The sequence below is a fragment of the Thalassolituus pacificus genome (genome assembly GCF_025318105.1).
Lineage (GTDB): Bacteria > Pseudomonadota > Gammaproteobacteria > Pseudomonadales > Oceanobacteraceae > Venatoribacter > Venatoribacter pacificus.
Genome location: NZ_JAOANI010000009.1, coordinates 1 through 57,483, shown reverse-complemented (window position 1 = coordinate 57,483; position 57,483 = coordinate 1). Strand labels below are relative to the sequence as shown.

At 52.8% G+C, this 57,483-nt stretch carries 55 protein-coding genes and 1 pseudogene (1 of these 56 only partly in view); 37 read left to right on the top strand and 19 right to left on the bottom strand.

The window, feature by feature from the left end; all coding sequences use genetic code 11:
- The 8 genes and pseudogenes from ureC to NYR02_RS02270 all read left to right on the top strand — a co-directional run.
- On the top strand, positions 1-527 hold the final stretch of the coding sequence (gene ureC / locus NYR02_RS02305; protein ID WP_260974782.1) for an urease subunit alpha. 1,186 nt of this gene lie to the left of the window's left edge; 527 of the gene's 1,713 nt are visible here — the last part of the coding sequence; its start codon lies off the left edge, out of view; the stop codon is at positions 525-527.
- Between the two features lie 36 nt (positions 528-563).
- Positions 564-1,055, top strand: a pseudogene (gene ureE, locus NYR02_RS02300) (urease accessory protein UreE); the annotation flags it as partial.
- 58 nt (positions 1,056-1,113) lie between these two features.
- Complete coding sequence (locus NYR02_RS02295) at positions 1,114-1,812, top strand: urease accessory protein UreF (protein WP_260974781.1); 699 nt, start codon at positions 1,114-1,116, stop codon at positions 1,810-1,812.
- A gap of 179 nt (positions 1,813-1,991) precedes the next feature.
- Positions 1,992-2,633 carry an urease accessory protein UreG gene (gene ureG, locus NYR02_RS02290; RefSeq protein WP_260974780.1) on the top strand — a complete coding sequence of 214 codons (642 nt, stop codon included), beginning with the start codon at positions 1,992-1,994 and terminating at the stop codon, positions 2,631-2,633.
- Positions 2,634-2,829: 196 nt separating this feature from the next.
- On the top strand, positions 2,830-3,399 hold the full coding sequence (locus NYR02_RS02285; RefSeq protein WP_260974779.1) for a HupE/UreJ family protein: 570 nt from the start codon (positions 2,830-2,832) through the stop codon (positions 3,397-3,399).
- A 221-nt stretch (positions 3,400-3,620) separates the two neighbouring features.
- Positions 3,621-4,025 carry an EF-hand domain-containing protein gene (locus NYR02_RS02280; protein ID WP_260974778.1) on the top strand — a complete coding sequence of 135 codons (405 nt, stop codon included), beginning with the start codon at positions 3,621-3,623 and terminating at the stop codon, positions 4,023-4,025.
- 212 nt (positions 4,026-4,237) lie between these two features.
- Positions 4,238-4,888, top strand: a complete 651-nt coding sequence (locus tag NYR02_RS02275; RefSeq protein WP_260974777.1) for a M15 family metallopeptidase — start codon at positions 4,238-4,240, stop codon at positions 4,886-4,888.
- A 173-nt stretch (positions 4,889-5,061) separates the two neighbouring features.
- Positions 5,062-6,420, top strand: a complete 1,359-nt coding sequence (locus NYR02_RS02270) for an SLC13 family permease (RefSeq protein ID WP_260974776.1) — start codon at positions 5,062-5,064, stop codon at positions 6,418-6,420.
- Positions 6,421-6,497: 77 nt separating this feature from the next.
- On the opposite strand, the gene NYR02_RS02265 is transcribed toward NYR02_RS02270, so the two are convergent.
- Positions 6,498-6,968 (bottom strand): bacteriohemerythrin, encoded by a 471-nt coding sequence (locus NYR02_RS02265; RefSeq protein ID WP_260974775.1) that lies wholly within the window; start codon positions 6,966-6,968, stop codon positions 6,498-6,500.
- A gap of 312 nt (positions 6,969-7,280) precedes the next feature.
- On the opposite strand from NYR02_RS02265, the gene NYR02_RS02260 reads away from it, so the two are divergent.
- Together NYR02_RS02260 and NYR02_RS02250 are read left to right on the top strand one after the other, a co-directional pair.
- Positions 7,281-8,141 (top strand): Tim44 domain-containing protein, encoded by an 861-nt coding sequence (locus tag NYR02_RS02260; RefSeq protein ID WP_260974774.1) that lies wholly within the window; start codon positions 7,281-7,283, stop codon positions 8,139-8,141.
- 552 nt (positions 8,142-8,693) lie between these two features.
- On the top strand, positions 8,694-9,419 hold the full coding sequence (locus NYR02_RS02250) for a GNAT family N-acetyltransferase (RefSeq protein ID WP_260974773.1): 726 nt from the start codon (positions 8,694-8,696) through the stop codon (positions 9,417-9,419).
- A gap of 113 nt (positions 9,420-9,532) precedes the next feature.
- Here NYR02_RS02250 and NYR02_RS02245 read toward each other — a convergent pair whose 3' ends face one another.
- From NYR02_RS02245 to NYR02_RS02235, 3 genes are all read right to left on the bottom strand, one after another.
- A complete protein-coding gene (locus NYR02_RS02245) occupies positions 9,533-9,898 on the bottom strand; it encodes a zinc-binding dehydrogenase (protein WP_260974772.1) in 366 nt (121 codons plus the stop codon).
- Positions 9,783-10,214: an alcohol dehydrogenase catalytic domain-containing protein gene (locus NYR02_RS02240; protein WP_260974771.1), complete on the bottom strand. Its 432-nt coding sequence runs from the start codon at positions 10,212-10,214 to the stop codon at positions 9,783-9,785. The genes NYR02_RS02245 and NYR02_RS02240 overlap by 116 nt, the downstream gene beginning before the upstream one ends.
- 357 nt (positions 10,215-10,571) lie before the next feature.
- Positions 10,572-11,453 (bottom strand): SDR family oxidoreductase, encoded by an 882-nt coding sequence (locus NYR02_RS02235; protein ID WP_260974770.1) that lies wholly within the window; start codon positions 11,451-11,453, stop codon positions 10,572-10,574.
- Positions 11,454-11,546: 93 nt separating this feature from the next.
- Between NYR02_RS02235 and NYR02_RS02230 the strand changes: the two genes are divergently transcribed.
- The 6 genes from NYR02_RS02230 (at position 11,547) to NYR02_RS02205 (ending at position 14,664) form a co-directional block, all read left to right on the top strand.
- A complete protein-coding gene (locus NYR02_RS02230) occupies positions 11,547-12,155 on the top strand; it encodes a TetR/AcrR family transcriptional regulator (RefSeq protein WP_260974769.1) in 609 nt (202 codons plus the stop codon).
- A gap of 154 nt (positions 12,156-12,309) precedes the next feature.
- Positions 12,310-12,546: a helix-hairpin-helix domain-containing protein gene (locus NYR02_RS02225; protein ID WP_260974768.1), complete on the top strand. Its 237-nt coding sequence runs from the start codon at positions 12,310-12,312 to the stop codon at positions 12,544-12,546.
- Positions 12,547-12,561: 15 nt separating this feature from the next.
- Complete coding sequence (locus tag NYR02_RS02220) at positions 12,562-12,969, top strand: hypothetical protein (protein ID WP_260974767.1); 408 nt, start codon at positions 12,562-12,564, stop codon at positions 12,967-12,969.
- 54 nt (positions 12,970-13,023) lie between these two features.
- Positions 13,024-13,518, top strand: a complete 495-nt coding sequence (locus NYR02_RS02215; RefSeq protein WP_260974766.1) for an N-acetyltransferase — start codon at positions 13,024-13,026, stop codon at positions 13,516-13,518.
- Between the two features lie 28 nt (positions 13,519-13,546).
- A complete protein-coding gene (locus NYR02_RS02210) occupies positions 13,547-14,161 on the top strand; it encodes a class I SAM-dependent methyltransferase (protein WP_260974765.1) in 615 nt (204 codons plus the stop codon).
- A gap of 125 nt (positions 14,162-14,286) precedes the next feature.
- Complete coding sequence (locus NYR02_RS02205; protein ID WP_260974764.1) at positions 14,287-14,664, top strand: hypothetical protein; 378 nt, start codon at positions 14,287-14,289, stop codon at positions 14,662-14,664.
- Between the two features lie 235 nt (positions 14,665-14,899).
- Here the strand turns inward: NYR02_RS02205 and NYR02_RS02200 are convergent.
- A protein-coding gene (locus NYR02_RS02200; RefSeq protein ID WP_420864290.1) for an IS1182 family transposase occupies positions 14,900-16,244 on the bottom strand; the annotation gives its coding sequence in 2 pieces (ribosomal slippage) (positions 14,900-15,682 and positions 15,684-16,244; 1,344 coding nt in all).
- A 75-nt stretch (positions 16,245-16,319) separates the two neighbouring features.
- Positions 16,320-16,997 (bottom strand): phosphatase PAP2 family protein, encoded by a 678-nt coding sequence (locus tag NYR02_RS02195; protein ID WP_260974762.1) that lies wholly within the window; start codon positions 16,995-16,997, stop codon positions 16,320-16,322.
- A 285-nt stretch (positions 16,998-17,282) separates the two neighbouring features.
- Here NYR02_RS02195 and zigA point away from each other — a divergent pair, with 285 nt between their 5' ends.
- Positions 17,283-18,521, top strand: a complete 1,239-nt coding sequence (zigA, locus tag NYR02_RS02190; protein WP_270049473.1) for a zinc metallochaperone GTPase ZigA — start codon at positions 17,283-17,285, stop codon at positions 18,519-18,521.
- Between the two features lie 22 nt (positions 18,522-18,543).
- On the opposite strand, the gene NYR02_RS02185 is transcribed toward zigA, so the two are convergent.
- A complete protein-coding gene (locus tag NYR02_RS02185; protein WP_260974761.1) occupies positions 18,544-19,155 on the bottom strand; it encodes a DUF3299 domain-containing protein in 612 nt (203 codons plus the stop codon).
- Positions 19,156-19,276: 121 nt separating this feature from the next.
- Between NYR02_RS02185 and NYR02_RS02180 the strand changes: the two genes are divergently transcribed.
- From NYR02_RS02180 to NYR02_RS02160, 5 genes are all read left to right on the top strand, one after another.
- The gene (locus NYR02_RS02180) at positions 19,277-20,740 is read left to right on the top strand and encodes a hypothetical protein (RefSeq protein WP_260974760.1); all 1,464 of its coding nucleotides are present in this window, start codon (positions 19,277-19,279) and stop codon (positions 20,738-20,740) included.
- A 73-nt stretch (positions 20,741-20,813) separates the two neighbouring features.
- Positions 20,814-22,940 (top strand): TonB-dependent receptor, encoded by a 2,127-nt coding sequence (locus tag NYR02_RS02175; RefSeq protein ID WP_260974759.1) that lies wholly within the window; start codon positions 20,814-20,816, stop codon positions 22,938-22,940.
- A 5-nt stretch (positions 22,941-22,945) separates the two neighbouring features.
- Complete coding sequence (locus NYR02_RS02170) at positions 22,946-23,698, top strand: ABC transporter ATP-binding protein (RefSeq protein WP_260974758.1); 753 nt, start codon at positions 22,946-22,948, stop codon at positions 23,696-23,698.
- Entirely contained in the window at positions 23,692-24,939 is a 1,248-nt protein-coding gene (locus NYR02_RS02165; protein ID WP_260974757.1) for an ABC transporter permease, read from the top strand. Before NYR02_RS02170 ends, NYR02_RS02165 begins: the two co-directional genes overlap by 7 nt.
- A 154-nt stretch (positions 24,940-25,093) precedes the next feature.
- Complete coding sequence (locus NYR02_RS02160) at positions 25,094-27,157, top strand: alkyl/aryl-sulfatase (protein ID WP_260974756.1); 2,064 nt, start codon at positions 25,094-25,096, stop codon at positions 27,155-27,157.
- 246 nt (positions 27,158-27,403) lie between these two features.
- On the opposite strand, the gene NYR02_RS02155 is transcribed toward NYR02_RS02160, so the two are convergent.
- The 3 genes from NYR02_RS02155 to NYR02_RS02145 all read right to left on the bottom strand — a co-directional run bounded on the left by NYR02_RS02155 (position 27,404) and on the right by NYR02_RS02145 (position 30,279).
- On the bottom strand, positions 27,404-28,429 hold the full coding sequence (locus NYR02_RS02155) for an AraC family transcriptional regulator (RefSeq protein WP_260974755.1): 1,026 nt from the start codon (positions 28,427-28,429) through the stop codon (positions 27,404-27,406).
- Between the two features lie 21 nt (positions 28,430-28,450).
- Positions 28,451-29,374, bottom strand: coding sequence for an alpha/beta fold hydrolase (locus NYR02_RS02150; RefSeq protein WP_260974754.1), 924 nt, complete (start codon positions 29,372-29,374; stop codon positions 28,451-28,453).
- A gap of 137 nt (positions 29,375-29,511) precedes the next feature.
- Positions 29,512-30,279: a class II aldolase/adducin family protein gene (locus NYR02_RS02145; RefSeq protein WP_260974753.1), complete on the bottom strand. Its 768-nt coding sequence runs from the start codon at positions 30,277-30,279 to the stop codon at positions 29,512-29,514.
- An 80-nt stretch (positions 30,280-30,359) separates the two neighbouring features.
- Here NYR02_RS02145 and NYR02_RS02140 point away from each other — a divergent pair, with 80 nt between their 5' ends.
- Positions 30,360-31,073, top strand: a complete 714-nt coding sequence (locus NYR02_RS02140; RefSeq protein WP_260974752.1) for a Crp/Fnr family transcriptional regulator — start codon at positions 30,360-30,362, stop codon at positions 31,071-31,073.
- Between the two features lie 38 nt (positions 31,074-31,111).
- Here NYR02_RS02140 and NYR02_RS02135 read toward each other — a convergent pair whose 3' ends face one another.
- The 3 genes from NYR02_RS02135 to NYR02_RS02125 form a co-directional block, all read right to left on the bottom strand.
- Positions 31,112-31,615, bottom strand: a complete 504-nt coding sequence (locus tag NYR02_RS02135) for a YbaN family protein (protein WP_260974751.1) — start codon at positions 31,613-31,615, stop codon at positions 31,112-31,114.
- Positions 31,616-31,641: 26 nt separating this feature from the next.
- On the bottom strand, positions 31,642-34,017 hold the full coding sequence (locus NYR02_RS02130; protein WP_260974750.1) for a DUF2341 domain-containing protein: 2,376 nt from the start codon (positions 34,015-34,017) through the stop codon (positions 31,642-31,644).
- 150 nt (positions 34,018-34,167) lie between these two features.
- A complete protein-coding gene (locus tag NYR02_RS02125; protein WP_260974749.1) occupies positions 34,168-35,148 on the bottom strand; it encodes a GlxA family transcriptional regulator in 981 nt (326 codons plus the stop codon).
- A 218-nt stretch (positions 35,149-35,366) separates the two neighbouring features.
- Here NYR02_RS02125 and NYR02_RS02120 point away from each other — a divergent pair, with 218 nt between their 5' ends.
- The 7 genes from NYR02_RS02120 to NYR02_RS02090 all read left to right on the top strand — a co-directional run bounded on the left by NYR02_RS02120 (position 35,367) and on the right by NYR02_RS02090 (position 45,685).
- On the top strand, positions 35,367-37,157 hold the full coding sequence (locus tag NYR02_RS02120; RefSeq protein WP_260974748.1) for an acyl-CoA dehydrogenase: 1,791 nt from the start codon (positions 35,367-35,369) through the stop codon (positions 37,155-37,157).
- Between the two features lie 26 nt (positions 37,158-37,183).
- Positions 37,184-37,966, top strand: coding sequence for a crotonase/enoyl-CoA hydratase family protein (locus NYR02_RS02115; RefSeq protein ID WP_260974747.1), 783 nt, complete (start codon positions 37,184-37,186; stop codon positions 37,964-37,966).
- A 516-nt stretch (positions 37,967-38,482) separates the two neighbouring features.
- Positions 38,483-40,603 carry a methyl-accepting chemotaxis protein gene (locus NYR02_RS02110; protein WP_260974746.1) on the top strand — a complete coding sequence of 707 codons (2,121 nt, stop codon included), beginning with the start codon at positions 38,483-38,485 and terminating at the stop codon, positions 40,601-40,603.
- A gap of 253 nt (positions 40,604-40,856) precedes the next feature.
- Positions 40,857-41,714, top strand: coding sequence for an MbnP family copper-binding protein (locus NYR02_RS02105; RefSeq protein ID WP_260974745.1), 858 nt, complete (start codon positions 40,857-40,859; stop codon positions 41,712-41,714).
- A 321-nt stretch (positions 41,715-42,035) separates the two neighbouring features.
- Positions 42,036-43,193, top strand: a complete 1,158-nt coding sequence (locus NYR02_RS02100) for a methanobactin export MATE transporter MbnM (protein ID WP_260974744.1) — start codon at positions 42,036-42,038, stop codon at positions 43,191-43,193.
- A gap of 2 nt (positions 43,194-43,195) precedes the next feature.
- Positions 43,196-44,380 (top strand): hypothetical protein, encoded by a 1,185-nt coding sequence (locus NYR02_RS02095; RefSeq protein ID WP_260974743.1) that lies wholly within the window; start codon positions 43,196-43,198, stop codon positions 44,378-44,380.
- Positions 44,381-44,578: 198 nt separating this feature from the next.
- On the top strand, positions 44,579-45,685 hold the full coding sequence (locus tag NYR02_RS02090; protein WP_260974742.1) for a CvfB family protein: 1,107 nt from the start codon (positions 44,579-44,581) through the stop codon (positions 45,683-45,685).
- An 84-nt stretch (positions 45,686-45,769) separates the two neighbouring features.
- Here the strand turns inward: NYR02_RS02090 and NYR02_RS02085 are convergent, their stop codons facing one another.
- The 3 genes from NYR02_RS02085 to NYR02_RS02075 form a co-directional block, all read right to left on the bottom strand.
- Positions 45,770-46,201: a type III secretion system chaperone family protein gene (locus tag NYR02_RS02085; RefSeq protein ID WP_260974741.1), complete on the bottom strand. Its 432-nt coding sequence runs from the start codon at positions 46,199-46,201 to the stop codon at positions 45,770-45,772.
- A gap of 11 nt (positions 46,202-46,212) precedes the next feature.
- Entirely contained in the window at positions 46,213-46,692 is a 480-nt protein-coding gene (locus NYR02_RS02080; protein WP_260974740.1) for a YbjN domain-containing protein, read from the bottom strand.
- Between the two features lie 331 nt (positions 46,693-47,023).
- Complete coding sequence (locus tag NYR02_RS02075) at positions 47,024-48,232, bottom strand: M48 family metalloprotease (protein WP_260974739.1); 1,209 nt, start codon at positions 48,230-48,232, stop codon at positions 47,024-47,026.
- Between the two features lie 784 nt (positions 48,233-49,016).
- Here NYR02_RS02075 and NYR02_RS02070 point away from each other — a divergent pair.
- The 6 genes from NYR02_RS02070 to NYR02_RS02045 all read left to right on the top strand — a co-directional run bounded on the left by NYR02_RS02070 (position 49,017) and on the right by NYR02_RS02045 (position 53,209).
- On the top strand, positions 49,017-49,307 hold the full coding sequence (locus tag NYR02_RS02070; protein ID WP_260974738.1) for a hypothetical protein: 291 nt from the start codon (positions 49,017-49,019) through the stop codon (positions 49,305-49,307).
- Positions 49,308-49,381: 74 nt separating this feature from the next.
- Positions 49,382-50,554: a hypothetical protein gene (locus tag NYR02_RS02065; RefSeq protein ID WP_260974737.1), complete on the top strand. Its 1,173-nt coding sequence runs from the start codon at positions 49,382-49,384 to the stop codon at positions 50,552-50,554.
- Between the two features lie 10 nt (positions 50,555-50,564).
- A complete protein-coding gene (locus tag NYR02_RS02060; RefSeq protein WP_260974736.1) occupies positions 50,565-51,488 on the top strand; it encodes a metal ABC transporter substrate-binding protein in 924 nt (307 codons plus the stop codon).
- Complete coding sequence (locus NYR02_RS02055; RefSeq protein WP_260974735.1) at positions 51,485-52,303, top strand: metal ABC transporter permease; 819 nt, start codon at positions 51,485-51,487, stop codon at positions 52,301-52,303. Before NYR02_RS02060 ends, NYR02_RS02055 begins: the two co-directional genes overlap by 4 nt.
- A gap of 96 nt (positions 52,304-52,399) precedes the next feature.
- On the top strand, positions 52,400-52,756 hold the full coding sequence (locus NYR02_RS02050) for a MerR family transcriptional regulator (protein WP_260974734.1): 357 nt from the start codon (positions 52,400-52,402) through the stop codon (positions 52,754-52,756).
- A 72-nt stretch (positions 52,757-52,828) separates the two neighbouring features.
- Positions 52,829-53,209: a carboxymuconolactone decarboxylase family protein gene (locus tag NYR02_RS02045; protein ID WP_260974733.1), complete on the top strand. Its 381-nt coding sequence runs from the start codon at positions 52,829-52,831 to the stop codon at positions 53,207-53,209.
- A 94-nt stretch (positions 53,210-53,303) separates the two neighbouring features.
- Here NYR02_RS02045 and def read toward each other — a convergent pair whose 3' ends face one another.
- The 3 genes from def to NYR02_RS02030 all read right to left on the bottom strand — a co-directional run bounded on the left by def (position 53,304) and on the right by NYR02_RS02030 (position 54,996).
- A complete protein-coding gene (def, locus tag NYR02_RS02040; protein ID WP_260974732.1) occupies positions 53,304-53,813 on the bottom strand; it encodes a peptide deformylase in 510 nt (169 codons plus the stop codon).
- Between the two features lie 18 nt (positions 53,814-53,831).
- Positions 53,832-54,296, bottom strand: coding sequence for a GNAT family N-acetyltransferase (locus tag NYR02_RS02035; RefSeq protein ID WP_476756254.1), 465 nt, complete (start codon positions 54,294-54,296; stop codon positions 53,832-53,834).
- 145 nt (positions 54,297-54,441) lie between these two features.
- Complete coding sequence (locus NYR02_RS02030) at positions 54,442-54,996, bottom strand: DUF924 family protein (RefSeq protein ID WP_260974730.1); 555 nt, start codon at positions 54,994-54,996, stop codon at positions 54,442-54,444.
- A 180-nt stretch (positions 54,997-55,176) separates the two neighbouring features.
- On the opposite strand from NYR02_RS02030, the gene NYR02_RS02025 reads away from it, so the two are divergent.
- On the top strand, positions 55,177-56,772 hold the full coding sequence (locus NYR02_RS02025) for an ABC-F family ATPase (protein WP_260974729.1): 1,596 nt from the start codon (positions 55,177-55,179) through the stop codon (positions 56,770-56,772).
- Positions 56,773-57,483 lie beyond the last annotated feature (711 nt).

Sequence of the window (57,483 nt, the reverse complement as noted above, 5' to 3'; positions counted from 1 at the left end):
TCGGCGCCGATAATTTCCGTGCACGCCGCTACATCGCCAAGTACACCATTAACCCGGCCATTGCTCATGGTATTTCCCACGAAGTGGGTTCCATCGAAAAAGGTAAGCTGGCTGATCTGGTGTTGTGGAAACCGGCCTTTTTTGCCACCAAGCCGAGCATGATTATTAAAGGCGGCATGATTGCCGCAGCACCGATGGGCGATCCGAATGCGTCGATTCCGACACCACAGCCGGTGCATTACCGCATGATGTTCGGTGCCTTTGGTAAAGCCGCCGCCGCCACCAGCCTGACCTTTGTATCGGCAGCGGCGTTAAATAATAACGTCGGTGAAAAACTGGGAGTTAAACGCACCTTAGCGGCCTGTAAAAATACCCGCAATATCCGTAAATCAGACATGATTCTGAACGACTGGATGCCGGACGTTAGCGTTGATCCGCAAACCTATGAAGTGCGTGCTGACGGCGAATTACTGACCTGCGAACCGGCCAGCGAACTGCCACTGGCACAACTGTATAACTTATTTTAACCGTGCAATATAAAAGCACTGTTTTAAGGACTGTTTATGTTGGAAGTTTACGAACGCCTTGGCACCCATTGCCATGATCCTGTCAGTGCTACGGTCGTGCTGAACTACGAACAGCGCGACCGTGGTCGTCTGCGTCTGACCAGTACCGACGGCGAAGAAGTGCGCCTGTTTCTGGAACGTGGCAAACCCTTACTGGTTGGTGAATTTTTACGCGCCACCGATGGCAAAATCGTAAAAATTGAAGGCGCTGAAGAAGACGTCGCCCACGCCAGCTGTGACGACTGGCAAACCTTTGCCAAAGCCTGTTATCACCTCGGCAACCGCCATGTAAAAGTGGAAGTGGGTGAACGCTGGTTACGGATAAAACCGGATCATGTGCTGGAAGATATGCTGCATCTGCTTGGCCTGATGGTCAGCCATGAACACGCCGTCTTTGTGCCGGAGTCCGGCGCTTATGCACCCGGTTATGGCCATTCACATGGCCATTCACATGGCCATTCACATGGTCATTCCCACGATCATGATCATCACCACGGCCACAGCCATGATGACGGACATGATAAAGGGCACGGGCACGGTGACGGACATGACCACTGATCACCACGCGGCGCTGACAACACCGGGGCTGCTGCGTTTATTGCAGCTGTCCAGTGTCAGCCTGCCGGTGGGTGGTTACGCCTTTTCCCAGGGGCTGGAATACGCCGTGGAAAAAGGCTGGGTCAGCAATATGGTAAAAACCCGTGACTGGATTGCGCTGCAATTGCACGAAACCCAGGCGCTGATTGATTTACCGGTATTAAAAGGTGCGATGCAGGCGGTGACCGCTGCCGATGAAAAAAGCTGGCAAGGCTGGAACGATTTAATTCTGGCCAGTCGCGAAACCCGCGAATTACGCCTAACCGATACCGCCATGGGCGAAGCGCTGGTGCGCTTATTAAAGCAATTGGACGTTACCCTGCCGCGCTATGCCAGCGAGGCCGAAGGCGATATCAGCTTTGTTGCGTTGTATGCGTATCCGGCGGTGCAGTGGCAGATTCCGTTTACTGCCGCCGCCACCGGTCTGACCTTTGCCTGGCTGGAAAATCAGATTGCCGCCGCCACCAAGCTGGTACCGCTGGGTCAGACCCAGGCGCAGCAATTATTAAGTGATTTACAGACGCTGATTCCGGCCACTATCCGCACTGCAGAAGACGTGGATGAAGCTGAAATCGGCGGCTCGTTACCGGCATTAGCCATTGCCAGTGCGCAGCATGAGACGCAATACACGCGCCTGTTCCGATCATGAGGGCTAGCTGCATTGTCAGGACTTTGTTAAAAATTTTCTCAGGATGCTCATGTAGGCTAACTACACTGCGCTCCTTCGATAATTTTTGCCGCGCCCTGACTGCTTCACTAACGCCCTCATCGCTGGTTGCATTACATGATTAAAAATTTAAGCAAGACTCAGAATTACTGGAGAAGAAAATGAAAAAACAAACCTTACGCGTTGGTGTCGGTGGCCCGGTTGGCTCCGGTAAAACAGCATTATTACGCTCGCTCTGTTCTGCCCTGCGTGATCACTACAATATTGCGGTGGTAACCAACGATATTTACACCAAAGAAGATGCCGAATTCTTAACCCGTAACGAAGCGCTGTCAGCTGACCGCATCATGGGCGTGGAAACCGGTGGTTGTCCGCATACCGCCATCCGCGAAGATGCCTCGATGAATCTGGCCGCTATCGACGTATTAATGAAACGCCATGGTGATCTGGACGTGGTCTTTGTCGAAAGCGGCGGCGATAACCTGAGTGCAACCTTCAGCCCGGAATTATCCGACCTGACCATTTATGTGATCGACGTATCCGCCGGTGACAAAATTCCGCGTAAGGGTGGCCCGGGTATTACCCGCTCCGATTTACTGGTCATTAATAAAACCGATCTGGCGCCACTGGTGGGGGCCGATCTGGATGTGATGGACCGCGATGCGAAAAAAATGCGCGGCGAGCGTCCGTTTGTATTTTCTAACCTGAAAAAAGCGCAGGGGCTGGATGATATTATTCAGTTTATTGTGACCGAGGGGATGCTGGAGCAAAAAATTATCCCCCCCGCTAAAGCGGTCGTCTGAGTGGAGCTTATCTCAGCGGCGCATTGCTGTGTTGTGTCCTCATTCGGCCCGTCGCCTACCAGTCGGTATGTCTCGGGTCCTCATTGCGGGACGCCTTGCACTGCATCCACTGAGAGTAACCGCCACCCTAACTGCCACCCTGTTGGTAAGTGATAAATTCGAATTAATTTGCAAGAAAACTCCTAAGGAGAATCCTATGAAAAAAGTTCTGATCTCTGCCGCCGCCCTGCTGATGCCAGCCGCAGCCTTTGCTCATACCGGCCATGAAGTGTCTGGTTTTTCTGCCGGTGTTGCACATCCTTTTACCGGGCTTGATCATCTGCTGGCGATGCTGGCGGTGGGTCTGTGGGCCGCACGCCAGAGTGGTGCTGCCCGCTGGGCGACACCACTGGCCTTTGTTGCCATGATGGCGGTGGGTGCTCTGGCCGGCGCCAGCAGTCTGCAATTGCCGTTTACCGAGCTGATGATTGCCGCTTCTGTGGTGGTGTTCGGTGGTCTGATTGCTTTTAACCTGAAAAAAGGCGCGCTTGCGGGCGTTCTGCTGGCCGGTGGCTTTGCCTTTTTCCACGGTTTTGCCCACGGTGCGGAAATGCCGGCGATGAGCACTCTGGCAACCTATGGTGCGGGCTTCCTGCTGGCGACCGCGGTTCTGCACGCTGCTGGTTATGCACTGGCGGCCTTTGGTCACAGCAAAGCGGCAGACATCAGCCGTCGTGTCGCCGGTGCGGCCATTGCTCTGACCGGGGTTGTCTTAGGCTTAGCTTAAGGTCTGACTTAGGGCATAGCCTGAGCAGTATTCTGAGTTGGTCCGGACGTGAAAACATCACCAGCGTGATGTTTTCACGCCAGTACGCACCGCTTATCGGTTATTACCCGGCGATTGCGCGTTGATCGGCCATTGCTTGATCTGTGTCTTCTTTATGCTGCTACAGGCGCTGTACATTCAAGTGCACATTCTGTGTTTGCAGCCCTTAAAGGAGGCTCCGCATGAAAACACGTCGCTTTGCCCTACCCATCCTGTCTGTCTTATTTTCCGTATCTTGTTTGCTGATCGCTGGCGTTCACGCTGCCGATGTTCCTGCGCGCGGGCCAATGGCGCTTTCTGATTACGATACCGACAAAAATGGGGTTGTTTCTGAAGCAGAGTTCAACGCCGCTCACGCCAGCCGCATGCAAGAAAAGGCCAACACTGGCATGCCGATGAAAGGCGCTGCCAACCGACCGATGTTCAGCCAGTTTGATAGCAATAACGATGGCCAGCTGAGCGCCGACGAACTGAAAAATGGCCAGATGAAGCACCAGCAGGAAATGATGGATATGCGTAAACAGCAAATGCCAGGCATGCATCAGCAGAACATGCCCAAAATGAATCAGAAGAATATGAATCAGTAATTCTGCGCTACGGGTCGTTTTAGCGTATTGGTCATTCTGCAATAGCCGGGCAGCGCTAATAAGGCTGCCTGCATAACACCTTGTAGCAAAAAAGTGCGGCCGGTAAACGGCAGTACTGTCTTGCGGTGAGTCTTGCCGTGTATCAGGCGGCGACGCAAAAAAAGCGTTACACTGCAGGCAATACATCCACAGCCGCCGCGCGACTATCCGCAATGACCCTGAATTTTACTGCCAGCCCATCAGCCGCTGAACCGGCTCAGCCATCCCTTGTCCGCCTCGAGCACTTTATTCCTGACATTATCATCGAGCTGAAATACGCCAGCCGCGATAATTTTATTGGTGCCGTGGTGGATGGTTACCAGCAGGCCTGTGCATTGCTCAGCCGTCCGGCGGCAGAAGCTCTGGCCAATGTGGCAGCCGAATTACGTCAGCAAAACCTGCGCTTAAAAATCTTTGATGCTTATCGCCCGCAACGCGCGGTCGACCATTTTTTACGCTGGGCCAGCAGTGCCGAAGACTTGCGCACCAAAGACCGCTTTTATCCGGCGCTGAAAAAGCCGCAACTGTTTGAGCAGGGTTACTTATTCAGCCACTCCTCACACTCACGCGGCAGCACCGCCGACCTGACCCTGGTTGATCACAGCGGGCAGGAACTGGATATGGGCACCATTTTTGATTTCTTTGGCCCGCAATCCTGGCCCGAGTCGGCGGATGTCAGCCCCCATCAGCGCGCCAACCGCGATTTATTGCAGAGTGTTATGCGTCGCCACGGTTTTATAGGGGTACGGGAAGAGTGGTGGCACTTTACCCTCGCCGATGAACCCTACCCCGATCAGTATTTTGATTTTTTGCCTTGGGAATAAAACTCCGCCCGTACCTCATTCGGCCATAAAAAGCAGCTGAATGACAAAACAATACTGCCTTTTACCTGCGGTTATTACCGTAGTTATACCTAGGGCTAAGTATTACAAACCCGACTGGCGGCAGTCGGCGCAGCGCAGTATGCTGACTTATTACCATTATTAAAGATAAGGTTATGGTCTCCTCTGAATTTTTCAGCCGCTGGCGCGGGCTGTTGATTTTAAGCGCCGATATTCTGCTGTTTGTCGTGCTGCTCAAAACCCTGCCCTTTGCTCCGGCGGTGGTTACCGGTCTGAGTATTCTGGTGTTTATTGCCATTCTCTGGCTGACCGAAGCCGTTCATGTGTCCATCACCGCACTGCTGGTGCCAGTACTGGCGGTTAGTTTTGGTATTTTTAAAACGCCGCAGACGCTGAGTAACTTTGCCGATCCGATTATCTTTTTGTTTCTCGGTGGCTTTGCCCTGGCGTCTGCATTGCACGCCCAGGAGCTTGATCGCGCCATTGCCAATAAAGTACTGAATATAGCCCGTGGCCGTCTGGCGGTTGCGGTGCTGATGATGTTTGCCGTATCCGCCGGACTGTCGATGTGGGTCAGTAATACTGCGACCGCTGCCATGATGCTGCCTTTGGTACTGGGTATGCTCAGCCAGCTGGACCGGGAAAAGCATCACCGCACTTATATATTTACCCTGCTCGGCGTTGCTTACTGCGCCAGTATTGGCGGTATTGCCACGTTGGTTGGCAGCCCGCCGAATGCCATTGCCGCCGCACAAACCGGTCTGAGTTTTATTGCCTGGATGGAGCTGGCGCTACCGGTGACGCTGGTTTTACTGCCGGTAGCTGTTGGCGTGCTCTATTGGGTATTAAAGCCCGATCTGAACCAGCGCTTCATTGTGCAGAAAAGCACCATGATCTGGGATAACAATAAGCGCATCACGCTGGCTATTTTTGCCATCACTGTATTGTGCTGGATTTTCAGTGCCCCGCTGAATAACTGGCTCGGCAAATTTGCATCCTTTGACAGTATTATTGGTATCAGCGCAATTATTGCACTGGCCACCAGTGGCGTGGTGAGCTGGAAAGATATTGAAAAAACCACCGACTGGAGTGTGCTGTTATTATTCGGCGGTGGCCTGTGTCTGAGCGCGGTATTAAAAGCCACCGGCACCAGTGAATTTCTCGCACACAGCATCGGTGATTTTCTTCACTCCGGCGGCACTCTTATTGCCTTGCTGAGCATCGTTACCTTTGTGGTTTTTCTGACCGAGTTTGCCAGCAACACCGCCAGCGCGGCCTTGCTGGTACCGGTGTTTGCGGCCATTGCCGACAGCCTGGGGGTATCACCGGTTATCCTGTCGGCACTGATTGCCATTGCCGCCTCCTGCGCCTTTATGTTGCCGGTCGCCACGCCGCCCAATGCCATCGTATTTGGCAGCGGTTATGTGCAGCAAAGTGAAATGATGCGTGCAGGCATCTGGCTGAATATGGCCTGCATTATTGTGCTGACTCTGTTTGCCTGGCTGTTCTGGTAAACGTTATCCCGGTAACAGCGCATAAAAAACGGCTGTACGCGCACGCGTCAGCCGTTTTTTTATGCCTGCAAAAATCTTCAGGCGTTGGAGGTGCTGTTACCGAAAATCCGTTTCAGCGAGGAATTAATCCAGCTCTCCTCCCGCTTTAATACCTTTTTAACCACCGGCACATAATCGACATCCTCATGACGGATATGCTGAATCAGCCACGCCATTAATGACGTACGCACCCGGCGGGCGATACCAAAAGGGTCGCGACCACTGGTCAGCTCTTCCTGCATGCGGGCGATTTTATCTTCAAAGCGGCGATGCACCATTTGGTGCGCACTCAACAACACATAACCGGCCTGATTCATCAATTGCTCTTCGAAGGCAAAGTGATCAAGGGTGTAATCACGCAGGCGCTCCATGACATCGAATACATCATCGACGTCTTCAGAGCTGATCGCACGGGTAAGATCATTAATGTATTGCACTATTTGCCGATGCTGGGCATCTATCACTTCGATTCCCAGATTCAGGTCAGCGGTCCACTCATACATTTCCATAGCCAGAACATCCTGTGCTGTTTTTTTTATTAGTAACCTCCGGCGAGTTTAGAGAAATGGCCTGATCACAAATTGACCTGAATCAATTGACTTACATTTTGCAAGGTTAAATCTGTGTAAAATGAAACCTTCGTCACATTTACGATTCCTGCCAATTCCCTGCATGACGCCCCCTTCCCGCTACCCTATGATGCACGCCTGAAAATGGTTTTTTGCGCAAAGATCCAGTTAAAGAAAGACCCAGTTAAAGAAAGACCCATACAAAAAAGATCCGCACAAAAAAGACCAGTATAAAAAGACAACGAGGATACTATGAAAGCCTTCTGGACCCTGTTCACCGCCCTGATGCTTACCTTCGGACTCGCCAGCACCGCCGATGCGGCACGCTTTGGCTCCGGTGGTTTTGGCAAATCCAAACCCGTGCCTTTCCAGCAGAAAAAAGCCACCCCGGACCAAACCCAGAAACAGCAGCCCACTAACAATGCCCGCCCTGGCGGCGGCCTGGGTAAAGGCCTGCTCGGCGGCCTTCTGGCCGGTGGCCTGTTCGCCTACCTGCTGGGCAGTGGTGCATTTGAAGGTATTCAGATAATGGATATTCTGCTGCTGGCGCTGGTTGGCTTTGTTCTGTTTAAGCTGTTGCGTGGCCGCGCCGCTCAGCACAATGCGCCACAGAGTGCTTACTCGGCAGCAGGCAATGCTACGCAACAACGTCAGAGCTTCGATATGGGTAACCTGGCCGACAGCAGTGCTGCCCCGGCCTCTGACAACAGCGCCGCTTTTGCTGCCGAAACCAGCATTGATCTGCCAGCCGGTTTTGATCAGCAAGCCTTTATCGACGGCGCCTTACAGCACTACCGTGAAGTGCAGGAAGCCTGGAATCAGGGCAACCTCGACACCATCACTGAATACGTCAGCCACGATCTGTACGCCGCGCTGGCCACCCAACGCAGCCGTATGATGGTGCCACCACAAACCGAAGTGCTGGATTTAAGCGCCGAAATCGTTGCCGCCGGCCAGGCCGGAGACAACGCCGAAATCAGCCTGCTGTTTAAAGGCCGCGTACGCGATCTGCTGGAAAAATCCGAAGACGGTATTTTTGATATCTGGCATCTGGAGCGCGATCTGAGCATAGACAACGCACCATGGTTAATTGTGGGCATTCAAGCTGAATAACAACCTCGATAATCAATTGAATACGTTCTTCGTTTTCAGAATTTGGCGTTGTGATACCCGCTAAAACTAAAACAGTGGTTGTCAAATTCTTACGGCGATGTAGAGCATGGGCTACCGGCGACGTTCAATCGTTTGGTGTTTAGAATGGTAGATTGGTTGGCTTACATTGAGACTGAAATATGCTCCGGTAGGCTGGCTTGAAGAACTGATGAAACGACGCCACCACAACGTAGTCATCGTCGCAATGGCAAATAAGTTGGTGAGAACAAGCTGGGCTTTGCTAAGTAAAGAACAGAGTTACAAGGGATATGAAGACACTTTAGTTGAGTAAGCAAGAGTTGATGTCTGATAGGTAGAACCGCAATCCTAGTATTCTGTACCTAACTGCGTTCTTCGAGAACGATAAGCTGAGAAGAACCGCGTTGGCGAAGTTCATCAAGGATGTTTCCTAGAGGCCAGATAGAATCCGAATAGATGGCTGCACTATACCAAAGACAGATTTTTGCTTGCACAATGAGGGTGTCCATAGGTGTTAGATGTAAAAGGGATAACATGTCTCAATTTGTGAATGATCTCGGCCAGCCTGTCGGGGAGCCGCTTACTGACTGGGTAGAGCCCGCACACCCATCGCCAGGCCCAATGGATGGCCGCTTCTGCCGCCTTGAGCCGCTTGCTCCAGAGCGCCATGCCGAAGAGCTCTATGCTGCGAACGCAATGGACAAAGATGGGAGGAACTGGACCTATCTACCCTATGGCCCCTTTGGTTCCTTTGAGCGCTATTATGAGTGGCTCCAGGCAATGAGCCGGAACGATGATCCATTGTTTTTCACGATCATTCAAAAGTCGGACGGGCGAGCCGTTGGCATTGCGAGCTATCTCCGGATTATGCCGGCGAGTGGCTCTATCGAAGTTGGTCATATCCATTTCTCCGAGCACCTCAAGAGAAGTCCGGTCGCCACGGAGGCCATGTTCTTAATGATGAAAAGAGCTTTCGAACTCGGCTATCGGCGCTATGAGTGGAAGTGCGACGCTTTGAATGCGCCCTCGTGTGCCGCCGCTCAGCGCCTCGGGTTCAGTCATGAAGGTACTTTTCGTCAAGCTACAGTGTACAAGAGACGTAGCAGGGATACTGCCTGGTTTTCCGTTATTGATATCGAATGGCCGGCACTATCAAAGGCGTTCTCACAATGGCTGGGGCCAGATAACTTTGATGAGTTGGGGGAGCAGCGCGCCCGACTGAGCGAATTAACTCAAGCAGCCCGCCATCACCGGTCGTGAGGGACGGATCACGCCATCGTCGATAAGTTTGGTAATCTCGGCCAATTTCTCGCCAGCTCCGTCGGCCTTCATGTACATGAAGGCATAGTTTACTCCCAGGCGCCTCGCCTTCTTCAGCCCCCCCTGCTCATGAACCAAAGCACCAGCCGCAAGAACATGTTCATCTGCAGCGATTTTCCAAACGGAACATCCGCCGGACCGGTGAGCGAGATCAGCTTGCCACCCCGCTTCAGCACGTTCAGCGATTTTTGCCGCGTTTTGGCACCCTGGCTGTTTATCATCTGATCATAGCCGAACAGGATCGTTTCGAAATCTTGGGTCTTGTAATCGATCACCACATCCGCGCCGAGGCTTTTGACGAGATCAAAATTCTTTGCACTGGTGGTCGTAGCGACCGTAGCCCCCAGATGCTTGGATGATGCCGACCCCGCCAGAGCCAGCCGGAATGAGCACTTTCTGCCCCGGCTTGACCTTGCCAACGTCGACCAGCGCCTGCCTGGCGGTTAGCGCGATCAAGGCGGCCTGCTCCATGTCCAGGCCAGCGGGTTTTAGCGCCAGATCATCCTGATCCACAGCGATGAATTCTGCGAAAGTGCCAATCCGGTAATCGCGCGGGCGTCCAAAGACTTCATCCCCTGCTTTGAACTTGTGTACATCGGCGCCGATGCGGAGCACTGTCCCTGACAGATCGTGCCCCAGAATGAAAGGCGTACGATAGGGTAACAACAGTTTGAAATCGCCATCACGGATGTTTGTATCCACGGGGTTGATCGCAGCCGCGTTAATGCGTAACAAAACGTCATGCGCATCGATCTTAGGTTGGGCATATCGGCCAGGCTGCGCCCTTCTTTTTGTATTTGTCGACGACGAAGGCTTTCATAGGAGGTCTCCTTGTGAAATAGATACAAGGTTAAGTGCTAGGGAAAGCGAAGGCCTTTGAAGCAAATTCGGGGGAAGTATTGAAAGATCCAGCTGCGACAGTCGAGTCGCGCAAGGTCTGATGACATCCAATGATCTGCAACTGGGACACTGCACCAAGCATTGCAGTACTCGCATCACCCAAAGATCCTGTACTTGTCAGGATCAGCATCCGCACTGGGCCAGAGCCACAGTGCGTCGCTGTTAACGAAGCAAGAGACCGCACTTCATACGTTACGCGTCAGCGCCGCCTAGAACCTTGTCCAATTGCATTTCTGTCAAAACACGGTCTTGAATAGGCTGTTTGGCAGCGTTAATTTCATCCACCCCCCAAACCAAGCCAACAGGTGTGCGTGTTGGGCGTTTACCAGCAGGCATGTCTGCTAGGTCTAAATAAGCATCTACGACCATTTGTGGGTTAGGTGCTTGATCACTCTGCATAAATTTACCGAATTCTTCGAACATGGCTGCAGGAATGTTTGCCCATTCACCGTAGCTGTCCAGTATGTCTGTACGTGACGGTTGTTGTCCTGATGCGCTTAAACCTGTTGGGAATGGGCCAGGTTGCACGATGGCGACATCGATACCGAATGGCGCAACTTCGTAGCGTAAACCTTGAAGGTAGCCTTCTAAAGCATGCTTGGTTGCAGCGTAAGTAGAGAAATACGGAGCAGAAATTTGGCCAACCATGGATGAGGTGTTGATGATAAGACCAGACTTAGCATCACGCATCACAGGCAAAACAGCCTGTATAGTACGCATAGCCCCATAGTAGTTGGTTTCCATCTGTTCACGAGCTTGGGCAATGCTAAACGCTTCGGTAATGCCAAGGTACATTACGCCCGCATTGTTAAGCAAAACATCAATTTTGCCCGCTTTAGCCAGCACACTTGCAATGGCGTTTTTGACAGATTCGTCATTGGTAACATCCATATCGACAACATGAATGGAATCACTATACGCTTCCAGCTCGGCCTTAACAGCGGAGTTCTTGCCTTCTGGGCCGCGCATGGTGGCAAACACTTGGTAGCCTCTATCAGCAAAATCTTTTACTGATTTTTGACCAAATCCACTGCTGCTGCCGGTGATCACTATGTTTCTCTTTGCTTCACTCATTTTTCGTTCCTGCTAGGTTGTTAATTAAATACCGGCTGGTACAATAAGCATCGAAACATCGTTTGTCAAATTAAAATACCGGGCGGTATAAAAATGAAGTCAAATCCAATCAAACCTGCAAGGGGGCGACCCAAGACCCTGGATCGTGACCACGTTTTGGACGTTGCAATGGATTCCTATTGGAAAGAGGACATCGGCAGCTTGTCCCTTAATGAAATTTGCAGGAGATCGGGTGTATCAAAACCTGGGCTTTATCGGGAGTTTTCGAATGAAGATGGCTTGATGAAAGCCGTAATTCTGAGGTATCAAGAACAAGTATTAAATCCTGTACAGCAGATGTTGAACAGCGAAATGCCGTTTCGAGAAGCGCTTGATAACCTTGTGTCATTTGCCACCTCAGCCAATTGTCATCATGAGTCCCCAATGGGATGTCTTTTTATAAAAATGCGTGAATCACGAATGCACTTAGGTGAAGCAACACGCGCACAAGTTGATTTCCTTGAGGAGCAAGCATTAGCGGCTTTCAGAAAGTGGGTGGAGCGGTCAAAGATCAAAGGTGAGTTTTCTGCAGACATGTCACCAGAATTTGCAGCCACCTACATCGATGCACAGCTGAGTAATGCATCATCACTGATCTCTCGTGGTGAGAATCCGAAAATTGTGAAGATGATGCTATTAGTCGCTTTTTCTATGTTGGGATGAGTATTTCTGCAAGAAGCAGGCATTTGCTTATTTGGGCTGAAAGAAAGCTTATTTAAATTCTGTTTGGTGGGTACAGAGCAAGCATAACAATCCACCGCACATGGAACCCGAATACATACATCCCGCTCCGTTACCCCTTAAAATAAAGCAATCTATGAAATTTTCTGAACCTGAAAAAGAAGCCCTGCTGGCAGTAAAAGGCGTTGGCCCGACCGTGGTCAAACGCTTTGAGGAAATTGGTATCAGTTCGCTGGCGGAGCTGGCCGCTTACAACGCAGAAGATATCGCCGAGAGAGTGGCTCAGATGCTGAGAACCACCTGCTGGAAAAACAGCCCACAAGCGAAAGCGGCAATTAATGCCGCGATTGAACGGGCCAAAGCCGGTTTATAAGCGGAAAGTGATGCGATGAAACGTACAGCACTGGTTATTACTGTTTTCCTGCTGGGAACAGCCACTGGCTTATTCAGCGCCTGGGTCTGTTCCTATCACCAAAGTCCGGTGGCGGCAGACCAACAGCCATTGCTGGAAAGTTTGATGCACTACGCCAGCATGGAAATTGCCGCTGAGCATTACGCCTGTGAAGGCAGCCCGGTTACCACAGTGGGCGCTGTTATTGCCTCACTGCTGGAAATGAATAATACAACCAGCAGAAACCGTCTGAGTTACGGTTGTTATAACGGAGTCTGTACGCTGTCGGTTTCCGATTGCAAACCCTGGCAGGATCAGGAATGCTCCACCCGATTTTTAAAATTTGAGCGGGATAATCAGCAGCAGATTCTGCCAGACAGTTTCAGTTGCCTTGATATGCCCTGAACTTTCTTTGTTGTTAAAACTCTCTTTGTTGTTAAAACTTAGCCCCGGATAATTATGATCAGACCCGCTGCCGGTATCCGTCTGGATACCACAACCTCCCCCGCTACGCTGACCCCTCCCGGCGCAGGCACACAGACTGCCCGCAGTGATATCGACGCAATACTGACAGTCTGGCTGGATGCGTCCGTTAAAGCCCATGATTTTATTGAGCCATCATTCTGGCAGTCTCAGCTGGATAATATGCGCGATGTGTATTTACCCAACTCCGATGTCTGGGTATTTGAGCTGAATGCACAGGTTGTCGGTTTTTATGCTCTGCATAACAACACGCTGGCCGCCATCTTTGTTGCTCCGCAGCATCAGGGGCGGGGCATTGGTAAACAATTATTAAATCACGCCAAACAGCAGCGCAATGAGCTGCATCTTACGGTATATAAAGCCAACGAACCCAGCTGTCGTTTTTACCGGAATCAGGGCTTTACACTGGTACGGGAACAAACCGACAGTCATACCGGACACACTGAATTACTGCTGCACTTTACGGCGTAGTCCGCACAGGTAAGCAAAGGAGATGGCGATGAAGGATGCAAAGACATTCTGGGAGAACAGTGCACAGCGCTATGCCAAAAGCCAGATTCAGGATGAAGCGGCCTACCGTAAGAAGCTGGAAATAACCCAGCAGTATCTGCAACCCGATTGGTCAGTGCTGGAATTTGGCTGTGGCACCGGCAGCACCGCAATGGTTCATGCGCCGTATGTTAAAGAGGTTCTGGCAACGGATATTTCTGACAATATGCTGGCCATTGCCGCACAGAAAGCCAAAGACGCGGAGATCAATAATATCCGTTTTCAGCAGGGAACGCTGGAAAGTATTAATCCACCCGTCGCTAGCTTTGACGCCGTGCTGGGGCTGAATATCCTGCATCTGCTTGAAGATCTAGATTCAGCCATTGCCATCAGCTACGAATCACTGAAACCCGGCGGGGTCTTTATTTCCAGCACCACTCTGGTCAAAGAGCTGAATCCACTCTGGCGTATGCTGATTCCGGTTATGCAGGTGCTGAATCTGGCGCCCTTTGTGAAGCGCTTAAGCAAAGAAGACTTATTGGCCAGACTGAGCAATACCGGTTTCAGCATCGACTATATCTGGCAGCCTGCCACAGAATCTGTTTTTATTGTCGCCAGAAAATAGCCAGACGGCTGCAGCTTACACTCAGGAGAATCATCATCGCTCTTTTCCGACGGGTTATAAATAATCCAAAACACTTTCTGCTCATTACCATCACGGCACCGGCGATATACGGATTAATTATACCGGTGGTGATTGTCGATCTGTTTGTATCGCTGTATCAGGCCATTTGCTTTCCGGTGTATGAAATACCGAAGGTGAAACGCAGAGACTATCTGGCACTGGACCGGAAAAAGCTTTCTTATCTTACCTTCACACAAAAGCTGAACTGCCTCTACTGTGACTACGCTAATGGCGTATTTGCCTATGCCAGTGAAATTGCCGGGCGTACCGAATGGTACTGGTGCCCGATCAAACACCCGGATAATGCCCAGCGTGCCCACAGGCATTATGACAAGTTTATTGCTTACGGTGACGGTGAGCACTTCGCGAAGAAACATAAAGAAAAACGCTTAGCCTGCCGCGCCTGCGAAAGCTCTTGTGAATCCGGGACTAATAACCAATAAACATCGCACGCAGAACAACACCATAAAAGAAAAAAACAGGCGCCGTAGCGCCTCAGACTACTGACAAACCCCAGCTTTTCAGCTGGGGTTTGTTGTTTTTATGGTTCTGTAAACCCGAAACCGCCCGTTTTAACGATTTCTCATCGAGGCACGAGTAATTTTGAATCGACCTCTATTAGGGTTTATGGAGGGGCTGGATGGGCGTTTTCGTCTTAAAAACAGCGTCAATGTCGGCTTAAGCCGCCATCAGCGCGATCTTTTTCATGTTTTGCGCTGCTGCCGTCAGCAATGCCTGAGCTTGCACTTTATTGCGGCCACGGAAGCGGGCATATCGATAGCCATTCAACTCTTTGGCATCGGCAAAGCTGCGTTCTACGGTTTCTTTTCTTCGTTTATAAATCGCCTGGCCATAGACGCTTAAACGTTTCTCGGTGGTGCGCTCTTTGCTGTCTTGCCACACATGGCGGGTGATGGTTTTAACGTGCTCCGCATTGTTATTGCAGCGCTTCAGGGATGGGCAGCCTTGGCAATGGGAACCGTCTGACTGGTAGTGGTGGTAGCCTTCACGGCTGGTTGTTTTATAAATTAAGGTCTGGCCTTCCGGGCAGGTGTAGTGATTGTTTTCGGCATCGTACTCAAATTCCCTTTTATAAAACATGCCCGCTTTATGATTTAAGCGACGATACGCAATCGCTGCAAAAATCTGCTTATCTTCCAGCTGCTTACAGATCGCGGCGGAGTTGTAGCCCGCGTCCAGACCCACCGCTTTTATGTTGAAGCCAAAGCGTTTTTGCTGGCGTTCCAGCCTCCCGATATACGGCACGCTGTCGTGTACGTTGCCTGCGGTAATGTGGACATCGGTGATGATGTTGGCTTTGCCATCCACGGTTCGGTGATCAAGATAGAAGAAGCCTTTAGGCTTTTGGTCACGCACCATATAACCGCTGTCTGGGTCGGTGGTGCTTTGCTTAATCGTCTTCTCGGAGGGCGCCTTCGATGGCGGCGCTAAGGGCTTTTTTTCCGTGGCTGATCCGTTCTTCCTCCACGGCGCAATCCAGTTGATCCATATAAGCCTGGCGTTCTTGTTTGACGATCACTTGCAGGTGTTTGTTTTTATTCGCACTGGCTTTGATGTGCGTAGAGTCGGTGTACAGCACGTGGCCTGACACCAGTTTTTTGCGCATGGCTTGCAGCACAATCTGGTCGAAGATTTGCTGATAGACATCAGAATCGTTAAAGCGGCGTCGACGGTTCTGGCTAAGAGTGGATGCGTCTGGGATTTTATCGGTCAGTCCCAATCCTAAGAACCAGCGATAAGCGACATTGACTTCCACCTCGCGAATCAATTGACGTTCACTGCGAACGCCAAATAAATACCCAAGCAGCAACAGCTTGAACATCAAGGTGGGATCAAGCGCAGGACGGCCATTGTTCTGACAGTAGAGATCTTTAACGAGCTCGTGAATAAACGAGAAGTCGATGTGTTTATCGACCTTGCGCAGCAGGTGGTCTTTGGGAACGAGTTCATCAATGCAGACGAATTCGAGTGATGACTGGGTTTGGGGGCGATGTTTAAGCATGGCCCATTATAAAAAATCCCCGCCGGTTAGGGCGAGGACTTTGTCAGCAGTCTGAGGCGCCGTAGCGCCTGTTTTTTATGCTTGCTTATTGTCCTGAATCTGGCTGTAACCCAGAATCCAGTAGCTCATCAGCCGGTAGGTAAAATAGCAGACAAAACCGGCAAAAATCGTATCACTTAAAAAGTGTCCGCCCTGTACAATACGCCCGGCGCTGACCACAATTCCCACGGCCATACCAGCCCAGAACCAGCGGCGGCGGCGGAAAACCCAGGCAAAAGCCATCAGCCAGAATCCCATCGCCGCATGTCCGCTAACGAAAGATTTACATTTTTTTGCACACTGGTCTGAAATCACAAAGGCCGGAGTAAAACCACTGTGGCCGCCAAATTCCTGCACCTGCTTTGGCCGCGCGCGGTCAAAACCTTCTTTAAATACGGTATGCACCAGAATGCCGGGGCCCGCCAGCAACGACACCAGAATAAATACCCAGGCTTTACGCTGCGCCTGCGCAATGCCGCCTTTAACAAAGGTCAGTGCCACGGCAATCAGTAAAACCGGCACCAGCACATAGGGGACATAACGGAATAACGCATACACCGACTCGCTGATCGGGTGGTTGGCCAGCGGCCAGTTACCCTGTTCTGCATCGTAAAACCAGCGGCTGACGCTCAGATCAATCTGTGGAAACGCGATAAAAACTGCGGCCAGAAGAATAAATAAAATCCAATCGATGTGCTGTTTTACAAAAGCCATGTGGGTTAAATCCGCGTTAAACATAAAGAGCGCAAGGATAACGGTTTTAATGCCAACAGCCCAGTGACCAGCTCCTGTCAGGCTTTCATCTGTCAGGCTTTCTTTCGTGGCTTAAAAGCACGGTTTTCTTACGCGTTCTTCCGGCGCCCTTCTGTTACTTGCGACTCACCCTTCTCTCTTCTCTCTTCTCTCTTTCTCTTCTTATCTTGCTTTCTCAAATCCACAAATGTTACGTTATAACATATACTAATTATGGTAAATCAAGCAACCAGGTACGAGGATTCTATGAACGCCCCTGCGACTTCCCCCACCCATTCAACTCCGGCGATGGCCGATACCCGCCTGCCGGTTACCGTGCTGTCTGGCTTTCTGGGAGCCGGTAAAACCACCCTGCTCAATCATATTCTGCATAACCGCGATAACCGTCGGGTGGCGGTAATTGTGAATGATATGAGCGAGGTGAATATCGATGCTGCCTTCGTAAAAGACGAAGTTGAGCTGAAGCGCGGTGAAGAAAAACTGGTGGAAATGAGCAACGGCTGCATTTGCTGCACCCTGCGCGAAGACCTGTTAATTGAGGTACGCCAACTGGCGGAAGCCGGGCGTTTTGATTATCTGGTGATTGAATCCACCGGCATCGCCGAGCCGCTGCCGGTGGCTGAAACCTTTACCTTCGCCGATGAAGATGGCGTCAGCCTGTCGGATATTGCCCGTCTGGATACGATGGTCACGGTGGTGGATGCGGTGAATTTTCTGCAGGATTTTGACGCTGCCCGTTCATTGCAGGAAAGCGGTGAATCCTTGGGTGAAGACGACCAGCGCAGTGTCAGCGACCTGCTGATTGATCAGATTGAATTCTGCGACAAGCTGTTGATCAGCAAAACCGATCTGGTCAGCGCGGAGCAACTGCAGCGCCTGCAGGCCATTCTGCACAGCCTGAATCCACGCGCGGAACAGATCCCGATGGTTAAAGGCAATGCGCCGCTGGATAAAGTACTGGGCACCGGCAGTTTTGATTTTGATCAGGCCGCTCAGGCACCGGGCTGGCTGCAGGAATTACGCGGCGAGCATCATCCGGAAACCGAGGAATACGGTATCGGCAGTTTTGTGTACCGTGCGCGCAAACCGTTTCATCCGCAAAAATTCTGGGATTTTCTGCATCAGGACTGGCCAGACGGCAAACTGCTGCGCTCCAAAGGCTATTTCTGGCTGGCCAGCCGCCCGCAATTTGCCGGTCAATGGAGTCAGGCTGGCGGAATTGCCCACCATGGTTTTGCCGGCATGTTCTGGAAAGCCGTACCCGATGAGCGCTGGCCACAGGATGAAGAATCCCTCGACTATATCCGCGAAAAATGGGTGGAGCCTTTTGGTGATATGCGCCAGGAGCTGGTGTTTATTGGTCAGGGCCTCAACCAACAGGACGTCCACCAGCAGCTGGACGCCTGCCTGCTGAACGACGACGAACTGCTGGCCGGGCAAGAGCTCTGGCAACAACTGCCCGACCCATTCCCCGCCTGGGAGTAACCCCGCTCACGACGGCTCAGGCCTACTGCATTTTATACGGAATAATCTGCTCAACCGTCATGCGGTAGGCCGAAGTCGCTACGTCATTTTTATTCACTTCCGTCAGCAGCGTGCCTTCAATCCAGAACGGATCGTAGATGGTTTCCAGCATTACCCCATCACTGCTTTTGCCCAGAATCAGCTGGTTGGGTGGCGGCGGCGGCAGATGAATACAGGCGCCGTAGTAGGGCACCAGAAAGAACTCGGTGACGACCTGCTGGTCATCGAACTCCAGCGGCACTATGTAGCCCGGAATACGGACTTTCTGGCCGTTAAATTCAGCGCGGATATTGGTTGATTGCAACGCCCGGTGCCAGTCAGTCTGCGGCTGGTCGGGGTTTTTCCCCGCTTCTCCCTGCCCCAGCGCCGCATCAATCTGATCTTCTTCTGAACCATCGGCAATCGCCGCCAGCTCAGCCGGTGGATTCGACAGCGCTTTGAAATCCTCATCCGGCAGCAAATCGGCAAATTCAATTTCGCGGTAGACCGGGTCTGCAGCCTGCGCGCTTGTAAAACAAGCTGCACAGCCGAGTACCAGCAGCCAGGAGCCAGCCGTGCGGCGACTGCCCGACAGCAGTGAACGAAAAACAGCCATCTCAGGGTTTCCTATTTTTAAAGTTATAATATAACATATCATTTCTTTGGCGCGCCGCACCTTGCCAAGCCCGGCAGCGCCAACGTTACTGACACAAGACGCAGACTATAAGGAATTCAGCATGAACCTACGAGCACAACCCCAGGTACGCTACCGTCAACGCCATTTGCTTAAGCCGGTAACGACCACCGCGTTAACCACCTTGCTGGCCCTGACCCTGAGCGCCTGTGGCGGATCATCTTCAAATGATGACGATGATGATCACGATCATGACCATGTTCACGCCGAAGGTGGTCGTTTGATTTACTCACTGTCCGGCTCTGCTGACACCCTGAAAATGTTTGATCAGACGGTTACAAGCGAGCAGTTCACCTCCACCACCGTAGCAACAGGTGCCGATGCTCAGCTGGTGCTGTCTAACGATGGTGTCACCCTCGCCATGCTGAATGGCAGTGATCTGAGCATTGTCAGTTCGGGTCTGGAGCATATGCACGGTGAAGATGCTCATACCCATGACGTAGAAGCTTTAACCGCAGCCCCCATTGCCGGTGTCGCTCAGGTCGTCGCCACAACAGACCACTTCTCTGTGCTGAAAAATGATGGCAGCGGCCTGTTGCTGGAAGCCGCCGATGGCGAAGTCGTTAGCGGGCTGAACTTACCCAATAACCTTGTCTACCCGGCTCTGGCTTTACAGGGCGGTCAGTTCATGACCTTTACGGCTAACTCTGTAACCCCGGCCAATACCGACATCACCGTGGTTAATGCTGACGGCACAACCGGTAGCGATGGTCTGATCTGGGTACGCCCGCACGACGGTGGGTACTTTGCAGAATCCATGACCTGCGCCGATGGCGTAGAACAAACTGCTCAGACTGATAACTTCACGCTTATTTTATGCGGTGATGGCACCTTGCGCTGGCTGATCAGCGGCTATGTAACCATTGACGGCCATCCGCAAGGCGCCGGTGAAACCCTCCATGTCACCCAGCGCTACCCTGCCACCGAAACCCGCCGTGAAGGTGCCATCGGTGAAGTCACAACAGGCAGCACCGGCTTTATCGAAAACATTACCGGTTTAACCAAAACGAACCATGAACACAGTGTTATTACTGCCTGGTCGGCCGATCAGCTTTGGTTAGTGAATGCCCACAACGACCATCCGCACCGTGGCGATTTAGTATCCATTACCGGTGAAAACTTCGGTGACATTATCGCGGTGAGCACAACAACCGCAGACGATGCCATCGCTCTTCTGAGCAACAGCGGCAAGCTGGCCGTGAGCCGCTTTGATGTGAATGAAAGCAGCAACCCGGTAGCCAGCGGAGAAACTGCACGGGAGCAACTGGGAGCCGCTGCAGCCATCTGGAGCACAGCGAATGCTCAGCTGCTGGCCGGTGCTTATGAGTTTCTGGTTGTAAACAGTGCAACAGGCACGCTGTACGAAGTCGATGCCCATAGTGCTGAAGACGATTATCACCTGCACTCAACGACTGCCAACAGCAACCTGAACAATGCCTTCAGTGCTGTATTTGCTCATGCAGCAGAGGAAGAGCACGCGGATGATGATCACGACCACGATCATTAATTGCTCTGCGTAACCCCTGCTCAGATAACCCGGGCCAGCATCTGCTGGCCCTTACCGTTTCAGGTTCTTTTTTATGCCTCGTCTGTTTCTCGTTATTACAAGTCTTACCTCCGCTTGCCTGTCCGTTGAGGTACTCGCTCATTCCGCCGAACTTGATACTGTTGTTGTCAGCAGTGCCGGACAGAATTCAATCTACGATGTTGCCCAGCCTGCGACCGTTCTTAATAAAGACGCGATCAACGACAACCCGGGTGACACTCTCGGTACATTACTCGACAGCACGCCAGGTATTGCCAACGCCTCCTTTGGGCCAGGCGTTGGCAGGCCGGTTATTCGCGGTATGAGCGGCAGCCGGGTAAAAATCCTGCAAAATGGCAGTGACAGTGCCGACTTATCCGCCATGAGCTCCGACCACTCGCCGATGGCAGAAGCCAGCTCCGCAGAACAGATAGAAGTGATCTACGGTCCGGCCACCCTGATGTACGGTGGTGGCGCCATTGGCGGCGTGGTTAACCTGATTGACCGCCGCATCCATGAACAACCAGGCTCAGGCCTGAGCGGCGGGCTGAATATTAAAGGCAGCAGCAACGACAGCGGTTACAGCACCGATGGTTTAATGGATACAAGCCGTGGCAACTGGACACTGCACCTCGACGGTTTTCAGCGCAGTGCCGCTGATTACTCCAGCGGCGAGCGCGGCGACATTCCCGCCGCCAACAACAGTGGCCGCATTGCCAATAGCGACAGCGAAGGCTCAGGTGGTGCTGTTGCGCTGAGCTGGGCGGATGGTAAACGGGGGTTTATCGGCGCCAGTATCAGCACTCTGGAGTATGACTACGGCGTGCCCAATACCGATGGCGAGCCTTTCCGGGTTAAGCCCAAGCAAGTCCGTTACGATCTGAAAGGTGCCTGGCGTCCTGACCCGTCCGGCGCTTTCAGCTGGCTGGATGAATGGCGCACCGAGCTGTCATTCAACGATTATGAACACGCAGAAACCGGGGCCAGAAATGATATTCCCGGTGCCGCCACGGTGGATATCGGCCTGTTTGATCAGGAAAGCTGGGAGCTGCAAAGCCGTATGCGCCATGCGGCATTCGGCCAATGGCAGGGAACCTTTGGCCTGCAGATGAAATATCAGAAACTGGCCTTGTGCCATAATCACAGCGGCTGCAGCGGCATCCCTTCGTTTGCGGCAACCGCCTGGGACGGAGCAACCGGATTCAACCTGTTAAACCGTGAACGCGGCGGCTTTCTGCATTCCCACTCAACGCCAATGCCCCTGAACGAAACCACGCAAACCGGTGTGTTTCTGGTTGAACAACGAGATTGGGCACAGGGCACGCTGGAGCTTGGCGCACGCCTTGATTCTGTCAGTATCAGCTCAGACCCGGACCCGATTGACCCCAACTATCGCCAGCAACGCAGCTACTACAACGACAAAAATTTCAATCCGGCGACATTGTCGGCAGCAGGCACCTGGGTGCTGGATGAGCAACAGCGTCTGGGGCTGAATCTGGCACGGGTACAACGAGCACCGGATGCCGCCGAGCTGTTCTGGAATGGTGATCATCATGCAACCTTCTCGTTCCAGCTCGATAATCCCGACCTGAGCGTGGAAACCGCCTGGACCCTTGATATTAACTGGCTGCGTGAAAGCGAACACGACCGCGTGAAAATCGCTCTGTTTCACTACCGTTTTCAGGATTACATCTACAACGAGCTGAAAGATTTCACCGACCCCTTCCACGATAATAATGTGTATCGTCAGGAGCAGGACGATGCCCGTTTTCTCGGTGCGGAGTTCAGTTGGCAGCACAACATTGACGAACTCTGGCATCTGGATATCAATGCCGATGTGGTTCAGGCGCGTCTGCGTAACGGTGATCATCTGCCACGCACGCCACCGGCCAGTGCCCTGTTTGCCATCAACCGGGAAAGCGGGCATCTGCTGATGCGTCTGGAAGGACAGGCAACAGCCAGCCAGAAGCGCACCGCCGCCAACGAAGACCCCAGCGACGGCCATACGCTGCTGAACGCCAGCCTCAGTTACCGCCAATTGTTAGCGCACAGCGAATTGCTCTGGCGCCTCGCCGCCAGTAACCTGACCGACCAATACGCCGTTAATCATGTGTCCTACCTGAAACATGCTGCGCCGCTTGCCGGACGCAATGTGCAGTTAGGGCTGAACTGGAGCTTCTGATCAACATGATCACAGCCGATCTTTCCGCAGATCAACCTGTCGCCGTACAGCCAGTGCTGGAAATCCGCCATCTGCTGCACGCCTGGCCAGATGCCCAATCCGGACAGGCAGAAACCCTGCTGGATATCCACCATTTTCAATTGCAGGCCGGCGAGCGCTGTTTTCTGCATGGCCCGTCGGGCAGCGGTAAATCGACCCTGCTGAATATTATTGCCGGGCTCTGTCAGCCCAGTACCGGCGAGGTATGGCTGGCCGGTAAATCACTGTGGCAACTGAGCGCACGTCAGCGCGACCACCTGCGTGCCAGAAAAACCGGAGTGATCAGCCAGACCTTTAACCTGCTGCCCTATCTGACGGTGAGCGAAAATCTGCAGCTGATGCAGAATTTTGCCGGGCAGCACAATGACCGCTACTGGCAAAACTATCTGCTGCAACAACTGAACCTGAGCGAACAGGCTAACCAGACCGTAGCGCAGCTGAGCGTTGGCCAGCAACAGCGCGCTGCTATTGCCCGCGCACTGGTACACCGTCCGGCGCTGATCATCGCCGACGAGCCAACCTCGGCACTGGATAGTGCAAACAAAGATGCCTTTATGCGCCTGCTGCTGCAGGAGTGTTCCGCCAGCGGTGCAAGCCTGTTACTGGTCAGCCACGACCTCAGCCTGCAGCCGCATTTTGACCGGGTGCTGGATATCGCCAGCTGTAAGCCCGGTCAGCGAGCAACACAGGAGTCAGATAAGGAGCCACTGCCATGCTGATGCGTCTGGCCGTTAAAAGTCTGCTGCAGCGTAAACTAGCGGTGGCGCTGATTGTGCTGGCGATGAGCCTGAGTCTCGCCACCCTGTTACTGACCCGCAGCTTAAGCAGCGAGTTACGCAGCAGCTTCAGCAACAGCATCAGCGGCACCGACCTGATTGTGGCCGCCCGCAGCCATCCGCTGCAGGTGTTACTGTATTCAGTATTCCGCATGGGCACGCCAACTCAGGCGATGTCGGCAGAGCGCTGGCATGAAATCGAACAACGGCCGCAAACCGCCTGGACCTTTCCCATCGTGCTCGGCGACTCCCATCAGGGCTATGCGGTGATCGGCACCAACGATGATTACTTCCGCCATTTCCGTTACGGCCGCCAGCAGGCGCTGCAATTAAGCAGCGCCCTGCCAGAAATCAACCTGCAGCAACCGCACTTTGCCGCACCGCTGCAGGTATTTATTGGTGCCACCGTGGCACGCGAGCGTGGCTATGCCGTGGGCGATCATCTGCACCTCAGCCATGGCAGCCACGGCCACAGCTTTATGCAACACAAAGAGGTGGATTTTGTGGTTGCCGGTATCCTGCAGCCAACCGGCACGCCGGTTGACCGCTCGCTGCATGTGCATCTGCAAACGCTGGAAGCGCTGCACGATCCGCAACAGGCTCTGCGTCTGACAAACGCGGAATGGCAGGAACTGCCTGAGGCTGATGCCATCTCCGCCGTCTTTGTTGGCCTGACCTCTCGGCCGCTGTTATTTCAGCTGCAGAACGTTTTAAACCAGCCCCATCAGGAACCGCTAACTGCGGTGATTCCCGGCGTTGCCCTAAGCGAATTCTGGCAATTTCTGGGCAATGCCGAACAACTGTTGCAGGCACTGAGCCTGCTGATGTTAATCACCAGCCTGCTCGGTTCGGTGGCTATGTTGCAGGTCACCGTGGCCGGACGACGTCAGGAAATTGCCCTGCTGCGTATTATTGGCGCCCGCCCGCTGTACCTCTTTGTGCTGCTGGAAACCGAGGTATTACTGCTGACGCTGCTCAGCTGGTTACTGGCCCTGAGCATGGCGGCGGCCACGCAGTGGCTGGCACAACCGTTGCTGGCCGAACACTATGGCTTGCTGATTGAACCTTTGCTGAACCTCGACGGCAGTGGGCTTTATGCAGGGCTGAGCATTGCTCTGGCCTTACTCGCCGGCCTGTTACCGGCACTGTCGGCCTACCGCTTGTCGTTAACGACTCAACATTAAACCGCCAGCATTAAACCGGCAGCATCAGCAGACTGGCCACTTCACTTCAGACTGGCCACTTAAGAGTGGTCAGTAAAGACAAGTGACTGACCGGCGCGAACCGGCAACGCCGCAGTCAGGCTCCTACACTGAGAGATCAGCACAGGAGCTTATAATGACAATCAAACTTCCTTTCCCTGCTTTGCGCTTGCGCAAAATCCGTGGCCAGCAAAGCCTGCATGCCGGGCTGCTGCTCAGCGCCGGTCTGTTACTGAGCGCCTGCGGTCAGTCCGATAACCAGATCAGCGTCAGCAGCGACGAACGCGCGGCAACCGCCACCACCATTGCGGCCAACCGTCAGGTGGCAGAGCAACTGAATCTGAATGATCAGCAGGATTTTAACGATGCCCGCCGTGGCCTGATCGCCAGCCCGGAAAACCTGCAGGTTGCTTCGCTGGCCGACCCGGCCAAAAACGTCTGGGATATGCCGGCCTACGGCTTTGTTCAGGGTGATGCACCCGACAGCGTCAACCCCAGCCTGTGGCGTCAGGCACAGCTGAATAATATTCACGGTTTATTTGAAGTCACGCCGGGCATTTATCAGCTGCGTGGTTTTGATTTATCCAATATGACGCTGATTAAAGGCGACAGCGGCTGGATTGTGATCGACCCGATCACCGCTAAAGAAACATCACGCACCGCCTTTAATTTCGCCATGCAGCAACTGGCAGAGCGCTACCCGGGCACACAGAATATCAGCGCCATTTTATTTACCCACAGCCATATCGACCATTTTGGCGGTGTGCTCGGCATTATCAGCCAGCAGGAAATTGCACAGCGGAATATTCCGGTGATTGCACCGGCCGGATTTATGGAAGAAGCCACCAGCGAAAATATTATTGCCGGTACCGCCATGAGCCGCCGTGCGGTTTATATGTACGGTAAAAATCTGGCGCGGGACGAATTTGGTCACGTTGACTCTGGTTTGGGTAAAGGCCCGGCGTTTGGTGAGTTCAGCATTATTGAACCGAACCAGCTGGTCAGTGCCACTCCAACCGAGCTGACCATTGACGGTGTTCAGTTTCAGTTCCAGTACACGCCGGAATCCGAAGCACCGGCCGAGTTCACCTTTTATTTACCGCAATATAAAGCCTTCTGCGGGGGTGAAGTGGTTTCGCGCAATATGCACAACCTCTACACCCTGCGCGGTGCCAAAGTACGCGACGCCATGAAATGGAGTGCTTATATTGAAGAAGCACGTAATCTGTTTGCCGATGCCGATATTTATTTCGCCAGCCACCACTGGCCGATGTGGGGCAAAGAACGTATTCAGACCTTCCTGAAACAACAGCGCGATACCTATAAATTTATTCACGATCAGACCGTGCGCCGTATGAACCAGGGCATGACACCGGGTGAAATTGCCGAAGATCTGGCCCTGCCCGATTCCCTCGCCCAGGCCTTTTCCAGCCGGGGTTATTACGGCACGGTAAAACACAATGCACGTGCGGTTTACCAGGGCTATTTAGGCTGGTACGACGCCAACCCGGCCCACCTTGATCCGCTGCCCGATCCGCAACGGGCCGCCGGTTATGTTGCTCTCGCCGGTGGCGCCGGTGCTCTGCTGGAAAAAGCACAGAGTGCGTTTGATGCCGGTAATTACCGCTGGAGTGCCGAGCTGCTGAATCATCTGGTGTTTGCCGAACCGGATAATAGTGCGGCACGTAAACTGCTGGCACGTAATTATGATCAGCTGGGTTATCAGGCTGAGTCCGGTCCGTGGCGTGATGTGTATTTAACCGCAGCACTGGAACTGCGTACCGGTACACCGGAAACCGGCATTAATATCGCCACCATGAAAGATATGCTGCTGCAGACGCCGGTGGCCAACTTCTTCGATACTCTGGCCGTGCGCTTAAAAGCCGAAGATGCCGCCGATAAAAACTGGCGTATTAAAATTAACTTCACCGATCTGAATGAAAGCCACTTACTGTGGATTGAAAACGCCGTATTACATCATCGCCAGCTGAATCAAGACACGCCGGTGGAAGGTGAAATCAATGCCACCCTGAACCTGACTCACCCGCTGTTTATCAGCATGCTGATTGGTGAGGCCGGCTTAAAAGACACGCTGTTTTCTGATGACCTGAGCATTGATGGCAGCAAGATTGATCTGGTGCGCTTTTTCAGCCTGTTTGAAAAACCTGCAACATCGTTTGCGATTGTTTTGCCGGATTAATTTTCTTCTCGTTCCCACGCTCCGCGTGGGAATGCCCTGCTTCGTGTGGGAATGCAACTGTACGGCAAGGGCTACCACGCAGAGCGTGGGAGCCAGATGAAGCTCTCCCTTCTCGTTCCCATGCTCCGCGTGGGAATGCCCTGCTTCGTGTGGAAATGCAACGGTACCGGCCAGGGCTACGCAGAACGTGGGAGCCAGATGAGCGTGGGAGCCAGATGGCAAGAGACTTTCTGCGAGGGGGCATTTTTAAGCTCCGTCGCTTTTCTTTTCCTTACGGTATTGCCCCGGCGTCTGCTCAAACCAGCGCTGAAATGCGCGGTTAAAATTACTGCTGTCACTGAAGCCCAGCCGTAACGCTATATCCGTTACCGGCACCGCTGTCTGTAGCAGGTAATGAACGGCCATTTCACGCCGTACTTCTTCCAGTATCTGACGGAAACTGGTGCCTTCCTGTTGCAGATAACGCCTCAGTGTCCGTTCGCTCAGATTAAATACCTGTGCAGTATCGGCCAGCGTCGGTTCGCCCTGTTCCAGCACCGCCTGAATACTGTTTTTTATCCGCTCGTGCCAGTTAAGAGCATTCATTTTTTGCAGGTATTGTTCAACCAGAGCTTCGTTGGCCGCGGCCAGTTGTGAATCACCTGGCAATGCCATTTTTATCAGCTGTGCGCGTTCAAACCATAAGCAGTTGGTGGCTTGCTGAAAATTGACCGGACATTGAAAAAACGTACTCCAGCGTTCATGAGCAGAAACAGGTACAGCGCGCATTAATTCAACATTCTGTACCAGCATATTTTGCCCGGTTAACTGCCGGGCAAAGGTAACGATGGTGGCAAAAAAACCGTCAACCGCCAGCGCACTGATGGGCACACCAGCAAGCGGATCAATGGCAAAACCAATCCGGTGTGGCTGGTGAATAACGCGGATATTCACCGTATTGGAAATCATGGCGTGATAGCGCCCGAGCTTATCGATCACCTGCTGCATATTCTGACAACTGAGCATTAGCAGACCGAGGGCGCGAAAGTGCATGGGCTGCACATAACGGGAGACTTCCAGACCAAAAGCCGGATTAGCAGTAGCCTGTTCTACCCTGTCCCAGAACGCCGTCATGGTGGCAATGGCGACACGGCTGTCGGGTTGCTGCTCCAGTTCCTGCAGATTCAGGCCGACATCCTGCAGCAGCGGCAACGGATCGCGGCCTGATTCCTGCAGCGCTTTGCAGATCGCCAGTGCCCAGGCGGCGATGGTGGAATAAGACGACTGATTCATGGCGAACCTGTACTGAAAAGATTAACCGCCGGACAACATGACGCCGGCCAGAAAAGACTGCACAGCCGCCAGTACGGACTGACTGTCTTCCAGCTGAGGATAATGACCAATACCCGGCAATTGCACAATGTTTTCCCCGTCCACCAGTTCACGGTAACGGGCCACCATATGCTCACCGGAAATAGGATCGGCGGAGCCATTAATTAATGCCAGCGGCACGTGGGTATTCTGTAAGGCACCAACCCAACGCTCACGGAATTGCCGCCGCTCACTCATATAACGGATCAGCTTATGAAAAACCCGTAAGCCCTGCTGGTGTGAAATTAATGTCCAGAAGCCCTGCAGTTCTTCATCACTGAGCGGTTTCGCACAAATATAAGCAAAGGTTTTCTGCAACTTTTTATAAGAATACAAACGGGCAAACAGTGGCCCCAGCGGGCTGATCAGTAATTTCTGTACCAGCACCGGTTTGTGGGTTTCGGGAAACAGTCCGCCATTTAATAAAATACAGGCGCTTATGCTACTGTTATTGCTACTGTTATTGCTGCTTTGATTACTGTTGCGGTTCTGATCAAGATCACGGGCCAGTAATTCCTGTGCCACGGTATCGCCATAATCGTGTGCCAGAATGCTGTACTGCTGAATATTCAGATGCTTAAGCAGGGCTTGCTGTAAATCCGCCTGAAAGGCAATGCGGTAATCGCGATTCTGCGGTTTGGCACTGAAACCAAAACCCAGCATATCCATCGTGATGACAAAATAGTTTTCGCTCAGCGCCTGCCACTGGTAACGCCAGTCCCATGACGCCGTCGGAAAACCATGAATCAACAATAATGCCGGTTTGTCTGCATCACCTGCGGTGCAGTAAAAAATATCCTGACCCAGCAAGGAGATACGTTTTCCCTGTTGCTGCCACTGGTTTAAAGACGGTGCATTGGCGCTCATAAAAAACCTTTTTTATTTTTATAAAAACAGAGCAGGGCTTAACTTCGCCCTGCTCTGTGTTTCAGGCCCTGTTAATACCAATTAAACAGACCCTGGCGATTAAACAGACCCTGACGATAACCTTTTAGCGCACAGATTTACTGCGCGTAAGGTGCCTGAATACGCTCCAGTTTACGCAATAATCCGGGCCACGCCAGTTTGCCACCGGCATTGCGGGTTACCTGCTGTGCTGCCTGTTTAATACCGGCCACAATTGCATCCGGCACCATAATTAATTCACTACCACCGGACTGCGCCAGTAACTGCACTTCGCAGGCACGCTGCAGAATAAACATATTTAAAAAGGCATCAGCCACACTATCGGCACAGGTCAGCAGGCCATGATTGCGCAGAATCATAAACTGGGTTTCTCCCAGATCCGCGACTAAGCGGACTTTTTCTTCCGGATTTAACGCCACGCCTTCGTATTCGTGGTAGCTCAGGCCGGACAGCGGAAACAGCGATTGCTGAGAAATTGCCAGCAGGCCGTCTTTCTGTGCTGAAACCGCCACACCTTCTTTGGTGTGTAAATGAATCACGCACTTAGCATCATCACGGGCTTCGTGTACCGCACTGTGAATGGTAAAACCGGCCGGGTTAATTTCATATTCCGACGGCATCACTCTATTACCCTGCAGATCCACCTTGACCAGACTGGACGCCGACACTTCGTCAAACATCAAACCATAAGGGTTAATCAGAAAATGATGCTCCGGGCCGGGCACGCGGGCAGAAATATGAGTAAAAATCAGATCGTCCCAGCCATAATGGGCGACCAGGTTATAACAGGCGGCCAGATCAACCCGCATTTGCCATTCTTCGGCGGATACCTGTTCACGGACGCTGACGGCGTTTTGCTTGGTCATCTTAAACTCCTCTGGTTATTATTCTCACCAGCAACATACCCCGCCTGAGCGGCAAACTCTGTAAATTTTTGGACAATCCTGTGCCTGACAATCCGCCGTTATCCGCACCCGCCGAACCCTCCGTACAGCAGCGTCTGCAACTGCTGCGGCAAAGCTGGCTGGCCGAATTGCCGGAAGCGGAGCTGGAACAACTGGCCCGTGCCAGCACCATTCTGCGCCTGAGCACAGGCCAGCAGGTACATGCCCGTGGCGATCTGGCGAAAGGCTATATGGGAGTTATCAACGGGCGGCTGGGCGTCAGCACCCTGACCGATGACGGTAAAGTACTGACACTGGCTTATTTTTTACCCGGCGACTGGTTTGGTGAAATCTCATTGGTTGACGGGCTGCCACGTACCCACGACACCAGTGCGATGGAAGACAGCGAATTATTACTGATCGCCGCAACGGATTTTCAGTCGATGCTGCAGCGTTATCCGCAATTATGGCCGACGCTGGCAAAACACTTATGCCAGCGTTTACGGCTGCTGATGGATGCAGTGGAAGAAGCCACCCTGCTGCCGATGCCGGCACGCCTGGCACGAAAATTATTGCAGTTGCAGCGTATGGATACCCGCCACTCGATGTCGCAGCAGGCACTGGCAGAAATGATGGGCGTATCGCGGCAGTCGGTGGCGCGGGTACTGGCGCAGTGGGTGAGCGCCGGCTGGATCAGCACACACTATAACCGCATTGATATTCTCGACAGCCAGGCGCTGGAAGCGGTTGCCGGGCATGCCGGTGTACCGCGCTGAAAATTCCAGCCGCTGACGCTGATCAGTAGCCCTGACAATCAGCCCTGCCCGTCCGGGCGATCATCCCGCAGAACCAGCGTTGGCTGGCGCAGAATATAAACACTCACCAACACACCGATGGCAGGCAGAATTATTTTTACCGGCAAACGATCCACCAGCACAAAAGCCGTCAGCAGCATGGTGCTCCACATCAGCAGCAGCGTGTATATTTTTGCCCGTAGCGGAATACCCTTGCCATCAAGGTAATAAATCACATAACGGCCCAGCTTCGGATGCCGGATCAGCCATAGATAAAAACGCGGGGAGGTACGCAGAAAACAGGCCGCCGCCAATAATAAAAACGGTGTGGTAGGCAGCAGCGGCAGAAAAATCCCCAACACACCCAAGGCAACACTAAGCCAACCACAGCCCAGTACCAGCGCCCGCAGCAGTGGCTGACGGATGGCTTTTTTTTCCGCCAGCTGTGAGTGCAGTCCGGCATCCGCTTCAGTGAGGGTGGCATCCGGTGCTGTATCACCGGACGGTTGCGGTTGATCCTGCATGCGGTTCCTGTGTCAGTGTTGTCTTATCAATGTAAACGTAACCGATATTGGTAATCGAAGTATGGCTGAAGATTGCCCAGCGTGGGATTCATACTGCCATTCAGTTTAAGACGGAAATGCGTAACCTGAGCATCAAAACCATCAGCTTCGGCGCTTGGCTGATAGCTAAAGGTATTACCACCATCACTGGAAAATTCCAGGCCGTCTGTTGTACTGGTCAGACTGTTAAAAGTAAACGTCAGGCCGGTGCGGTTATTGCCACTGCCATTAACAAAAGTGACCGGGCTGGTGGTGCTGTCGGTACCAACATAAAACTCTGAGTCAGCAGCAATAGCCTGCACAAGCACGGTGCTGTCCGGGTCAGAGCTCAGCGTTCCAACATTGCTGGCACGTACCGAGTAATCAATCACCGCCCCAGGAATGGCTTTCGGATTACTGCCGCCATTAACCGGATCAGAAATCACCTGCGCCGTACTGTTCAGCTGTAAATCATACACGCCATTACACTGCGAAAAATTCGCTGCCGGAATAATTTGGTAAGCGGCAGAGTTATTTGAAGTCGTACTCCAATACGCTGCATAAGAATCACCGCCAGTATACTCCTGGTGACGAAATTCAAATTTATGATAACCACGGGCCAGGCCAAGACGTCGAGCATTACTGGTATTTGCCCTTCCAAGAGCACCGTGTCCGTCATACCAACTGACAAGAACTGTATCGTTCAGCCGCAGTTCAACCGCATCATCACCATCCAGCGCCAACCACCAGTCACCGTCGGTCGGTACATATAAATAACCATCAAAAAGGCTCAGATAATACTCATTACCACGGTTATCGAACCAGTTGCCACTGCCATTTACCTGAGTAAACACCGTCTGACCATCCAGGTAGGTTTCGTTGGAAAACGTATTCACCATTGCCTGAAACTGGCTGGCATTAGCCGGGTAATCAATGCTGCTGCTCTGAGTATTAAAAAAACGTGTCCATAATCCGGACGAGGCTACACAGCTGCGTCCCGCTGGCAGAATCAATGTACGCACGGCAACAGAGCCAGAGGCTGTATTATTGCCGCGGTTACTGTCGTACTGCGGGCCAGAAACCTGTGCGCTGTAACTAAAACTCTGGCCATCAGTACCTGCTGGCGGCACCGCCGACAACGTCAGCGGGTTAAACGCCTCCCCCGAAGCAACGGCGTCAGAATAGGTGCAGCTCGCACTGCCGCTGCTGAGAGAGCAATTCCAGGGCGCACTCCCCAGCTGATTTATCTGAAAACTACCGCCTAAAGCGACAGACAGTACAGTATCGGGCAATGTCTCGTCCGGGCCATTATTGAACACATTCAGGCTGATATCGCGGGCGCTGCCACTGACCCATAAAGCCGGTGGCGTTGCATTCAGGCTGAGTTCTGCACTGCAGCTCTGGTGGGCACCAAAGGTAACGGTCGGTTCGGAAATCGGACAGCTGTAGGAGCGAATATCAATATTTGAGGTACTGAAAGCATTCCAACTTTGACGCCACTCTCTTCTATCCGTACAACGTCCATTCGGGCGACAGAATTGAGCGGTAATACCACCATCATCACCGTCTTCCACACCGATAATTTCAATTTTGTGATAACCCGAAGTCAAATAGCGAGAGCCATATAAAATGTCCGCACTATTACCATTTGGCCAAGTTTGTCCTCCCCACCACAAGTTACTTCCCCACTGCTCTTCAATTGGTTGGCCATCAATATAAAGACCCCCACCATGACCAAAATCGGCGCCATAACGAAAATACCAGACTCCAACCTCACTGCTTTTTACTTCGAAATAACTCTGCGAATAAGCAACAATATTTCTTTTGCTGCCATTACCATTGTTAAACGTGTTGTGGTTAGTAATGCCTGTAAAGTTATTGATAAACGTGCAGCCATATCCGCGGTTATTATCGTTACTGTTGTTAAAAGCCGCCAGGCCCTGCGCTTTGCTCTGGGGATCAACGGTTGAATAACGGGTATGAAAACGGATACCTAGCTTATCAAACACTGGCGGTACCTGCGCTAACGGATCCGCTTCGGTTTTACCGTAATACAGATAAATTTTACGACTGCTGTTGGCCGGCAAGCTGGATAATTTTATCCAGACTTCTGCGCTTTTATTTTGCGCATTCCAGTTATCAACATAATAAGGAATTTCTGTAGAATCATCCTGATCCAGAATGCGCAGATCGTTGCCGCCGGATGTCCAGTTATAAGAAGGATGAAGTTCGTTGCCGTTAATGCGCAGCAGAATCTGATAGTTGGTCAGTGTTGAACCAGAGTTTTCACTGAGCGTAATCTCTGTGCGGTAAGGCCAGTCGCAAAGCAGTCCGGCATAACTGCTGTTTGCCACCATCAGTAAAACCCAGAACAACCCGCGCATTGTATGTTTCCTCCATTAATATGCGCGCATTGTACTGCAAAAGACCGGTCGCGACTGCTGCCGCATTTTGTCAATCCGGGCTCTTATTTGTCAAAAAGCCTCTGCAGCAGTAACCAGTTGTAACATCCGTGATATACAGACGTTCAGGTATCAGAAGCGGCGACTGAAACGACGGCGATATTCTGTGGGAGTTAATCCGGTTTTCTTACGGAATAAACGGCGGAACGAACTGGCATCTTCATAGCCCACATCATTCATCACCACATCGACCGTACGTTCGGTTTCTTCCAGTAATTTCTGTGCAGCTTCTATGCGTATAGATTGCACATAGGTATTGGGCGGCATATCCAGTGCGGCATTAAAACGACGTATCAGAGTGCGCTTGGACACACTGAAGCGGTCGGCCAGTTCATCTACGGTAAAGTTACCGGCGTAGTGTTCTTCCAGCCAGGCCTGAACCTGCTTCACCAGATCGTCTTTATGCGGCTTGGATAAGCGCATTAATGAATACGACAACTGGCTGTCGCGGCGATAATCGATCACAAAGGCTTTGGCAGTCTGAATGGCTGTTTCAAAACCAAAATTACGCTCAATAATATGCAGCCCCAGATCAAACCAGGCCAGACCGCCACCGGCACAATAAATATGATCATGGCGGGTAATCAGCTGATCGGCTTTCAGTTCCACCTGCGGATAACGCTGCTCAAACAGATCTTTAAAACCCCAATGGGTAGTGGCTACTTTGCCGTTGAGAATGCCGGATTCGGCCAGCAAAAAATTACCGGTGCAGTTACCGGCAATGGTCCAGCCGTGGGCATCGGCGCGGCGCAGCAAAGCCAGCAGTTGCGGATTAACATCAATCACATCTTCCACCGGGCCACCGATGGTTGGCACCACGATCACGTCCACATCCTGCACATCGTCGTAACTCATATGCGCCAGCAGCTGAATACCATTAATGCAGCGGATAGGACCGCCGTCCGGGCTGGCAATGCGCACGTTAAATAAACGTTCCAGCTCCTGCCCCTGAATACGGTTCCAGGTCACACCTGCCAGACCAAACAGATCGGCAACGCCGGTCATGGCCGAAGACAGGGCTTTATCAAAACCCGCGATCACTACATTAAGCATGGATGGCCCTCTTTAAAATCTCTGCTGCACTGCACTCTGATACCTGACATCCGACAGCTGGCATCTGAAAAATCAGGCTGACGGCATGGGTTATGTCACTATTAGCATTAAGTGTGGCTATATTGACGATTATCCGACGGCATGACAAGCCTGATACTGGTGAAATACGTCATAGAATTCATGACTCCACTTTTTACTCATCCTCCGGGAGCCAAGCCGTGTCGAAACTTATTAATCAGAAAGATCTGGAATTTCTGCTGTATCAGGTATTTCAGGCTGAGCAGCTGACCGAACTGCCCCATTACAGTGAGCACGACCGCACCACCTTCGATGGCATTCTGAATACCTCAAGCCGCATTGCCGAAGACTACTTTGCTCCGCACAACGCCAAAGCGGACGAACACGAGCCGCAATTTGACGGCGAAAAAGTCAGCACCATCCCGGAAGTAAAAGAAGCCTGGCAACACTTTGCCGACTCCGGCCTGCTGTGCGCCCGCCACAGCTATGACGACGGTGGCATGCAGCTTCCGTCGCTGCTGCATATGGCCGCCAATGCTTACTTTATGTCGGCCAATCCTTCCACCGCTGGTTACCCCTTCTTAACCAGCGCCGCCGCCAATGTGATCCACGCCTTTGGCAGCGATGAACAGAAAGCCACCTTTGTACCGCACATGTTCAGTGGCCGTTTTTCCGGCACGATGGCGCTGACCGAACCGGATGTTGGCTCATCACTGGGCGATCTGACCACCCGTGCACTGCCCGCCGATGACGGCAGTTACCGCATTAAAGGCCAGAAGATGTATATCTCCGGCGGCGATCAGGACATCACTGAAAATATCGTGCACCTGGTGCTGGCCCGTATTCAGGGCGCGCCACAGGGGGTTAAAGGCATTTCGTTGTTTATCGTGCCGAAATTTCACACCAACGCCGATGGTTCGCTGGGCGCACGCAACGATGTGCAGCTGGCCGGTCTGCTGCACAAAATGGGCTACCGGGGCACGACCTCCACCGTTTTAAGCTTTGGCGAAAAAGACGACTGCCACGGCTACCTGATTGGTGAAGCAGGTAAGGGCCTGATGTATATGTTCAAAATGATGAACGAAGCCCGTATTGGTGTTGGTCTGGGCGCCGCCATGATCGGTTACCGCGGTTATCTGGAATCCCTCGACTACGCCCGTAACCGTCCGCAGGGCCGTTCTCCGGTTGAGAAAGATCCGCTCAGCAAACCGCTGAACATCGTTGAGCATGCCGATGTAAAACGCATGCTGCTGGCACAGAAATCCTACGTCGAAGGGTCGCTGGCGCTGTGTCTGCTGGCCGCCCGCTTAGTGGATGAACAGGAAGCCGGACAAAACGCCGACAGCGGCATCCTGCTCGACTTATTAACCCCGGTGGTGAAATCTTTCCCATCGTTTTACGGCCCGCGCGCCAACGACCTGGCCATTCAGGTGCTGGGTGGCGCCGGTTATACCCGCGAATACCCGGTCGAGCAGTGCTACCGCGACAACCGCTTAAATCCGATTCACGAAGGCACCCACGGCATTCAGTCGCTGGATTTACTGGGCCGCAAACTATGGCAACACAATGGCAAAGGCCAGCAGCTGTTAATGGCGCGGGTGCAGGCCACACTGAAATCTGCGCAGAGCAAAGAACAACTCAGCGAGCTGACCGCCAGCTATCAGAAGCATCTGAACACCCTGTTGCAAACCACCATGGTACTGGGCAAAGCCCTGCAGAGCGGTCAGGTCAGTGATGCACTGGGTAACTCAGCGCTCTACCTCGACATGATGGGCAAGATGGTGATCGGCTGGTTGTGGCTGGAAATGGCCGACAAAGCCATCGACACCTTTGGCGCTTCGGCGGCAGAAGACGACCAGCAATTTCTCGCCGGTAAACTGCAGGCGGCACGCTACTTTATCCGCTGGGAACTGCCGGAAATTGAGCATCAGGCCAAATTGTTAACCGGGTTTGACGATACCTGCACCGCCATGAACCCGGACTGGTTTTAATCAGTCCCCCGTATAAGGATCACACCATGACTGCCAAAGTACTTGTTGAAGCCAGTGAGCATATCCTCACCATTACTTTTAACCGGGCCGACAAACTGAACGCCCTCGACCCGGAGAGTTACCACCTGCTGGCCCAGGCACTGTACCGCCTGCAACACGATGATGAATTACGCGTCGGTGTGATTCTGGCCGATGGCAAACACTTCACCGCCGGTCTGGAGCTGGATAAATGGGCCCCCATTTTTGCTCAGAGCGGTGCTCCACAGATAGCCTCCGGTGAAATTGACCCCTACGGCATTTCCGGCGAAATCCTGAGCAAACCGCTGATCATTGCCGTGCATGGTCTGTGCTACACCTCCGGGCTGGAATTGCTGCTCAATACCGATATCCGTCTTGGCACCGCTGATACCCGCTTTGCCCAGCTGGAAGTACAGCGTGGTATCTACCCCTGCGGCGGCGGTACGGTACGCCTGCCGGAAGAAATCGGCTGGGCACGGGCCCAGCGTTACCTGCTGACCGGTGACGAGTTCAGCGGCCAGCAGGCCTATGATTGGGGCATGCTGACCGAACTGTGTGAATTCGAGCAGCTGCACAGCCGCGCCCGCGAACTGGCACAGAAAGTGGCCGCCGCCGCTCCGTTGGGTGTACGCGCCGCGCTGAAATCGTCAAAAACCGCGCGCCTGCACGGCGATACCGCCGCACTGAGCACCGTCTTTGACGATATGGGCAAAGTGTTAAAGAGTGAGGATGCCGCCGAAGGCGTACGCTCGTTTATGGAACGCCGTGCGGCAAGGTTCAGCGGTCGCTGAGCGCACAAAGAACGCCCCACGGATAACACCCGACGAATAAACGCCAGGAAAACCGTTATAACGGCGGTTTTTCCTGTTATTTCATTAGGGCCTGTTAACACTAATTAAACAGGCCTGTTATTGGTTAAAAATATCTCAGACAAGACGCTGAGAGTGTGGGATGTTCAGCACATCCCTATGCTTCACCCCTTCGGGGTTGGCACACCAATCTGTTCCAGACAGATTGGTAACGGGTTAAGCGAGCGAACAGCAACGCAGGATGAGAGATTTTTAGCCATAACCCTTCGGGCTGAGGCCAGTTTTCCCCATCAACTTCGTCATTCGTCATTCATTTAGCCCGCTAATATCACTCCTCTCTCCTCGTTCTGAGAAAAACTGGCTCTCAGCAGGCCCGGTTCACTTAGTGTTAACAGGCCCTAGGTTAAACGGCCCAAGAGGACAAATCGGGCAAACCGGAAGCAGACCTCAGATCAGAAACTATACTGATTTGGTATGACCATGCATCCGGAGCCTTGAATGAAATCTTTACCCCTAAAAACCAAGCTGTTTGCCATCACGCTGTCAGCCATTCTGTTGCTGGCCGCGGCGCTGACCTGGCGCAGCTATCAGGGAATAACCTCACTCAGCGAACAATTGCAGGTACACAGTGAAAAAAACCTGACCAACGCCGTTATCACCCAGCTGCAAACAAAAACTCAGGCCTATGGCGAGCAGATCAGTAACTACATCAATGCCGCCTACCGTATCCCGATGACGATGGCAGCCGCGATTAAAACCGCGATTGAAAATGGCGATGGCAGTCGTGCACAAATCAGCGAAATGATGGGTGCCGCACTCGCGGCTAACAACGATGTCAGCTCCACATACGCCCAGTTTGAACGTAACGGCTTTGACGGCCGCGACAGCGAATTCGTTGATTCCGGCCTGATTTACAACGCCGAAAGCACCGGCTCTCTGGAAATTTACTGGATCCGTAATGAAGCCGGTCAGGTAGAACAGCAGAAGGTCGATGACCCGGACGAAAAATACCTCAATGCCCGCAATGAATTCGGCATCCGTCAATCGGAGTGGTATCTCTGCGGTCGCGATAAAAAAGTGCCCTGCCTGATGGAACCCTACCTGTATGAGATCAGACCGGGCTATGAAGAGCTGATGACCAGTCTGACCTCCCCGATTATGGTTAACGGAACTTTCCGCGGCATTGCCGGCGTTGACGTCAACCTGCCCATTTTCCAGAAACTCGTCGATGAACTGAGCCAATCCCTCTACAACGGTAAAGCCCGGGTAACACTGCTCAGTGAAATAGGCCTGGTCGTAGCGTCCAGCCATTATAAAGATAAGCTGATGCGGCCATTAAAAGAGTCTTTGCCCGAGCGAGGCGACGCACTGAGTCAACTACACAAAGGTGAAGGACTGCTGACCGGCAAAGACAATCTGTACGTTGCCCGCGGACTGAAAATTCCGGCCTCCAACAGTGAGTGGTCACTGCTGATTGAGCTGCCACTCGACGTTGCACTGGCCGATCTGGAAACCCTGAAAGCGCTGGTTGCCGAAGAAAAAACCACGGTTCTCGGCAGTCAGCTGTTACTCGCTCTGGTGTTAGCCGGGGCAGCTCTGGCCGCAATCACGATATTGATTCAGTCCATTACCAAACCGCTGTCCGTGCTGAACAAACAGGTCGAGCAACTGTCGAGTGCCGATGGCGATCTTTCCCAGCGCCTGCAACTGGATACCCACGCCGAACTGATCAGCCTGAGTGGCGGCTTTAACCGTTTCCTGAGTAAATTGCGGGATCTGGTCATTGCGTTAAAAGACGTAAGTCTTGAAGTGCGCAACGAGTCGGCTGAAAACCTGAAAATCAGCCAGAAAACCCGCAAAGCCACCGACCAGCAACAAAGCGAAATGGATAACGTGGTGACCGCAACTCAGGAAATGTCGGCCACCGCACAGGAAGTGTCACGCATTGCCTCCGACGTTGCCGTACGCGCTAACGATATCCATTCGACGGTTACAGCGTCGCAGCAGAATTTGTCCACCGCAGTGGAAACCGTGCTGGAGCTGAGCGAAAACATGCATACCGCGAGCGAGTCGATTACCAAAGTCTCCGCCCGCTCCGACGACATTAACCGCATTCTGGTGGTGATTGGCTCCATTGCCGAACAGACCAACCTGCTGGCCCTGAACGCTGCCATCGAAGCCGCCCGTGCCGGTGAACAGGGACGGGGCTTTGCCGTGGTCGCCGATGAAGTGCGTACCCTCGCGTCCAAAACACAGGAATCGACGGAAGAAATTAACAATATGATTGGCAGCCTGCAGGGCGAGGTAAAAGCCGCGGTCAGCATTATTGATAGTGGCAGCCAGAAAGCCGGACTGGCGATGGAATCCACCCGCGAGGCCCACGGCTCATTGCAGAATGTGGTGCATGCGATCAGCGAAATTGCCGACCATATCCGTCAGGTAGCGACCGCCGCCGAAGAGCAAAGCTCAGTGAGCGGAGAAATCACCCGCAACCTGACCGTTATCGGTGACGCCACCACCATGCTGGCCGAGCTGGCGCAGGAAGCCAACCAGAGCAGCCATAACGTGACCGAACAGCTCGACCGTTTGGATAAACAGTTGAGTGCATTGCGCACCTGAAGCCGCACGCCAGACAACCAGCCCCGCCAATGCATATTGGCGGGGCTTTTTTGTGTCAAACAATCATGATTTAACGGCAGATAATTTCTGTTTCAAGCGCTGCCCTCTCCCTGCGGCATGATGTCGCACGGCCTTCACTCTGCTGGTTGTCTATGGATAATCGCGGCCACTGAAATACTCAACGCGCTAATTTCTAAAAACTCACCAATAACTCAAAACGAATCACTAGCCACTCCCTGTTAAGGAACCTGTAATGGAATTCAAAAAACTGACTCCCCTGATGCTTGCTGCACTTCTGGCCGCTTGCGGTGGAGACGACAATGATAATAAGGACAATGGTCCGCAGGCAGTCACCATTAATTTTGCCGCTAAAGTCGGCAGTGCCGATCTGACGTGTGGCGAAAATACAACCATGGTCGGCACCGCCAACTCCGGCAATGGCAGCCTGCCCATCATTAAAGATTTCCGTTTGTACATTTCCTCCGTTCAGGTTGCCGGCAACGATGGCGAATTTGTGAATGTCGAACTGGATCAGAATGACTGGCAGCATCAGAACGTTGCTCTGCTGGATTTTGAAGATGGCAGCGCTACCTGCAGCAGTGGTACCACTGCAACCCATAACAGCATCAGTGGAAAGATTCCGGCTGGCGAATATACCCAGCTGCGTTTTACCCTGGGCGTTCCACAGGAACTGAATCATCTTGACCGCACCACCGCACCGTCACCATTAAATATCGATGGTATGACCTGGAGCTGGGCCGGTGGTTATAAGCATGCGCGCATGGATGTGGCTGGCTGGAATATTCACCTGGGCACTACCGGCTGTACTCTGGACAGCAACAACGAAAACCTTGATTGCTCTGCCGACCGCCCAAACCGGCCAACCTACACCTTTAATAATTTCTCGGCCGACAGCGTTGTTACCTTTGATTATGCCGAACTGGTCAGCACCTCCGATATTACCAGCAACGTTAATGGCGCACTGGGCTGTATGTCCGGAGAAACCGATGCTGAATGTGCGCCTCTGTTCAGTAAAATGGGTTTGGACATCACCTCAGGTGAATGTGCCGCTGACGGTTGTGACAGCCAAAGCTGGATCACTCTGGAATAATTATTAAGGCACCTCTGAATAATTCTGCACAGCTTCGCGTGAGTGCTGCAGAGTGCTTTTGACAAGGCGTCGATTGCAGTGAATGGCGAGTCCTTTATAAAATCGACAACACCGTCAAAACGCTCTGCAGCCCACGCCCTTCGGGGCTTGCTGAAAAAATCCAGCTCGGTGTTGCCACGTTTTGACGTAACCCGTTATGCCTTCAACGTGGCGCCTTGATCTGAACGTTTTCAGTAAGCCGAAGCGGGCACTGAATTATTCAGAGGTGCCTTAACCCTTTCTTTTATCAGGCCGGGCTCCTGCCCGGCCAGTGAGTTTTTCATGTTGAAAACACACCGAGTTTTACTGTTGCTGAGTTTTTTCCTGCTCAGCGCCTGCCGTTCTTCAGAATTTAATCTTGACCTTGAGCAACAGGTCGAAGGGGCTACTTTGCTGCAATTCAGTAAGGAAGGTGGTTTTGTCCTGCCGCCCATTCCTGATAGTAACCCCCTGACCGATGGCAAAGCAGAATTAGGCCGCCATCTTTTTTACGACAAACGCCTTTCCGGTAATCAGACGCAGAGCTGCGAGAGTTGTCATATACAGGCTCTGGCATTCACCGATGGTAAAGCCCTGCCACAGGGGTCAACCGGTGAAACCCTGGCACTGAACTCACAAAGCCTGACGAATGTTGCCTACAATGCCAGCTACACTTGGTGGAATCCCATTCTGATCCGTATTGAAGATCAGCTGTTTATTCCGCTGACCGGCGATACTCCGGTTGAGCTGGGTATTAATGACGGCAACCTGAATACAGTATTACAGCGCTTCCGTGACGACCCGTCGTACCAGGCGTTGTTCGCGGCGGCGTTCCCCAATGAAACTGACCCTTACACGCTGGTTAATGTTGCGAAAGCGCTCGCCTCCTTCAGCCGTATTTTAATTTCTGACCGATCAGCGTTTGATAAAGGTCAGCTGTCTGATTCCGCAAAACGCGGTCAGCAATTATTTTTTTCAGAAAGTCTGGAATGTTTCCACTGCCATAACGGTTTTAATTTCTCCAGCTCAACCGTCACCATCAATACGCGCTTTCCCGAGCGGGTCTTTTTTAATAACGGTTTATACAACCTGAATAACAACGGTAGTTACCCGGAGGATATTCAGGGGAAATTTAAAGTCACCGCCGACTGGAATGACATGGGAGCTTTCCGCCCGCCAACACTGCGCAATATCGAATTAACCGCACCCTATATGCACGATGGTTCAATCGCCACCCTGGAAGACGTGATCGATTTTTATGCCGCCGGTGGCCGTAATGTTACCAGTGGCGCCAACCAGGGTGATGGCCGCCTGAATCCGTATAAAAGTGATTTTGTAAACGGTTTTACTCTGAGCGCTCAGGAAAAAACCGATTTACTGAATTTTTTAAAAAGCCTGACCGATTACGAGTTTATTGCTGATCCGCGTTTCGCCAACCCTTTTCCTGCTGCTGAGTTGTAATCATGAAGCGTTTACTGGCAACCACTTTACTTTCCACCTCAGCGTCTGTCGTTCAGGCCCATGATGGCATCATGCACACCAGCAGCGCAGCGGCTTCTTATGATTGGGCGCTGGACATTATGCTCAGCTACCGCGACCAGCCCGCCGCCGTTGCGCGCGGTTTTTTACCCATTAATGGCCACAGTGAAAACGCCGGACTGAATCTGCAGCACGTCGATATCAGCCGCGATTTTCGTTGGAATGACCGCTGGAATAACAAGCAGACCGCGCGCGTCACCCTGTCCAGCCATGACGATGGTGCCGAAGTTGATGAAGCCTGGGCCACGCAAACATACGGTGCCTGGTCATTGCGCTTCGGTCAGCAGCGTCTTGATCTGGGCTTGCGCAATGTCTTACATGAGCATAACTGGACGATGATCAGTCCGACGCTGGTCAACCAGGTGTTCTGGGGCGGACAAACAGCCGAAGCCGGCATTAACCTGCAACACGAATCACAACAGGGTAACTGGTGGTTCCGGCAACAGCTGGGAGGCTTTTCCACTTCCCTGTTTGAAACCAACGGCGCCAGTGCTGCCGCGCTGGCATCGTCGGTACTGGGCTACCGTAACGCAGGACGCCTGGCCGGGATAAAGCTCGACCTGTACCACGCCAATCTGCAAGACCGTGGGCTCAATCTTTTTTCACTGAACCCACAGCAACATTCGCACGGCAGCACGGCCACCGAGTTTTTTGATGGTCACCTGACGCAATTCGGCCTCAGCCTGTTTGTGCATCAGAGCATCACTGCCGGTACGTTCTCCTTTGAAAGTGAGTACCAACAGCGCCAGGAACGTGGCGCCTTGCGCAGCGCCGCCGGACAAACCACCGACGCCACAGCCAATCTGCAACTCGACAGCTGGGGCGGCTATGCCGAAGCCAGTTTTAAAGCCAACAATGGTCTGATTGCTGCGGTGCGCCATGAATGGCTGGGCAGCGATGTTGAACTGTCGGAGGTTGCCTCCAGCGATCTCACCACCTCGGTACTGAATCAGGCCGACGACGACCCGCAACGCCAGATTATGCTGCTGGGTTATCGCTTCAATGATCAGGGTAACACCACCGTCAAATACCAGTGGCAGCAACAAAACAGCTGGCTGCGGGGTTCGGCGCAGTGGCAGCTACTGGCGCAGCAAAGCTACCGCTTCTGATCATCACGGACGACAACACGCCTGCGACCGGATTCTGCAGCCGCTGAATCATTCTGCCTGGCCCATGGCTGTGATAAACTGCGCGGCGCTGGCCACCGGCCAGAGATCCTCTCAGAGCCTGTTCACACTCAGTGAATCCGGCTCTGAATACTGCAGCGCTGCGCTGCGCAACGACACACCTTGCCGCGGAATACCATCATGGCCGAACTCGGACTCTACAACACCCTGACCGTACTCGATGAACAGCCCCACGGCCTGTATCTGGATGACAACGACGGTGGCAAAATTCTGCTGCCACGCAAACAGATTCCCGCCGGTACTAAAATCGGTGACAGCCTCAGGGTGTTCGTTTATCTCGATTCCGACGACCGGCCGATTGCGACCTGCCTGCGTCCGAAAGCCCAGTTGCATCAGGCTGCCTGGCTGGAAGCGGTGGATGTTAACCAAACCGGCGCGTTCCTCGACTGGGGTCTGGCGAAAGATGTGTTCGTCCCTTTCGCCGAACAAACCCATCGCATGGAAGCGGGTAAATCGTACGCCGTGTATCTGTATCTGGATAACACCAACCGCATCGTTGCCAGTGCACGTTTAAACCGCTTTATCAAGGATGAAGTCAAAGCCAACTGGCCTGGCGCACCGATTCCTCTGGCCAATGGCGATAAAGTCAAACTGCTGATCGCCCAACGCACCGATATTGGTTACAAAGCCGTGGTTAATGACACTTACTGGGGCTTACTGCATAACGACGATATCCGTAAAGCTATTCGTATTGGTCAGCGCGTTGAAGGCTACATTAAGCGTCTGCGCGACGATCATAAACTCGACCTGATGCTGGAGCCTGTAGGACACACCAAAGCCGATCCGCTGGCGAAAAAAATTCTGCAGAAAATGGAAGAAAGCCACGGTCGCCTGAATCTGAATGATCACTCCCCGGCAGAATTGATCGAGCTGCAATTTGGCGTCAGCAAGCGCACATTTAAAATGGCCATTGGTAAGCTGTATAAAGAACGAAAAATTGTCATTGAAGAAACTGGCATCCGTCTGGCAACAGAAGCTGACCAGAAGAGTGCAGTCAATAAAGACCTGAAAAAAGAAGCGAAAAAAGAGTCTGGCAAAGACGCCAGAAAACCGGCTAAAGAACCAAAATCATCTGCCCAAAAAGCGCAGAAAGCAGGTAAAAAGAAAGAAGAAAATAATCAGGATCAGACTGATAAAAAGCCGGCCGAGAAAAAGTCCGCGCCAAAAGTGTATCGTAATCCGAAAACAAAATCGGAAAAAACACTGAGTCTGAAAAAGAAATCCTGATCAGGGAGTCATCCTGAGCAATACGGAAGAATAAAAAAACGGCCGCATATAACTCTGTTATCTGCGGCCGTTTTCGTTACAGCATCAGAAGTTATCGACACCGAGCTGTTGCTCAAGGTTATCGGCCATTGCGGCGACACCATACAGAGTCGTGCCAAACTCGTCGGCATCCATCTCATCCAACCACCAGTTGCCCATAGCAACCAGATGACAACCGCCCACTTTATCAATGGCCCATGATGCACACAGCGTGCTGTCATTCTCACGCAGTAATTTCAGTGCCATCGCAGCACCAATCTGCTGATCGGGCATACCGCTTAAATCCAATACTGCTGAAGCAATTTCAACAATATCTTTAGTGCCATCTTCACTCGGGTGATGCAACACAAGTACACGCTGTGTACGGCCTTCACCCATATCAAACATTGCACTGATCATGCGCTCGTTATCAACTTTCAGATTGACACCAAGCTGCTCGGCATGACGACCAATGATTTCATGAAACTTATTCGACATTTTAATCTCCCTTAAAACTCGTCCACGCCAAAACGATTTTCCATACGATCGGCAACGGTTGATACTGCGGATACGGCCATGGCCATTTCTTTCAGATCCATGGTGTCCAATAACAGATCAACGCAGGCAATCAGCAGTTCTTCTTCTTCGTTCATGCGGGTGAAGGCCCAACGATAGTTGGAGGAACGGGCATTCAGTTCCAGCAGTTCGTTAAAAAATGCCTTCTGGTCAATGTCGGATTCCTGAATGGTGCTCAGGCGTACAACAGGCGAAGAAACACAAACCACTTCCTGACCATTACCTGTCTGCTGGCGATTAAAAAAGACCAGTTGTGAACGATCATCGTCCTCAACAAACAGCATTTTCATTGAGGTTTCGGATCTTACTTCAAAATTCCAGCCAATCTCTTCACAGTAAGCAACAACCTTGTTGGTGAACGGGTTTGGGTATGGATTGTTCGCGTTTCCTGCATCATCAACATTCGATGTCATTCACTTCTCCCTTGGGCCTGTTAATACCATTTAAACAAGGCCTGTTAGTGGTTAAAAATTTATCCATCAGGGCTGACAAGCAGCCTGATAGTTAAGCTAACGAGTACGATCACAGACGATGGGATGTTTAACCTGCCCCTTCGGGCTCAGGCCTGCTGTCTCCATCACTGCGTACCGGCATTCGTCCGCCAGTAACCAATCTGCCGGAGCCTATTGGCATGCACCCCCGCAGGGGGTCGGGCATAAATACCCTTCGCTATACCAATCCCCGTGCCTTGCTCTGTCAAAAACAGTCTCGCCGCAAAACCGCTCTGATTGGTATAAACAGACATTAATCTAGGAACATTAAAATCTGCTGAACAAAAGAAGGTTCAACCTTCATAATTTTCGCCATTTCGGTCAGTGCTTCCAGTTCGCGATCATCAATATTCTGATCGGCTCTGGCCACCACCACCAAACGCTGAATAAAGGCGCAACGATTTGAGGCCCCTAAAGACAACAAGGGTTTAGAACTTTCAATAAAACGGGCTTGCGCAAGTTCTACCGGATTTTCTGCTTGCTCAAGTTCCTGAATACCTTCCTGGTAGATTGCTTCACCGGCCTGTGCAATCAGGTTTTCGGCTTCTTCTTCAGCCAGATGACCATCGGCGAAGGCAACCCAGGCACCGCCCCAAAACATCGCCTGATTATGCAATGCCTGTTTTTCTTCATCGCTGACAGGCTCCATATAGGCAAGGACTTTATGGATGCTGTCATCGACATCTGCGAGTTTTTTATTACCTGCGCCCTGACCCGTTAATTGGCGGAATTCGTCTGACTGGCTGTACAAGTCAACCGCCATGACACGAATTGGATTAAACGGATGGCTGGAATAACAGTGTGACGTGTCTTCTGTATTTTTTGACAGTTCTGACAGGTCCTGAATTTGTGATGAATATTCATGCAGATCAAATTCAATAATCGGATGAGCCACACCACAGGACAATTTGAGGAAAGAACTGATGGCCGCTTTAGGGCTTTCGCACACAAATAAACCGGCCCTGTCCGCAGAGATTTCGGCACGACGACTCCAGGACATGAGCTTCATGGCGTCACTGGCATCCAGAGAACCGGCTTCCAGAATTCCGTGGGTCGGCAAGGCATAGTGTTCGAATAAGGCATGGCCCAGTTCATGGCCAACCACAAAGCTGATTTCAGCTTCGTTCATTGAAGTTAACAGGCCGGAGCTGAAGGTCAGAATGATGTCATCGCCGCCGGTGTAGCTGCAGCTGGCATTCGGTTCAGGGCTGTTATAGATGTAGACTTCAATATTTTTATCGCCCAGCTCTAACTTTTCCTGAGCCTTGCGCACGTACTTAAACAGATCCGGTGCCAGTCTGGGACTGACTCTCAGGCTGTGCCCCAACAGACTGCGGCGGTAAGAATCACGGTGGGCTTCTTTAATGCGTTTTTCCGCGAGGACTTTAATTTTTGTATTAGCCAGTAGCTCATTGAAGAAACTAAGGTCTGACTGAAAACGAATAGCATCTTCGACTTTCACTGGTTGCACCCGATAAATTTTAAAGTTGTCTGAAAATCAGCCTGAAAATAAATCTGTTGCAAGGTAAAAAGCAAGGTTTCTGACATCGGTCAACACATCCGATACCACATCGTATACAACCCTGTAATTGACCATGTGATTCTTAAGCAGGCTGAGCACCAAGCGTCGATTCTAGACAGCATGGCCTTTGAAAGCAATTGACAAAGAAATTAAGAACACTCTATTTCGCTCACGCGTTCAAATACAATAAGCGCTGAAAAAATTCGACGCACGGTACTGGAATCGGCTGAGAAATACGTAATTATTCCTACGATATCAACAATCAGCTTTGCGTCTATGAAGGCGGTCTCATTTCTGTCTGCCAGTGCCAATTTTGGCTGTGAATTTTACAAAGCAAGCAACAATAAATATTCCCTCATGTGCATATATAAATACTCAAGAGGCAAACAAGCGGTTTTGCCCGGATAATTACGCAGCCTGTCTTCGACCGCTTAATCCAGCACCTTTTAACATCAGAATGATGACCGTCTCTGAACGATTATTGACGACACCATCCGGCACAGATACGACAGCCATTAAAGAATGGGGGCAATCTGCCTCAATAACGAATGCGCACTCGATCGGCGGCTGAGCGTCAGAATCCAATTTTTTCCGGTGGATAACCCCGTCGTTCTTCTGGCGTCATTCTCTTGAAAGCAGAGCCCTCAAAGGCTGGCTCCGATTGCCGGTTGACCAACCACCATAGCGTGTTAGTCTGAGCGCGCCTGTCACTGGTACCAATGCTGTGAAACGAACCCTGCTTTCTCTGAACCACATTCTGTTGCTGACGATGCTGCTGCTCATCGGTCAGTCGGCGGCGCTATGGCATCAGATTCATTCAGAGCAACACCCCGCCGGTGAGCTGTGCAGCTATTGCCTGCAAGCATCCGATCTCAGCACACCGGCCCTGTCTGGTCTCAGTCCTGCCGCCCTCTATATTCCGGGCCAGCACAGCACCGTCTGCCCACCCGTGGTTGGCACTGCGGTTGCCATTTTACCGGCCTCCCAGGCACGCGCCCCACCCCGTTTTTCCTGAATCCGTTAAACCCAGAATCGTTACCGGTGTGTTAGCGCATACCGGTGATACGTATATTTTTTCAGGAGAACACCATGTCTGTATCCCGTACCGGCATTTTGCCTTGCTGTGCCCTGCTTAGCCTGTCCGCTATTCTGCCCGCGCCACTGTGGGCCGCCGATGCTGCCAATGCGTTTAATCCGGCTATTGGCCTGATTCTGAACGGCACACTCGGCCATTTTTCCCGTGAACCCGATGACTACGCCATCGCCGGTCTGCCCTTAGGCGGAGAAAGCGACCCCGGCAGCCAGGGCTTTGCGCTGGGAGAATCCGAATTAAACATCAGCGCCAATATTGACCCCGACTGGTTCGGAGCCATTACCGTCGCACTGGGCGATGAAACCGAAGTAGAAAACGCCTACGTACAAACCAGCCCGGCAGACGGCCTGACCTTCCGCGGCGGACGCTTTTTCTCCGGCATCGGTTACCTCAATGAGCAGCACGCCCACACCTGGGATTTTGCCGACACCGCGCTGGCCTATCGCGCATTACTCGGCACGCAATATAAAGACGACGGCGTGCAGCTGCGCTGGCTGGCACCAACCGAGCTGTACACCGAAGTCGGCGCGGAATGGTTTAACGGCAGCGCTTATCCGGCCGGTGGCAGCGCCAGCAAAGGCCAGGGTGCCTGGTCGGTGTTTGTCCACAGCGGTGGTGATATCGGTATAAGCAGCAGCTGGCGCGCCGGTCTGTCGTACCTGAATGCCAATGCCGATGCGCGAGAAAGCGGCGACGAAGAGAACCCGGATCTGTTCAGCGGCAGCAGCAAAGTCGCCATTGCCGATTTCGTGTGGAAATGGTCACCGGGCGGCAACGCCTATAACCGCAGCGTTAAAGTGCAGGGCGAGTACCTGCTGAGTAAAAACGACGGTGACTTTACCCCCGCAGGTGGCAGCGAACTGCCCTACTCGGCCACACCCAAAGGCTGGTATCTGCAGACGGTCTATCAGTTTGCCCACGGCTGGCGTGCCGGTGTGCGCCACGACCAGCTCGACGCCGGCCAGAATGATGCAACCTTTGCCGGCAGCGGGCTCGACGCGCAAAACCATACCCCACAACGCAACAGCCTGATGCTGGATTACAGCAACAGCGAGTTCAGCCGTCTGCGTCTGCAGTACAACCGCGATGAGTCGCAGCCACAGATCGATCACCAGTGGCTGCTGCAATACACCATGAGCCTCGGCGCCCACGGCGCGCACCGGTTTTAAGGAGAGCGGGATGAACAAAATATTACACAAAGCACGCACTGTTCTGCTGCCGTTGCTGCTTATTGGTGGCTGTGCCACTGCACAGGCTGCAGCGCTGAATATCTTCGCCTGCGAACCGGAATGGGGCGCACTGGCACAGGAGCTGGGCGGTGATGACGTTGAGGTGTTCACCGCCACCACCGCCTTACAGGACCCGCATCATATTCAGGCGCGGCCGAGTCTGATTGCGAAAATGCGCAAAGCCGACCTGCTGATCTGCACCGGCTCCGAGCTGGAAACCGGCTGGTTGCCCCTGCTGCTGCGCCAGTCCGGCAACAGCAAGGTGCAACCGGGCAAGCCCGGCTATTTTGAAGCCACCCGTTTTGTCGAAACCCTGGATAAACCGCAAATCATCGATCGCTCACAGGGCGATGTGCATCCCGGTGGTAATCCGCATATCCAGACCAGCCCGCACAATATCAGCAAGGTTGCCGCAGCCCTGCTGCCGCTGTTGCAACAGCTGGATGCTGACAACAGCACCGCCTATCAGCAGCGCGCCGATGATTTCAGCCGCCGCTGGCAGGTCGCCATTCAGCGCTGGGAAACAAAAGCAGCACCGTTGCGCGGTGTTGCCATTGTGGTGCACCACCGCAGCTGGAGTTACCTGCAGCAGTGGCTGGGGCTGAAGGAAGTAGCCACGCTGGAGCCAAAACCCGGCGTGCCCGCCAGTGCCGGGCATCTGGCGGAGGTACTGCAACAGCTGGATGCCCAGCCGGCCAGAATGATTATCCGCGCGGCCTATCAGGATGGCCGTGCTGACGAATGGCTGGCGGATAAAACCGGTCTTCCGGCCATTGCCCTGCCCTTTACCGTGGGTGGCAGTGAACAGGCGCAGGATCTGTTCAGCCTCTACGACGACACTGTTTCGCGCCTGCTGAACGGACTCGCACCATGAGCCTGTTCAGCAATCTCGATCTATCCATCATTGCCCCGGCGTTTCTCGCCGGGCTGCTGGTGCTGACAACCCATGTACCACTGGGGCGGCAGGTGCTAAGCCGCGGTATTATTTTCCTTGATCTGGCCATTGCCCAGATCGCCGGACTCGGGGTCATCATTGCCTACAGTCTGGGCTGGGAAGCCGGTGGCTGGCAGGTACAGCTGATCGCCATGGCAGCCGCTCTGGGCGGCGCGCTGTTGCTGTATGCCACCGAGACGCTGTGGGAAGACAACCAGGAAGCCATTATCGGCTGTGTATTTGTACTCGCCGCCAGTGGCGGTTTGTTGGTTTTAAGCAGCAACCCACATGGTGGCGAAGCATTAAAAGACCTGCTTGCCGGACAGATTCTGTGGGTAAGCTACAGCCAGCTGATCCCGGTGGCTATTATTTATGCGGCGGTACTGGCGCTGTGGTTTGGGCTTGGCTTTGGCGGTGGCTTGAGAGGCGGTCGTGGCAAACAACAGAGTCCGCTGTTGTTTTATGCCCTGTTTGCCATCAGTGTCACCACCTCGGTGCAACTGGTTGGTGTCTATCTGGTGTTTGCCAGCCTGATTATGCCGGCACTTGCCGTGCAGAAAGTCCGCCAGCATCCGCTGCTGCGTGCTTACGTTACCGGGGCTTGTGCTTATGCCGCCGGGCTGATGCTGTCAGCGCTGTGGGATCTGCCGTCAGGAGCAACCATCGTTTGCACCATGGCGCTGGTTTGTGGTCTCAGCGCTGCCGTGGCAAATGGTAAACTTAAGGCATCGCAGGATGCCGCCGTTCCGCTATAAACAGCACAACAGCTACACAACAGACCGCCGACCAGCCCGTTCGGCGGTCTGCCCCATTCGTATCACATCCTTAATTCACGCTATCCGGTTGTTTTTATGAATATCAAAGCCTTTGCCGAACAAACCGGGGTTTCTGCCCATACCCTGCGCTATTACGAAAAAATCGGCTTGTTGCAGGTACAGCGCAACCAGAGTGGCCACCGGGTATTCAGCGATAAAGATCTGGAATGGATCACCTTTATTCTGCGTCTTAAAGACACCGGTATGCCGCTGCAGCACATTATTGAATACGCAGAATTCCGCGCACAGGGCGACAGCACAATGGCTGAACGCCAGCGGTTACTGCAACAGCACCGCGATATTCTGCAGGCAAGAATTGCCCGCGAACTGGAGCATCTGCAGGTTCTGGATAACAAAATCGGTTATTACCGTCAGCTGACCGGCAAGGGCTGAAATCCGCTTGACTTAGAGTTAACTCAAAGCCCTAACCTGCCCGCTCATTATTAAACATTCAGGAGCAGGATCATGACGTCATCACGTTTTGAACAGGGGCTGAAAAAACTCAGCGAAATTGATGGTGAAGCCGGGCATAAGGTGATCGACAGCCTGCAGGATATTTGTCCGGATCTGGCGCGCTACACCATCGAATACCCTTTTGCCGATATCTATTCCCGTCCGGGGCTGGACCTTAAATCACGCGAAATAGCCACCGTGGCCGCACTTACAGCACTTGGCAATTGCCAGCCGCAACTCAAGGTGCATTTGCAGGCCGCCCTGAATGTCGGCTGCAGCGCCGATGAAATAAAAGAAGTGATTTTACAGATGTCGGTTTATGCCGGCTTTCCGGCGGCACTGAATGCCATGTTTGCATTTAAAGAGGTACTGCAGGAACGTGGCCTGCTTTAGGGCCGGTTAACACTACTTAAACAGGCCTTAGTTAAAGGCACCGCTTAAGAAAATAAATCGCCGTCAGCGTCCTGCTGACGGCGATTTCAATCATTCAGCCGCGGGCATGTTCCCGCTGCTGTTTTTTCACCTTTTTCAACGCCATCTGCTGTTTAACCGGCGACAGATAATCAATGAATAATTTGCCTTTTAAATGATCCATTTCATGCTGTATTGCGACAGCCAGAAAATCATCGCTCTCGATGGTGATGGCCTTACCATCACGATCCAGCGCCGACACCGTCACCGAGGTAAAACGCTCAACATCGGCATAATAGCCGGGCACTGATAAACAACCTTCCTGGCCGGCTTCTTTATGCTCTCCGCGAATAATTTCCGGATTAATCAGCACCAGCGGCTCATTACGTTCTTCCGAAAGATCAATCACCAGCAAGGCTTCACGACGGCCCACCTGAGTCGCGGCCAGACCAATGCCATCATCGGTGGCGTACAGGGTGTCGAACATATCGTCGATCAGCGTCTGTACGCTGCGGATATCGGTTACCGGGCGGGCAACTTCCCGCAGGCGGGGGTCAGGTGCTTGCAATACGGTTAAAACAGCCATAAAAAATAGGGGTTCCTGTCAGGTTTCAGCGAGCATTAAGGCCAGCCATTGCGCGTATTGTATCCCGTAGATGGCATGATCCACTACCCGGCCATTAAGGTTTTCACTGTTGCGGATAATGCCTTCAAGGGTCATATGCTGGCGTTCGCATACCGCACGGCTCGGCCCATTATCTGCAGCAACCGATATCTGCACTTTATGCAGATTCAGACGGGTAAAAGCATCACTGATAAGATAGCGGACCGCCGTCGTCATAATCCCCCGCCCCTGATATTCCTTGCTCAGCCAGTAGCCGATTTCCGCTTTACCAAGGTTTCGGCAAATGCTGTTGTAGCTGACATTACCCACCACAACGCCCTGGTACAACACCGCGCACGTCATCGCTTTACCATCGGCATAATCATGCAGAGCACCACGGATAAAGCGCAGGAAAAATTCTTCCGAATCGGCGTGGGGCGGCCAGGCAAGCCACTCTGAAAGCAAGCCACTCCGAAAGATAGTCGCGCTCAGCCTCAACAATCGCCAGATAGCGGCCGGCGAACGATGGATGAACCAGAGCCAGGCTGACTGACTCATTAATATCAAGCGTAAACATAACGATTCCCTGTACCTGTATTCTGAACAAATCCTAAAACGACGACCCCGGCTGCTGTAAAAACGCCAGTTCTTCTGCCGTCGATTCGCGCCCCAGCAAGGCATTGCGGTGCGGATAGCGGCCAAAGCGCGTAATAATATCGCGGTGGCGGTGTTCAAAGTTAAGGTTATCTTCCAGCCCCGGACGGGCAAACAGACGCAGCGCTTCATCGTGAATCCGCAGCGATTCGCTGTGCATATAAGGCATATACAGAAACAGGCATTCGCTCACCGCCAGAGCCGCATCAGCGTCTGCTGCCACCGCTTCCTGTGCCAGCACCAGTGCTAACGGATCAGCGGCAAAGGCATGCCCGCTGTCGCGGTAGATATTGCGTGAAAACTGGTCGAGCACAATGATTTCCGCCAGCCGTCCGCGTGCACTGACACGCCAGTGATACAGTTCCCCGGCACAGGCCGCGGCATGCACTGCGCCAAAGCGGCGCTCAATCTCCCGGTCCAGCTGCGGGTCTTTCACCCACCATTGTTTGGGGCTCAGTTCGCTGAACCAGAAGTCCAGTACGGTCTGTTCATCGATATTGTCTGTATTCATGATTCTTCTCCTGAATGTCTGGGCGGCTGGCGGACTCTCACCCGGCTTTCCCCCAACCTCAAAGCAGACACTGAAATCATCCCAACGCGGCGCGAAAGCGCCTCAGATGCTCGTTTTTTGCACGAAAAACACGTATAGTCGCGCCCTTTCGTAAAACCCTTCTTCTATCAGGATTGACCCGTGATCTCCACCGCTAATATCACCATGCAGTTTGGTGCCAAGCCTCTGTTCGAAAACATCTCCGTCAAATTTGGCGACGGTAATCGCTATGGCCTTATTGGCGCTAACGGCTGCGGTAAGTCCACCTTTATGAAGATTCTGGATGGTTCGCTGGAACCAACCGCCGGCAACGTCAGCGTCAGTCCGAACGAGCGTCTGGGCAAGCTGAGCCAGGATCAGTTCGCCTTCGAACAGTACCGCGTTATTGATACCGTGATGATGGGCAACCGGGAACTGTGGGCCGTTAAAGAAGAGCGCGATGCCATCTACGCCAACCTTGAAGCGACCGAAGACGATTATATGCGTGCCGCTGAGCTGGAAGGTGAATTCGCCGAAATGGGCGGCTACACCGCCGATTCCCGCGCGGGCGAACTGCTGCTGGGCGCTGGTATCCCGACCGAACAACACGAAGGCCCGATGAGTGAAGTGGCTCCGGGCTGGAAGCTGCGTGTGTTGCTGGCTCAGGCGCTGTTCTCTAACCCGGACATCCTGCTGCTCGACGAACCAACCAACAACCTGGATATCAACACCATCCGCTGGCTGGAAGGTATCCTCAATGACATGAAGTGCACCATCATCATCATCTCGCACGACCGTCACTTCCTGAATTCCGTTTGTACCCACATGGCCGACATCGACTACGGCGATATCCGCATTTATCCGGGCACCTACGATGACTTTATGATTGCCTCGACCGCCGCGCGCGAGCGTATGCAATCAGAAAACGCCAAGAAGAAAGCGCAGATTGCCGAACTGCAACAGTTCGTATCGCGCTTCTCGGCCAACGCTTCAAAAGCCAAGCAGGCCACCAGCCGTGCCAAGCAGATGGACAAGATCAAACTGGACGACATTAAACCGTCGACCCGTCAGAACCCGTTTATCCGCTTTACCCAGGAAAAGAAACTGCACCGTCTGGCGCTGGAAGTGGAAGGTCTGGCACATGCCTATGACGGCGATGCCCCTCTGTTTAAAAACACCAACCTGATGGTTGAAGCCGGCGAGAAGATTGCGGTTATCGGTGCCAACGGCGCGGGTAAAACCACCTTCCTCAAGTGCCTGGTTAATGATCTGACGCCGACATCCGGCATGATCAAATGGGCAGAAAACGCGAACCTGGGTTACTACGCGCAGGATCACGAGTACGAATTTGCCGAAAACATGGATCTGTTCGCCTGGATGGAACGCTGGAAAACCACCGAGCATGATGATCAGGCCGTTCGTGCGACGCTGGGTCGTCTGCTGTTTAACCAGGACGACATCAAGAAGTCAGTGAAAGTGTGCTCCGGTGGTGAAAAAGGCCGTCTGCTGTTCGGTAAACTGATGATGCACAACCACAACGTGCTGATCATGGATGAACCGACCAACCACATGGATATGGAATCCATCGAGTCGCTGAACGCGGCTCTGGAAATGTTCGAAGGTACGCTGATTTTCGTGTCCCACGACCGTGAATTCGTATCCTCGCTGGCGACCCGCATTATCGAAATCCGCGATCACGAGATCGTCGACTTCCACGGTACTTACGACGAGTACCTGAAGTCTCAGGGCGTTGAATAAGCGCCCGGTTTTACCACGCGATACGCTGCATCAGCTCTGATGCAGCGAGTACAAAAAATTCAGGAAATAACCGCCCGGTAATTTCCTGAATGCTCCCGCCAGACGCAGTTCTTCCCTACAGCCCTCAATAATGTACGACCATCAGCGTAATGCTGTTCACTTAACGTTTTAAATCATTTTGAAACGCCCAATGCCTCCCAGGGGAACTTATCCCCTTGCCGGCGGGCCGACCCCAGCTTCGCGCTGTGCAGGCCTTTTTCCTCCATTCAGACCACCTCAGTCACGGCAACGCGGATAATGGGCCATCCATGGCCCTATCCGCTCGCTCTGCATCCATGCAGAGGCGCGCCGGCTCAGTGCTCTTCATTCCGGCGTCCTGCAGGCGCATTGATTATTCCTCCAAGCGGCTTTTCAGAACGGATATTATTGTTCGATAAAAACAACGTTGCGGCTGGGATGAACCGCGCCTCTGGGCCCGCCGCAGAAACCGCTGATATGTCTGGTCTGTCCGCAGGGATGCGGACAAGCGGCTCCGGCCATGGATGGCCGATGAGGCGCGCGGCCAGTAAATATCAAGGTTTCAAGGATTACGGGCCAGAAAGCGCAAAGCAGGGGCCCGGGGAGAAGTGTAGTGGTCAACTAATTCCGGACACGGTCTTAAGTAATTCTTCGGCTGCAGATGGGCTCAGCCCATTGTTAGCCCTGTGTGGC

What these genes read in the sequence shown, in the direction of transcription:
- NYR02_RS02115 (WP_260974747.1), top strand. Translation starts at nt 37,184, where the DNA reads ATGACTGCCAAAGTACTTGTTGAAGCCAGTGAGCATATCCTCACCATT.
- NYR02_RS02195 (WP_260974762.1), bottom strand. Translation starts at nt 16,997, where the DNA reads ATGGCTTTTGTAAAACAGCACATCGATTGGATTTTATTTATTCTTCTG.
- NYR02_RS02170 (WP_260974758.1), top strand. Translation starts at nt 22,946, where the DNA reads ATGATCACAGCCGATCTTTCCGCAGATCAACCTGTCGCCGTACAGCCA.
- def (WP_260974732.1), bottom strand. Translation starts at nt 53,813, where the DNA reads ATGGCTGTTTTAACCGTATTGCAAGCACCTGACCCCCGCCTGCGGGAA.
- NYR02_RS02280 (WP_260974778.1), top strand. Translation starts at nt 3,621, where the DNA reads ATGAAAACACGTCGCTTTGCCCTACCCATCCTGTCTGTCTTATTTTCC.
- NYR02_RS02085 (WP_260974741.1), bottom strand. Translation starts at nt 46,201, where the DNA reads ATGTCGAATAAGTTTCATGAAATCATTGGTCGTCATGCCGAGCAGCTT.
- NYR02_RS02270 (WP_260974776.1), top strand. Translation starts at nt 5,062, where the DNA reads ATGGTCTCCTCTGAATTTTTCAGCCGCTGGCGCGGGCTGTTGATTTTA.
- NYR02_RS02185 (WP_260974761.1), bottom strand. Translation starts at nt 19,155, where the DNA reads ATGGCTGTTTTTCGTTCACTGCTGTCGGGCAGTCGCCGCACGGCTGGC.
- NYR02_RS02065 (WP_260974737.1), top strand. Translation starts at nt 49,382, where the DNA reads ATGTCTGTATCCCGTACCGGCATTTTGCCTTGCTGTGCCCTGCTTAGC.
- NYR02_RS02080 (WP_260974740.1), bottom strand. Translation starts at nt 46,692, where the DNA reads ATGACATCGAATGTTGATGATGCAGGAAACGCGAACAATCCATACCCA.
- NYR02_RS02230 (WP_260974769.1), top strand. Translation starts at nt 11,547, where the DNA reads ATGAAGTCAAATCCAATCAAACCTGCAAGGGGGCGACCCAAGACCCTG.
- NYR02_RS02150 (WP_260974754.1), bottom strand. Translation starts at nt 29,374, where the DNA reads ATGAGCGCCAATGCACCGTCTTTAAACCAGTGGCAGCAACAGGGAAAA.
- NYR02_RS02225 (WP_260974768.1), top strand. Translation starts at nt 12,310, where the DNA reads ATGAAATTTTCTGAACCTGAAAAAGAAGCCCTGCTGGCAGTAAAAGGC.
- zigA (WP_270049473.1), top strand. Translation starts at nt 17,283, where the DNA reads ATGAACGCCCCTGCGACTTCCCCCACCCATTCAACTCCGGCGATGGCC.
- ureG (WP_260974780.1), top strand. Translation starts at nt 1,992, where the DNA reads ATGAAAAAACAAACCTTACGCGTTGGTGTCGGTGGCCCGGTTGGCTCC.
- NYR02_RS02095 (WP_260974743.1), top strand. Translation starts at nt 43,196, where the DNA reads ATGAAGCGTTTACTGGCAACCACTTTACTTTCCACCTCAGCGTCTGTC.
- NYR02_RS02135 (WP_260974751.1), bottom strand. Translation starts at nt 31,615, where the DNA reads ATGCAGGATCAACCGCAACCGTCCGGTGATACAGCACCGGATGCCACC.
- NYR02_RS02050 (WP_260974734.1), top strand. Translation starts at nt 52,400, where the DNA reads ATGAATATCAAAGCCTTTGCCGAACAAACCGGGGTTTCTGCCCATACC.
- NYR02_RS02295 (WP_260974781.1), top strand. Translation starts at nt 1,114, where the DNA reads ATGACCACTGATCACCACGCGGCGCTGACAACACCGGGGCTGCTGCGT.
- NYR02_RS02155 (WP_260974755.1), bottom strand. Translation starts at nt 28,429, where the DNA reads ATGAATCAGTCGTCTTATTCCACCATCGCCGCCTGGGCACTGGCGATC.
- NYR02_RS02060 (WP_260974736.1), top strand. Translation starts at nt 50,565, where the DNA reads ATGAACAAAATATTACACAAAGCACGCACTGTTCTGCTGCCGTTGCTG.
- NYR02_RS02275 (WP_260974777.1), top strand. Translation starts at nt 4,238, where the DNA reads ATGACCCTGAATTTTACTGCCAGCCCATCAGCCGCTGAACCGGCTCAG.
- NYR02_RS02165 (WP_260974757.1), top strand. Translation starts at nt 23,692, where the DNA reads ATGCTGATGCGTCTGGCCGTTAAAAGTCTGCTGCAGCGTAAACTAGCG.
- NYR02_RS02100 (WP_260974744.1), top strand. Translation starts at nt 42,036, where the DNA reads ATGTTGAAAACACACCGAGTTTTACTGTTGCTGAGTTTTTTCCTGCTC.
- NYR02_RS02235 (WP_260974770.1), bottom strand. Translation starts at nt 11,453, where the DNA reads ATGAGTGAAGCAAAGAGAAACATAGTGATCACCGGCAGCAGCAGTGGA.
- NYR02_RS02030 (WP_260974730.1), bottom strand. Translation starts at nt 54,996, where the DNA reads ATGAATACAGACAATATCGATGAACAGACCGTACTGGACTTCTGGTTC.
- NYR02_RS02045 (WP_260974733.1), top strand. Translation starts at nt 52,829, where the DNA reads ATGACGTCATCACGTTTTGAACAGGGGCTGAAAAAACTCAGCGAAATT.
- NYR02_RS02090 (WP_260974742.1), top strand. Translation starts at nt 44,579, where the DNA reads ATGGCCGAACTCGGACTCTACAACACCCTGACCGTACTCGATGAACAG.
- NYR02_RS02055 (WP_260974735.1), top strand. Translation starts at nt 51,485, where the DNA reads ATGAGCCTGTTCAGCAATCTCGATCTATCCATCATTGCCCCGGCGTTT.
- NYR02_RS02210 (WP_260974765.1), top strand. Translation starts at nt 13,547, where the DNA reads ATGAAGGATGCAAAGACATTCTGGGAGAACAGTGCACAGCGCTATGCC.
- NYR02_RS02180 (WP_260974760.1), top strand. Translation starts at nt 19,277, where the DNA reads ATGAACCTACGAGCACAACCCCAGGTACGCTACCGTCAACGCCATTTG.
- NYR02_RS02145 (WP_260974753.1), bottom strand. Translation starts at nt 30,279, where the DNA reads ATGACCAAGCAAAACGCCGTCAGCGTCCGTGAACAGGTATCCGCCGAA.
- NYR02_RS02175 (WP_260974759.1), top strand. Translation starts at nt 20,814, where the DNA reads ATGCCTCGTCTGTTTCTCGTTATTACAAGTCTTACCTCCGCTTGCCTG.
- NYR02_RS02285 (WP_260974779.1), top strand. Translation starts at nt 2,830, where the DNA reads ATGAAAAAAGTTCTGATCTCTGCCGCCGCCCTGCTGATGCCAGCCGCA.
- NYR02_RS02105 (WP_260974745.1), top strand. Translation starts at nt 40,857, where the DNA reads ATGGAATTCAAAAAACTGACTCCCCTGATGCTTGCTGCACTTCTGGCC.
- NYR02_RS02220 (WP_260974767.1), top strand. Translation starts at nt 12,562, where the DNA reads ATGAAACGTACAGCACTGGTTATTACTGTTTTCCTGCTGGGAACAGCC.
- NYR02_RS02265 (WP_260974775.1), bottom strand. Translation starts at nt 6,968, where the DNA reads ATGGAAATGTATGAGTGGACCGCTGACCTGAATCTGGGAATCGAAGTG.
- NYR02_RS02160 (WP_260974756.1), top strand. Translation starts at nt 25,094, where the DNA reads ATGACAATCAAACTTCCTTTCCCTGCTTTGCGCTTGCGCAAAATCCGT.
- NYR02_RS02260 (WP_260974774.1), top strand. Translation starts at nt 7,281, where the DNA reads ATGAAAGCCTTCTGGACCCTGTTCACCGCCCTGATGCTTACCTTCGGA.
- NYR02_RS02110 (WP_260974746.1), top strand. Translation starts at nt 38,483, where the DNA reads ATGAAATCTTTACCCCTAAAAACCAAGCTGTTTGCCATCACGCTGTCA.
- NYR02_RS02130 (WP_260974750.1), bottom strand. Translation starts at nt 34,017, where the DNA reads ATGCGCGGGTTGTTCTGGGTTTTACTGATGGTGGCAAACAGCAGTTAT.
- NYR02_RS02215 (WP_260974766.1), top strand. Translation starts at nt 13,024, where the DNA reads ATGATCAGACCCGCTGCCGGTATCCGTCTGGATACCACAACCTCCCCC.
- NYR02_RS02250 (WP_260974773.1), top strand. Translation starts at nt 8,694, where the DNA reads ATGTCTCAATTTGTGAATGATCTCGGCCAGCCTGTCGGGGAGCCGCTT.
- NYR02_RS02125 (WP_260974749.1), bottom strand. Translation starts at nt 35,148, where the DNA reads ATGCTTAATGTAGTGATCGCGGGTTTTGATAAAGCCCTGTCTTCGGCC.